Below are 57671 nucleotides of genomic sequence, written 5' to 3'. Positions count from 1 at the left end.
GGTCAACCTGTTGCTGCTGGTATTGCTGGCCATCTGGCTGGTGACCGCTATCGCCCCTGAGTCGTGGCGCTTCATGTCGATCCTGGGCGACAGCCAGCTGCTGTCCACCTTGCTCTGGCTCAACGGCCTGCTACTGATCAACCGCCTGTTCCAGCGCGGCTGGTTCGTCACCCGCTACTACGGCATCGGCGAAGGGCTGTTGTCGGCCCCGCGCATGATGTGGAGCAACTTCGTCAACTTCTTCGCCAACCTGCGGGCCCTGCGCCAAGTCATGGAAATGGGCGATTCGCGGCGCGTGGCCTGGGACAAGACCACCCACGAGTTCCCCGCCATCGCCTCGCCCGCCCGCACGCCCCTGGGCCAGCGCCTGGTGGCCAAGGGGCTGATCACCGACGAGCAGTTGCAACAGGCGATTACCAGCCCAGTGCGTCGGCGCCTGGGGCGCGAACTGCTGTTGCGCGGCTGGCTCACCAGCGAGCAACTGGTCGAAGCCCTGGCCGAGCAGTTGGACATGCCCTGGTCGCCACTGAACCCGTTCAAGGTCTCGCCGCAACTGATCGCTCAGTTGCCCCGCCGCCTGGCCACCCACTACGGCGTGCTGCCGGTGGCCGAAGAAGGCGATACCCTGGTGCTGGCCAGTGAAAGCCCGGTCAGCCAGGTCTCGCTAGGAGTCATCAGCCGACAGCTCAAGCGCCCGGTCAGCAATCGCCTGGCCCCTCAGGGCCGGGTCGCCCTTGGCCTGCACCACCACTACCCCAGCCCCTGGCAGAAGGAAGAGACCCGGCAGATGCTCGCCGTGCTGGAGCGCAACCAGGACGATGCCGCACTGCTGGAGCGGGTATGCGTGCACCTCGTGATGCTCGGCGCCCTGTTGCAGGTACGCGGCATGGTGCCGGTGACCCTGTTCAACCAGGCGCTGATCGACTTCGACCCTGAGCACATGACCCTGGGCGAGCACCTGGTCGCCCGCGGCATCATCACCGAGGACGTGCTGCAGCAAGCCCTCGCCGAACAGGCCAGCGAGCAGCAGGCCGCCTATGACCTGACCCGGGAGGTGGCATGAAGCCCCGTCTTTCCCTGACTCTCACCGGCCTGTTGCTGTGCACCACCTCCCTGCCCACGCTGGCAGCGCCGATGAGCGACTTCCAGCGCTTTCGCAGCTTCCCGTTCATGGAGCGCAGCTACCGCGAAGCGCAGCGCGACAACTGGCAGGAGGTCGAACGCCTGACCCGCCACGTGCTGGAGCGGGTGCCCAACAACGACGAGGCCCGCGCCCTCCTGGTACAGGCCCTGACGCACCAGCGGCGCTACCAGGAAGCCGAGACACTGGCCGAACAGCTCGAGGATACGCCCGAGCATGCCGATGCCCTGCTCGAGCTGCGCTTGAACTGGATCGAACAGGACTTGCCGCCTGCCGACCAGGTCGACGGTTGGATCGCCCACAGTGCCGGCAATCACCGGGTGCGCCTGCGGCAGGCCTATAGCCTTGGCCTGGCCAAGTCGCAGGGAGCGGCCCGTGCACTGGACTGGCTCAACCACCAGCCCCCCGGTGATGACGGCATGGTCCTGCGCCTGACCCGCGCCAATTTCGCCGAGCAGTTGCGCAACTGGAGCGAAACCATCGCCCAGCTGGAGCCCTTGGCCGAACAAGGCACGCTGCCCGCCGAGGACTGGCAACGCCTGGCCAACGCCTATGTGCAGCAAATCGACGAACAAGGTCTGCAGAAGCTGTTGCCCAGTGCGCCATCCGAGAAGGCAGCCAACCAGGCGCGCCTGGCCATGGCCAACCGTGCCATCGCCGTCGGACACAACCAGCAGGCGCAACGCTGGCTGCAGGCCCTGCCGACCGAGCAACTGCAACAGCCCGAACAACGCCAGCAGTTGTGGGAGCTGGCCCGTGAAGGGGACGACGCCGCCTTGGTGCGCAAACTCAGCAATGAGCTGCAGCGGCCCTGCCTGGAAACCGTCGACTGGCTTTCCCGTCACGACCCGCAACAGGCCCGCGAACAGTTCGCAGGCTGCACTGCCAGCGCCGACCCACGCGCCCATGCGGTACTCAAGCAGCGCCTGTATGGCGACCCGCCTGCGCCGCCCCAGCCACGCACCGCCGCGCAATGGGAACAGCGCTACCGCCAGACCGGCGACCTGGCCGCCCTCGAGCAGGCCAGCTACCTGTTGCTCGAACAAGGCCACCCGGACCGAGCCCGGCAATTGCTGATACCCGCCTATGACCGCCGCCATGGCCGCCTGACCCCAAACCTGCTGCAACGCCTGGGCAACCTCTACGCCCGCAGCGACGCGCCCTTGGACACCCAGCGCATGCTGGGCCTGGTGCCCCGAGTCGATGCCGGCACCCGTGCCCAATTGCTGGGCCGCCTGGCCGAGGCTGGCCAATGCGATGCCGTGCGCCAGGCCGTGCCGGCGCCCACCGAAGCCGGCCAGTACCGCGCCCTGGGGCGCTGCGCCATGCCAGACCAGCCCGGGCAGGCGGTGGTCTACTACCAGGCCGCCGAACGCCTGGGCGACCAGGGCAACCGCCTGCCGCTGGCCTATGCCCTGGAGGCCGGCGGCGATTCCGAGGCCGCCGCGCCGATCTGGCGCAGCCTCCCCGCCGACGCCTGGAACGACAACGCGCGGATGACTGCCGCGCAGGGCGCGCTCAACGCTGGCGATGCCGATGCAGCCCGTGGCTATTGGGACGCAGCGGCCCACCAGAGCGCCGACGACTGGGCCCTGGGCGCCGCCATCGCCCAGCGTCAGGGCAACCCTGCCGAGGCCCTGGCGTTCCAGCGTCAGGCCCTGGCCCGTGCCCCCCGCGCCGAGCACTACTACGCGGCGGCCAACACCGCACAGCAGGCCGGCGACAGCGCCCAGGCCATGGCCTGGCTGGCCGAGGCCGTGCGACTGGCCCCCGAGCAGCCACGCTACCGCGCCGACTATGGCATGCGCCTGGCGGGCTCGACCGACAAGCAGCAACGCCTGGCCGCCATCCCCTACCTGGAGCGGGCCACCCGCGACTTCCCCGAGGACTACCGCCTGGGCGAGACCCTGGCGCTGCGCTACGACGAAGCCGAGGACAGCGCCGCGGCACGCCGTGAGCTGCGCCGCGTCATCGACGTGGAACAGGACCTGGTGGACGGTGACGACGAATACGGCAGCCTCGAGGCCCGCAAGTACCGCCAGCGCCGCGCCCATGAAACGCTTTCGCGGCGCGACACGATCACCCTGGCCAGCACCTGGTCGCCCGCCGGCACCTCGACCAACGACAAGTTCCTCGAAAACGGGGCGCGCAGCACCGAGCGACGGGCTCGCTCGCAGAACGTACAGATCGCCATGTGGGACCATGCCCTGGGCGAAGAGCCCAGCCGCAACGGCAGCACCCTTTCGGTCTATGGCCGTGTGCTGTTCGGCGGCCAGAGCCGCACCGACTACGCCCAGAGCCTGGGCACCGGGGTCGGGCTGCGCTACAAGCCGTTCGGCCTGGCCAACCTCAACCTGTATGCCGAGCTCTATCACCAGCGCCAGGTCGACAGCGACCACTACAACGGGCTGAGCCTGGGCGAGCTGCTCAGTCCGGCCAAGGTGGGCGGCAACTGGGGCGACCTGCGCCACCATGCCGAATCGAGCAATGACCTGCTGCTGCGCGCCACCGCCTCGTTCCTCGACCAAGGCGACTGGCGCAACAACTGGCGGGTGGACGAGGACCAATGGAACGAGCGCTTCCTCTACCTGGATGCCGCCTGGTGGACCCGCGCCGGCGACCATGCGTGGTTGTCGCGCTTCCAGCAAGGTCACGCCTGGAAGCTGCCCGGCAACTCGCCACAAACCGTCATGCCCTATGGTTTCCTCGAGTTCGCCAGCCAGGACCCGAGCAACGACTGGCGCCAGGACCTGCGCACAGGCGTGGGCGTGCGCTGGCAGTGGTGGTTCGATGACGACCGTTACAACGCCTACCGCGGTTCGCTGAAAGTACGTGCCGAATACCAGCAGTCGCTGGGCGGCAATCTCTACGAGCGCGCCAATGGCGTGCTGCTGGGTGTGGAGTTGACCTTCTGATGCGCACAATCCTGGCGATTTGCATGCTTGCCCTGTGCCTGCCGGCCGTGGCCGACCAGCGCCTGTTCTACCAACCACTCAACCGCGACGCTGCCTTGACGGCCAGCCAGTGGCAACAGCTGTGGCGGGATACCAAGGCCCACGGCGGCAAGACCCTCATCGTGCAGTGGACCGCCTATGGCGACAGTGACTTCGGCGGCGCCCGAGGCTGGCTGGCCAACAGCCTGCGTGAAGCTCGGGCACAGGGGCTGGAACTGGTACTGGGGCTGTACATGGACCCGGCCTATTACCAACGCCTGGAGGAACTCGATGATGAAGGCCTGGCCAACTATTGGAAGGCCCAACTGGGTCGCGCCCTTAGCCAATACAACCAGGTCCGCCAGCATTGGGATCTGCCCGTAGCGGGCTGGTACGTGCCCATGGAACTGGATGACCTGCACTTTCGCCAGGCCAGCCGCCGCGAAGCGCTGCATCGCCAGTTGCAGGCGTTCAACCGCCAGCTGGACAAGCCGCTGCACTTGAGCGCCTTCAGCGCCGGGCACCTGGCGCCGCGAGTCAATGCAGCCTGGCTGGACCAACTGGCCGACCTGGGCTTGACTGTGTGGTGGCAGGACGGCGCGGGTACCGGTCGCCTGCCTAAGCAGGTACGCCAAGGCTACGAGCAGGCCTTGCCTTGCCGCGTCGGTATCGTGCGCGAGGCGTTCCGCCAGGTCAGCGCGCCAGACCAGCCATTTCGCGCCGAGCCGGCGCAGCCGGCGTTGGTCGGAGGGTGCCATGCCGAAGCGGTGTTTGCCTTGCGCTATCGGCCTTGGGCGCGCGCGCTGGGGTTGAACTGAGCGAAGGTCCATCGCGGAACAAGTCGGACCGCCGTACCGCAGCTCCCACAGGATCGAGGACCCCGCTGGCGATCATGTTCAAGACCATCGAAGCGCATGTGCGCAGGCAAGCGGTTCCGGCCGCCTTGCGTGCCGAGTTCCGCCAGCACGAATTCGAGGCCATGCAGCGTTTCTGCCTGCTGGTTTTCTGCATCAGCATCGTCATCTGGATGATCTTCGACCTGATCGTGAGCTACCTGGGCCAGCAAGGCTTCACCTGGCTCTCGGTGCTGTTCCTGGGCCTGCTGTGCGCCCTTACGGCGACACTCGGCGTCATCCGTAAAAGCCAGCATTTCGATTTGCTCAACGTGGCGTTCGTCGCCGCGATCACCCTGGCCATGCGCCTGGTGATCGACGGCATCCCCATCGCCTTGCGGCCGGTATGGCTGGTGCTGGGCGTGTCGACGGTGCTCTACAGCGTTTCGGTGCTGCCGGTACGCAGTTGGTCGTTCTTCTGCGCCATGGCGATCACTTGGGTGACACTCAACCCTTTCTACCACACCCGCATCGCCGTGCTGGAGCTCGAAGGCGCGATGCTGTTGAGCTATGCGGTGTTTCTTTGCGGCCTGGTCATCTACACCTACCTGCGCATGCGCCAGGCCAAGCTGTACAACTTCTACCTGTCCAAGGTATTGCTGGATCAGGCCTACCTCGACACCCTCACCGAGATTCCCAACCGCCGGGCCTTCATGGCCAGGGCCGAGCGCCACCTGCAGGGCGGCGCACCGGGGCAATACCTGGCGATGGTCGACATCGACAACTTCAAGCAGGTCAACGACCGATTCGGTCACGACACAGGCGACGAAGTGCTCAAACGCGTGGCCGGGCACATCCGCGCAACGATGGAACGGCATGAGTTCGCCCGGCTCGGCGGCGAGGAGTTCGCCATCTTCTTCCAAGGGTTGGAGCAGCTGGGCGCCGAGCGCGAGGTCGAAGCGCTGTGCCGTCAGGTGCGCGAAGATGCCAGCCAATACCCGGTGACCATCAGCATCGGCCTGGCCCGGGTCGACCATGGCGACACGCTGAGCATGGCGCTGGTGCGGGCTGACCAGGCCTTGTACGAGGCCAAGCACAGCGGCAAGGACCGCTTCGTGCTATGGACGGCTCGGCTGGCAAAAGGTGCCTAGCAGGCCCGGCCCAATCGCGGGGCAAGCCCGCCCCCACAGAACAACGCATAACTATTTGATTTTGCAGGCCCTTTGTGGGAGCTGGCGTGTTCTGCGATAGAGCGCTGCGGCTACGCCGCCGGCAAGCGAATCCTGAACTGCGCCCCACCCAGGGCCGACTGCGCCACGGTCAAGGACCCGCCCTGCCCTTCGATGGCTCTGCGGCTGATCGCCAACCCCAGCCCGAAGCCGCCGGTGTTGCGGTCGCGGCTGCGATCGAGACGGTAGAACGGTTGGAAGATCCGCTCACGCTCCTCGGGTGGAATGCCGATGCCGTCGTCTTCCACGGTCAACAGGCACGCGCCATCGTCTTCACGGCGCAGCCGCAGCAGCAGGCTTTCATCGCAGTAACGCATGGCGTTGCGCACCAGGTTCTGCACCGCGCGCGCGGTCAGCCTGGGGTCCAGGACGAAGCGTGGCAGGTTGTGCTCAGCACGCACCTCCCACTGGATACCCCGGCCGTCGAGCTCCTCGGCGAACCCGCCGAGCACGCTGTCGACCAGTTCCAGCAACGACACCTCGACCCGTTCGCGCGCCTGGTCGGCATTCTGCAGCCGGCTGTAGGACAACAGCTCCAGCACCAGCTCATCCAGCTCACGCACGTGCCCCACCAGCTCCAAAAGGCGCTTGCGGCTGGGCGGTGGCACTTCGTCGAACAGCAGTACCAGGCCGAAGTCCAGGCGGGTCAAGGGTGTGCGCAATTCATGAGACACCGCGTTGAGCAATTCGCGCTGTTGGTTGACGTGGCGCTCCAGGTCGCTGGCCATGGTGTCGAACACCCCCGCCAACTCACCGATGTTCGAGCGTGGCGAGATGTGCGTGCGTTCCGACATCTGCCCCTGCCCCAGGCGTCTGGCGGTTTCCTTCAGGCGCTCCAGGTCGCGCCAGTGCGGCCATACCCACAGCAGCAAGCAGCCCAGCAGGGCCGCACCGATCAGCACCGTGACACCCCAGGACAGCAGGTTGATGTCGATCGGGTCGGGTGGGGTGTGCAAACTCACCAGCCATTGCGGGTCGAGCGGTGCCAAGGCCGTGTCGTAGTAGCCCCAGTCGCCGATGCGTATCACGTTCAGGCCATGTTCCAGGCGCGCCTGCTCCTCCACTGTAAGCCCCGCCTGGGCCATCGGCAGCAGCTTCACCTCCAGGGGGGCGAAGCTCTGCGCCAGGTCCTGCTCGACCGCTGGCCATTGATCGCGCGGCGCCTGGCGGAACTGGCGGACGATCAACGACTGCACGCCCTTGGTCTGCTCCAGGTTGTAGGCCATGAAGCGATCGTGGAACAGCGCGACGATGGAGTCCGGGATGAACAGGATCGCCCCGGCATAGGCGGCGATGATCACCAGGTACAGGCGCACCAGGATCTTGAGCATGGCGTATCAGTACTCCCACTCGACCCGGCTGAATAGGTAGCCCTTGCCCCAGACGGTCTTGATCTTGCGGGCTTCGCCAGCGTTATCGTCGAACTTGCGCCGCAGCTTGGAGATAGCCACGTCCACCGAGCGGTCGGTGCCGTTGAACTCGATGCCTCGCAATTGCTGGAGAATGCGATCGCGGCTGAGCACCTCGCCAGCGTTACGTGCCAGCACCACCAGCAAGTTGTACTCGCCGCTGGACAGCTCCACTTCATCGCCACGCCAGGTGACCAGGCGTTCGGCCAGGTCGATGCGCAGCCCGCCGACCTGGATCAAGTCGCTGTCCAGCCGGGGCTCGTTGACGCTGCTGCGACGCAACAGGGTACGCACGCGGGCCAGCAGCACCCGAGGCTCGCAAGGCTTGGTGACGTAGTCGTCAGCGCCCATCTCCAGGCCCAGCACCTGGTCATGGCTGTCATCGCGGGCGGTGAGCATGAGGATCGGCAAGGTCTGCGACTCCTGGCGCAGCAAACGGCACACCTGCAAGCCATCCAGGCCCGGGAGCATGAGGTCGAGTACCACCAGGTCCGGTCGTTGTCGGCGGAACTCCTCCAGCACATGGTCGCCTCGGGCGATCACCCGGACATGGAAGTCGTTGCGTTGCAGGTAGCTGGCGATCAGTTCGGACAAGGCGCTGTCGTCTTCGACCAAGAGAATGTTTGGCATAGGCGTAAAAGGCGGGAGAGCTAAGGATTGGCGATGAGGCAGGATATCGAATCCCACACACAGGCAATGCCGATTCTTACACTTTTTCACATTAGCCCTACAGAGCTTCACAGCCAGGCACGCAGCGGTTGCCCTAGCATAGGCACTGTCATTTCTGGAAGATCCGTATGTCCATTTCCCTTCCCTTTCGCCTGCGCCCTCTGGCGCTCCTGGCGCTGCTGACCCTGTCGCTGGCCGGTTGCAACGACGCCGCCGACCAAGACGAACAGGCTCCCACCCCCCAGGTGCGGGTGGAAACGGTGCAGGTCCAGCCCCTGGCCATCAGCACAGAGCTCAGCGGGCGCATCCTCGCGCCGCGTACCGCGCAAGTCCGTGCCCGCGTGGCCGGCGTGGTGCTCAAGCGCGTGTACCGCGAGGGCAGCGACGTCAAGCAAGGCGACGTGCTGTTCCTGATCGACCCTGCGCCGTTCAAGGCCGACCACGACAGCGCCCGCGCGACCTTGGCCAAGGCCGAGGCCAACCTGTACCAGGCCCGCCTGCAGGAGCAACGCTACCGCGAGCTTGTCGACGACAAGGCGGTCAGTCGCCAGGAATACGACAACGCCCGTGCCGCCTATCTCCAGGCCAGCGCCGAAGTCGCCGAAGCCAAGGCGGCGCTTGAACGCGCCCGCCTGAACCTGGGCTATGCCACCGTCACTGCACCGATTTCCGGACGCATCGGCCGAGCCCTGGTTACCGAAGGCGCCTTGGTTGGCCAGAACGAGACCACGGCGCTGGCGATCATCCAGCAACTGGACCCGATCCACGCCGATGTCACTCAGTCGACCCGCGACCTCAACGCCTTGCGCCGCGCCATGCGCGCCGGCGAGCTGCAGCAGGTCGGCCAGGACCAGGCGCGGGCCACGCTGATCCAGGACGACGGCAGCGCCTACCCGCTGCCGGGCAAGTTGCTGTTCTCCGACATCAGCGTCGACCCGAGCACCAACCAGATCACCCTGCGCAGCGAGTTCCCCAACCCGGACCTGGACCTATTGCCCGGCAGCTACGTGCGCGTGCGCCTGGAACAGGCCGTGCAACCCAAAGGCATCAGCGTGCCGCAGCGCGCCATCCTGCGGGACAGCGCCGGGGTGCCGAAGGTGCTGGTCGTCGACCCACAGCAACGCATCAGCGAACGCCAGGTGGTGCTCGGCAACGCCCAGGGCGACCGCTGGATCGTCAGCGACGGCCTGGCGCCCGGCGAGCGCGTGGTGATCGAGGGCCTGCAGCACGTCAAGGCCGGCGACCAAGTCCAGGTCGCCCCGTCCCAGGATGGCCTGCCCATCGTCCAGCACAACGGCCAGTGAGGGCCTGATCCATGCCGCAGTTCTTCATCGACCGCCCGGTATTCGCCTGGGTGGTCGCACTGTTCATTCTCCTGGCCGGCGCCTTGGCCATACCGCAGTTGCCGGTGGCCCAATACCCCAACGTGGCACCTCCCCAGGTGGAGATCTACGCCGTCTACCCGGGCGCCTCGGCGGCGACCATGGACGAAAGCGTGGTCAGCCTGATCGAGCAGGAGCTCAACGGTGCCGACAATCTGTTGTACTTCGAATCCCAGAGCAGCCTGGGCAGCGCCACCATCACCGCCACCTTCGAGCCGGGCACCCACCCTGACCTGGCCCAGGTGGACGTGCAGAACCGCCTGAAGGTGGTCGAGTCACGCCTGCCACGGCCGGTGACCCAGCAAGGCCTGCAGGTCGAGAAGGTGTCCACGGGCTTCCTGCTCCTGGCCACCCTCACCTCCGAAGACGCCAGCCTCGACGAGACGGCCCTGTCGGACATCCTCGCGCGCAACGTGATGAACGAGATTCGCCGCTTGAAGGGCGTGGGCAAGGCCCAACTGTATGGTTCCGAGCGCGCCATGCGGGTGTGGATCGACCCGCAGAAGCTGATCGGCTTCAACCTTACGCCCAACGACGTGGCCACGGCCATCGCTGCGCAGAACGCCCAGGTGGCGCCGGGCAGCATCGGCGACCTGCCAGCGCGCAGCACCCAGGAAATCACCGCCAACGTGGTGGTCAAGGGCCAGCTGAGCACGCCCGAGGAGTTCGCCGCGATCGTCCTACGCGCCAACCCAGACGGCTCCACGGTGACCATCGGCGACGTCGCCCGGGTGGAGATCGGCGCTCAGGAGTACCAGTACGGCACGCGCCTGAACGGCAAGCCGTCCACCGCCTTCAGCGTGCAGCTGTCTCCCGGCGCCAATGCCATGGAGACCGCGACCCTGGTTCGGGCCAAGATGGAGGAGCTTTCCGGCTACTTCCCCGAGGGCGTGCGCTATGACATCCCCTACGATACCTCGCCGTTCGTCAAGGTCTCGATCCAGCAGGTGATCAGTACGCTGTTCGAGGCCATGTTGCTGGTGTTCGCGGTGATGTTCCTGTTCCTGCAGAACCTGCGCTATACGCTGATCCCGACCTTGGTGGTACCGGTGGCGCTGATGGGCACCTTCGCTACCATGCTGGCGCTCGGTTTCTCGGTGAACGTGCTGACCTTGTTCGGCATGGTCCTGGCCATCGGCATCCTGGTGGACGACGCCATCGTGGTGGTAGAGAACGTCGAGCGGATCATGGCCGAGGAAGGGCTGCCACCCAAGCAGGCCACGCGCAAGGCCATGGGCCAGATCAGCGGGGCCATCGTCGGCATCACCCTGGTGCTGGTGGCGGTGTTCCTGCCGATGGCCTTCATGAAAGGTTCGGTGGGCGTGATCTACCAGCAGTTCTCGGTGTCCATGGCGGTGTCGATTTTGTTCTCGGCCTTCCTTGCCCTGAGCCTCACGCCTGCCTTGTGCGCCACCCTGCTCAAACCGGTGGTCAAGGGCGAGCACCATGAGCGCAAGGGCTTCTTCGGCTGGTTCAACCGGCGCTTCGAAGGCATGAGCAACGGCTATCAGCGCTGGGTGGTGCACGCCCTGGCGCGCAGCGGTCGCTACCTGCTGGTGTACGCGGCGCTGCTGGCGGTGCTCGGCTACGGCTTTAGTCAGTTGCCGACCGCGTTCCTGCCCACCGAGGACCAAGGCTACACCATCACCGACATCCAGCTGCCGCCCGGAGCCAGCCGCATGCGCACCGAACAGGTGGCCGCGCAGATCGAGGCGCACAACGCCGAGGAGCCGGGTGTTGGCAACACCACGCTGATCCTGGGTTTCAGCTTCTCGGGCAGCGGGCAGAACGCGGCGTTGGCGTTCACCACGCTCAAGGACTGGTCCGAGCGCAGCGCCGACGACAGCGCCCAGTCGATCGCCGACCGCGCCACCGCGGCCTTCAGCCAACTCAGGGACGCGGTGGCCTACTCGGTGTTGCCGCCGCCGATCGACGGGCTGGGTGAATCCACCGGCTTCGAGTTCCGCCTGCAGGACCGTGGCGGCATGGGCCACGCGGCATTGATGGCGGCGCGTGACGAGCTGCTGGCCAATGCCCGCAAGAGCAAGGTGCTGGTCAACGTGCGCGAGGCCTCGCTGGCCGAGAGCCCGCAGGTGCAGCTGGAAATCGACCGCCGCCAGGCCAATGCCCTGGGGGTCTCGTTCGCCGACATCGGCGCGGTGCTCGATACCGCCGTAGGCTCCAACTACGTCAACGACTTCCCCAACCAGGGCCGCATGCAGCGGGTGGTGGTGCAGGCCGAGGGCGACCAGCGCAGCCAGGTCGAGGATCTGCTGAAGATCCATGTACGCAACAGCAGCGGCAAGATGGTGCCCTTGGGCGCCTTCGTTCAGGCCAAGTGGGTCAGTGGTCCGGTGCAACTGACCCGCTACAACGGCTACCCGGCGGTGTCGATTTCCGGCGAGCCTGCCGCCGGCTACAGCTCCGGCGAAGCCATGACCGAGATCCAGCGCCTGGTCGACCAGTTGCCGCCCGGCGCCGGCCTGGAGTGGACCGGCCTGTCATTGCAGGAGCGCCTGTCCGGCAGCCAGGCCCCCTTGCTGATGGCCCTGTCGCTGCTGGTGGTATTCCTGTGCCTGGCGGCGTTGTACGAGAGCTGGTCGATCCCCACCGCGGTGCTGCTGGTGGTCCCCCTGGGCGTGCTCGGGGCGGTCCTGGCGGTCACCCTGCGTGGCATGCCCAACGACGTGTTCTTCAAGGTCGGCCTGATCACCTTGATCGGCCTGTCGGCGAAGAATGCCATCCTCATCATCGAGTTCGCCAAGAGCCTGGTGGACCAGGGCCAGGATCCGGTAAGCGCCGCGGTACAGGCCGCCCGCCTGCGCCTGCGGCCGATCGTGATGACCTCGCTGGCGTTCATCCTCGGCGTGGTGCCGCTTGCGATCGCCACCGGGGCAAGCTCGGCGAGCCAGCAGGCCATCGGTACCGGTGTGATCGGCGGCATGCTCAGCGCCACCCTGGCGGTAGTGTTCGTGCCGGTGTTCTTCGTGGTGGTGATGCGCCTGGCCGGGCGACGCCAGGCCATGGACAGCCAGGTGCTGCCCCATCAACCCTGACTGGACAACGCCTGCGTGACATGGGAGGGTTCCCGGCATCGACTGCCTGGAACCCTTTTTCATGTCTACTGCCCTGCCCCCTTGCTCCACGCTGATTCTTGCCGGTGGCCGCGGCCAACGTATGGGCGGGCGCGACAAAGGCCTGCTGCCCTGGCAGGGCGAGCCGCTGGTAGCGCATGTACAACGCGTGGTACGGCCGCTGTGCGACGACGTGGTGATTTCCTGTAATCGCAACCATGAGGCCTACCGGGCCTATGCCGACCAGTTGGTGTCCGACGCCGAGGCGGATTTCCCCGGACCGTTGGCCGGCGTGATCGCCGGGCTCGCAGTGGCGCGGCATGAATGGGTGATAGTGCTGGCCTGCGATGCGCCCCGGGTCGACCGGGCGCTGATCGAGGGCCTGCTGCGCTTGGCCGTCGAGCACGACAGCCCGACCATGGTGCGCCAGGGTGGGTATTGGCAGCCGATGTTCAGTGTCTTGCCGCGCAGGGTGCTGCCCGTGCTGGAACAGGCCTGGAGAGAGGGTGAGCGCAGTCTGCAGAAGGCGCTGTTGCGCGGGGCGGTGCAAGGGTTCGAATGCCTCCAAGAGGATACCAGGTTGAGCAATTTCAACAGCCCCGAATGGCTGGAGAAATAAGCCGCTTGGGCGGGCCCAATCGCGGGGCGAGCCCGCTCCCACAGGGGGGACCAGCGCTAGGTTGCGGTGAGTTTGTGGGAGCGGGCTTGTCCCGCGCTTGGGCCGGCACGACCCGCGCAGCTTACTGGCCGATTTCCGAGATACTGATCTCGCGCATCCTGAACTTCTGCACCTTGCCGGTCACGGTCATGGGGAATTCATCGACGAAGCGGAAATACCTGGGCACCTTGAAATGCGCGATGCGCGTCTTGGCCCACTCGCGCAGCGCATCCTCGCTGGCCGTGTGCCCAGGGTGGAAGCGGATCCAGGCGACGATTTCCTCGCCATACTTGCTGCACGGAATACCGATCACCTGTACGTCGGCCACTGCCGGGTGGGTGAAGAAGAACTCCTCCAGCTCCCGCGGGTAAATGTTTTCCCCACCGCGGATGATCATGTCCTTGCTGCGCCCGACGATGCGCACATGGCCCTGTTCGTCCATCACGGCGAGGTCCCCCGTGTGCATCCAACCGTCGGCGTCGATGCTTTCGGCCGTGGCCTTGGGGTTGTTCCAGTAGCCGAGCATCACGCTGTAGCCGCGGGTACAGAGCTCGCCGATCTCGCCGCGAGGTACGGTGGTGCCTTCGGCATCGATGACCTTGCTCTCCAGCCGCGGCTGGGTACGGCCCACCGTGGTCACGCGCAGTTCCAGTTCGTCGTCCGGGCCGGTCTGCAGCGACACTGGGCTGGTCTCGGTCATGCCGTAGGCGATCTGTACTTCGGCCATGTGCATTTCGCCGATTACCCGGCGCATCACCTCGATCGGGCAGGTGGCGCCGGCCATGATGCCTGTGCGCAGGCTGGACAGGTCGAAATCACCACGCTGTGGATGGTCGAGCTCAGCGATGAACATGGTGGGTACGCCATAGAGCGCCGTGGCCTTTTCCTCGGCCACAGCGCGCAGGGTGGCCAATGGGTCGAAGGCATCGCTTGGGTAGATCAGGGTGCTGCCGTGGGTCAGGCATCCCAGGTTGGCCATGACCATGCCGAAACAGTGATACAGCGGCACCGGCACCACCAGGCGATCATGCTCGGTCAGCCCCAGGCTCTCGCCGACCATGTAGCCATTGTTGAGGATATTGTGGTGGCTGAGCGTCGCGCCCTTGGGAAAACCGGTGGTGCCGGAGGTGTACTGGATGTTGATCGGGTCGTTCACATCCAGCTCTGCCTGGCGTTGGGCCAGTGCCTCGTGGGTGACTTCGTCTGCGCGCGCCTGCAGCGCCCGCCAGGCCAGGAACCCAGGCGGCGGTTCGTCGGCAAGGCTGACCACCCCGCGCAGTTCAGGCAGGCGTTCGCAGTCGAGCTCACCGGGGCGGCTGTCCTGCAGCCCCGGTACCAGGCCGAGCAGCATCGCGTGGTAATCGGACGTCTTGAAGGCATCGGCGCAGATCACCCAGCGGCAGCCGGACTGGCTCAGGGCGTAATCCAACTCGCTGCTGCGGTAGGCCGGGTTGATATTGACCAGGATCGCGCCGACCTTGGCACTGGCGAACTGGGTGATGCACCACTGGGCACAGTTCGGCGCCCAGATCCCCAGGCGGTCGCCGGCCTGCACGCCCAAGGCCATCAATGCCCGGGCCTGGCGATCGACCGCCTCGGCCAGCGCGCGCCAGGTGTAACGCAGGCCCTGGTGACGGACCACCAGGGCTTCACGGTCGGGGAAGCGGGCGACGGTCGTGTCGAAGGCGTCGCCGATGCATTGGCTGAGCAGGTCCTTGTCTTGGCGACCTTGGGTGTAGCTTGGCGAGTTCATGGTGCGCTCTCTTGTTGTTCGCAGGTGTTCCTGCCAACCCAATCGCGGGGCCAGCCCGCTCCCACAGGCCGCTTGCCAGGAGCGGGCTCGTCCCGCGATGAGGTTGGCACTGCCTACACGTGGCTACCGGACGAATACCTGGGTCGTGGTGATGGCCATATCGCCCCCTGGCAGCTTGATGTTCTTCACCTTCTTCAGGGTCTGCGGGTCGAACACCGCGATGTCGTTGAAGGTTCCGGCCAGGTACAACTTGCTGCCGGCGCGGTCGAAAGCCACGCAGTAGTAAGTGTGGTCCAGGTTGGCGGCCTCGATCAGTTTCTGCTGCTTGATGTCGTAACGCGCCAGACGGTTGAGCACGCCGTACATCTGGTTGGGGTCCTTGGGCGAGCGCAGGCCGGTGAAATACAGCTCGGTGAGGTCGGCGAACTCCTGGGTGTGGGTCTTGCCGGTCTTGAGGTCCACGCTCAGGTAACCATACAGCAGCGCGGCTTCGTTCGGGTCCTGCTTGGCATCCTTGAACTTGGCCACGGTATAGAGCATGGAAAACTCGTGCAGGCCCGTCTGGTGCGGCCAGAAATACAGCACATCCGGGGCGCTGTAGCCTGGGCGGCTCCAGTTGCGCAGCGGCAGTGCCACCTGATATTTGCCGGTGTTCACGTCCATCTTGTAAATATCGGGCCCAGCGACATACAGGCTGCCATCGTCGGCAGCGCGCATCAGGTAGACCTGGCGCGGCATGGGGAAGCTACGCACGGGCTTGGCACCCAGGCCGTCGGCTGTGCGGAACACCTCCAGGCGCGGTGGCTTGACCACGTAGTGGTCGTTCAGGCGCTGGGTCGGGTTGACCGTGGCATACACCTCCTTGCCGTCGGGGCTGATGGCGAAGGAGAACATCGAACGGCCAATTTCACCGGCCACGCTGGACAAGTTGGCGTGGAAGGTGGTGCCACAGGTGTCCAGGTCGATGCCATAGATATCGCCGAAATGATTGTTCAGTACGTAGGCGGTGCGTTTGTCCGGCGCCATCATCGCCGTACCGGGGCCGAAGGCATCGGGCATACGGCAGGTCTTGTAGAGCGTGTCGCTGGCCACGTCCACCACGTGCAGGTTGTTTGGGTAGTTGGTGGCGATCAGGTATTCCTGGCCGCTCTTCAGGGCCGGCCCTGTGTCGGCGGCCTGGGCCGTCCAGGCGCCGGCACAGGCGGCGACGGTGAGCGCGAGCTGTGCGCAGAATCCAGCTTTCATGCGGTTTCCCCTTGTTGTTCTTGTCGGGCCTGTCACTTGTCTTTCGGGAACACGGTGCCGAGGTTGCGCCAGTCGTCCTGGGAGTTGGTCGCCTGGGCGTTCCAGTCCTGGTAGGTGCTCATCATGTCCGGCACCTGGGCCGGCCACCAGCAAGGGTCGGAGCAGCCATACAGGTCGGCCTCCATGGGCTGGCACAGCGAGGTGACGCCACCGAAGGCATCCACTTCCCAGCCCGGGTCGGTGGTGGCGGTGCAGCCGGCCACCGCGCTCATGGCCACCACCTCTTCGATACGGTCTTCGGCGGCGGCCTGTTCAAGGATTCGGGCCTTGTTGTTCAGGGGCTTCAAGTGCTTCATGTCAGTGCGCCTTCCGCGGAGTGATGTAGCGATCGATGAAGGCCGGGTTGGCGGCCATGATGCGGCTGTAGACCTCGATGCCGAAGTCCACCCAGTCGCGCATCAGTTCGCAGTAGTGGTAGGTCGGGTGGGTAGGGTCGCCGTAGCGCGCATAGCTCTCGTGGTAGCAGCCGCCGGAACACAGGTTGCGGATGCGGCAGCTGTCGCAACCTGTGCCGCTGCGGTCCAAGCGCTGGGACAGGAAATCGTTGAGCTGCGCCTGCTTGACGCCCTGGTGCACGTTGCCGAAGGTCGGCAGATTGGAGCCGGTGAAGCGGTGGCACAGGTTCAGCTCGCCTTCGTGGTCCACGGCTAACATCTTCAGCCCGGCACCGCATGGCAGGGCTTTTTTGTGCCCTTCATGGATGTCGGTGATCAGTTGGTGCAGGTTGGAAAAACCGATGTTGCGGTGCTCCAGCGCTGCCTCCAGGTACCGTCGGCCCAAGGCCTTCATGTTGGCGAAGACCTGCACCAGTTCCTCGCCGGTCAGGTTGAAGCTGGCCATGTCGCCCGACGTCACCGGGGCAAAACCCACCTCGGCGAAGCCCAGTTCGTTGAACAGGTGGTGCCAGATGGTCTCCACATCGGTGATGCCCCGGGTCAGGGTGACCCGGGCGCCGACGGGGCGGCTGCGGTAGCGCGACAGCAGCATGTCGACCTTGCGCCGTACCACGTCATAGGTGCCCTGCCCGCCCACGGTGATGCGGTTGCGGTCGTGCACGGTCTTGGGCCCGTCGATACTCACCGACAGGCCGAAGCGATGGGCATCGAGCCAGTCGACGATCTCTTCGGTGAGCAGCGTGGCGTTGGTGGTCATGATGAACTCGACCTGCTTGCCCGCCTCGGCGAAGCGTCGCTCGCAGTAGGCGACCATATGCTCGATCAGGGGCCGGTTGGACAACGGCTCGCCGCCGAAGAACACCACGCTGTAGCGTTGCTCGTCGGGCGACTCCTTGAGCAGCATCTCCACCGAGGCTTCAGCAGTGTCGGCTCTCATCTTCTTGCCGGCGGAGGGTTTGGCCAGGTCTTCCTTGTAGCAATAGGTGCAGCTCAGGTTGCAGCCGGTGTTGACGTTGAGCACCACGGTGTTCAGAGCCGTGCGCTCGACCTTGCGCAGAGCGATCTCCGGGGTCAGCGGCGAGCCGTCGCTGACCAGCTCCAGGGCGATCAGCTCACGCAGGGTGTCCTCGATGTCCTGGCCGGCGAACTGCCGGCCCAGGCGCTGCACCAGTTCCTCGGCGGAGCAGCCCTGCTGGCGCAGGACATCGATGATGCCGCCGGTCACCGCGTCGGCGGCGAACAGCGAGCTACTGGGAATATGGAAGAGCATGCGGTCGGCATCGACCTGCACTTCATGCAGGTTGCGTTCGACCAGGTTCAATAGTGCGCCCATGGCGACCTCTCGATGATTCTTCAGCCCGTTTTCATTGCATGCGCGACAACCACCCTTTATGGCAAGGGCGGGTTGTTCCAGCGCTGCACGGTAACGATCATGTGGCCTTCACCCTTCTGGCCGCCGTCCTCGAGTTCAGCGATGACTTTCAGGTTGCCGGCGTTGTTGGTCATCATCTTGCGCTCGGGGTTGGGGCCGGCGCCGGCAGGCATGAAGATGCCGTCGGCCTGCATCTTGCCGGCGAACTTCACGTCCTCGTCTTCGGCGGCGCGTTCGTTGAACGGCTCGACCGTCCATTTGGCTGGCAAGTAGCCGATGCGCAGGGGCTTACCGCTGGCATCCTTGCCCCAGGCCTCGGCCTCGAAGCGGCCCTGGACCTTGGGCGTGGAGCCGCCGTTGTCGCCAATGCGGGCGATGGAGAAGGCAGGCACCACCTTGACCTCCTCGACCTTGTCGTAGACCGCCAGGCTTACGCCCTTGAGCGCGCCTACGGCCACCTCACGCTGACCCGGCGCGGCATCGGCCGCAGCCCGGGCCTTGACCCGCACCAGGGACGGTGTGGACTCCAGCACCTCGATCACCTCCACCCCCGCCCCTAACGCCGGCTTACCGGACAGGTCGCTGCCGACCAGGGTGATCTCGCTTTCGCTGCCGGCCTTGATGAAGGCCGGCTGCACCGCCAGCAGGCGCGCCTTGCCTGCCTTCACCGCAGTGAAGTCCAGGCCTCGCTCGTCGTGGTCGGCCTCGAACATGCGCCCCTTCATCTCGCCGTCCAGAGCGGCGAACACCTGTCGCAGGGTGCTGTCGCCGACCTTGACGTTGCCGCGCCATTCATAACCGTTGTAGAGAATCGCCGAGCCGCTGCCGTTGAATGGCGTGCCGTCGGCATAGGTACCCTTGACCTCGACCTTGAAGGTGTCGTCTTTATCGGCGGTCACGCTCATCACGCCGCGGACATCGCCCTTGGCCAGCATGTGCCCACTGAACGCCCACTGGCCCGGCAACGCATCAGCCTTGGGCCGCGCCTTCAGCCATTGCGCCCAGGCCGGGTTGTCCAATGGATAGCGCTTGGCCAGATCCGGGACCATCTGCTTGAGCGCGATTTCCAGCCAGTCGCGGTCACGGGCCTGGGCCTGGTATTCGAGGGAGGGCCATTGGCCGAGGTGGAAGTTGACCAGGTGCTCCCATTCCTTGGCGGGTCGGCGCTGCAGGGCCACGCGCGCACCGGAATGGCAGCGGCCGCACATCTGGCTGGTCTGGTCGTCGAAGTGCTCGACGGTATTGAGCCGGCGCTCCATGGCGTAGCGCACGCCTTCGGTTTCGCTGGGCGCCAGGCCCTGCTTGTCGGCCAGGTACTTGACCAGCGTGCGTCGGTCATCGTCGCTGATCTGCAGGCCATGCATCACCTGCATGCGGGCGATACTCATCAGCCAGCCTTCCGGGGTTTTGCGCTGGTGGCTGATGCGGCTGTAGCTGTCATTGCCTTCGGGGATATGGCACCCCATGCACTTCGATTGCAACAGGCTCGGGCCCTGCTCGGCCGCCATGGCCTGGGTGCTCAGCAGTGCGGCGGCGACCAGCGCCAAGTTGCCCGCATGCCGCCGGAGTCGAGTCGTCTTCAAGGTCAGACCTCCACGGTGTTGTTCTTATCGTTTTCGCACGCTTAGGGACTGCAGGTGCATGTGGCCGGTATTGATACAGAAAGTGTGCCAGCGTCGGTAAAAACCTTTTGTTTCAGTGAGTTGGGTAGTTTTTGCGGTCAACCTCATACGGCTGACAGCGAGTTGGAACGTCCCAATTCGCGACAGGGTGTTTCAGCTTGAGACAGGGGCTGCCGTGCGCCCCAAATGGCGGGACAAACCCGCTTCCACAGAGACGTGCAGGAGCGTGCTTGTCCCCCGGTGGAAGTACCGGGCAATGACTGTTTCACCGCGTCTCATTCCGTCTCAATGTGCAACAGCATAGTCCCGCTTTTTCAACCCCGATGCCCACGAAAACCCTTGTAGTTCAGGCCATTGGCAGCCGACTTCAGCCTTGGCATGCCGATTGCGCTTGTGCCCGTCACCCCACATGACAAGAGGCACCGAACCATGCATTGCGACCTGCCCCTCCTGCCTGCCACCCGCGCCTTCCTCGCGCGCAAGCTGAAGATGCGTATCGGCGCCGACTGGCAGGACGCCATCAGTGGCCGGACCATGGCCTTGCGCAACCCGGCCACTGGCGAAATCCTCGGCGAGGTGCCTGCAGCCGACCTGCAGGACGTGGACCGCGCGGTCAAGGCGGCACGCCAGGCCTTCGACGACTCGCCCTGGAGTCGCCTGCGCCCGCGCGATCGGCAGAACCTGCTATGGCGCCTAGCCGACCTGGTGGAGCGCGATGCTCAAGTCCTGGCTGAACTGGAATGCCTGAACAACGGCAAGAGCGCCGCGGTGGCGCAGGCGATGGACGTGCAGCTGGCCATCGATTTCCTGCGTTACATGGCCGGCTGGGCCACCAAGATCGAGGGCAGTACCATCGAGCCCTCCCTGCCGCTGATGCCCGACGCGCACTTCCACGGTTTCATCCGCCGCGAGGCGGTGGGCGTGGTCGGGGCGATCGTGGCCTGGAACTTCCCGCTGCTGCTGGCGTGCTGGAAACTCGGCCCGGCACTGGCCACCGGCTGCACCTTGGTACTCAAGCCCGCCGACGAGACCCCGCTGACCGCCCTGAAACTGGCCGAACTGGTGAATGAAGCCGGCTACCCGGCCGGGGTGTTCAACGTGGTCACCGGCACCGGCCTGAACGCCGGCGCGGCACTGAGCAACCACCCGGAGGTCGACAAGCTGACCTTCACCGGCTCCACCGAGGTCGGCAAGCTGATCGGCAAGGCCGCCATGGACAACATGACCCGCGTCACCCTGGAGCTCGGCGGCAAGTCGCCGACCATCGTCATGCCCGATGCCAACCTGCAGGAGGCCGCAGCTGGCGCAGCCACGGCGATCTTCTTCAACCAGGGCCAGGTGTGCTGCGCAGGTTCACGGCTGTATGTACATCGCAAGCACTTCGATAACGTGGTCGCCGACATCGCCGGCATCGCCAACAACATGAAGCTTGGCAACGGCTTGGACCCGACCGTGCAGATGGGCCCATTGATCTCGGCCAAACAGCAGGACCGGGTCACCGGATACATCGACCTGGGCCGAGAACTGGGCGCCACCATCGCCTGTGGCGGTGAAGGCTTCGGGCCGGGCTACTTCGTCAAGCCGACGGTGATCGTCGACGTCGATCAGCGCCATCGCCTGGTACAGGAGGAAATCTTCGGCCCGGTGCTGGTGGCCATGCCCTTCGACGATGTCGACGAGGTGGTGCGCCTGGCCAATGACAACCCCTACGGGTTGGGCGCGAGTATCTGGTCCAACGACCTGGCTGTGGTGCACCGAATGATCCCGCGCATCAAGTCGGGCTCGGTGTGGGTCAACTGCCACAGCGCCCTGGACCCGGCCCTGCCGTTCGGCGGCTACAAGCTGTCCGGGGTCGGCCGCGAAATGGGCGCCAATGCCATCGAGCACTACACCGAGCTCAAGTCGGTCCTGATCAAGCTCTGACGCTACCCAGCTCCCATAGGGCGATCGCCTTGGGAGCTGGCTTGCCCCGCGATTGGGCCTTACAGCCCCGGCAACGATTGCGCCAAACCAGAACAAGAAAAATGGAGCATCCCCGATGATTCGAATCTCCCCCCTTCCCTTGGCTCTGCTGCTTACCACGGCCCTGCAAACCGCTACCGCCCACGAACTCTACAACCACAATGGCACCGTTCTAAATGCCGACCTCGAAGCCCTGTTCGGCATCTTCCACAGCGACGAAAGCTTCAACCAGGCCGGCAATCGCCAGCCCGGCAGCAGCGCCTGGCGCGAGGGGTACGTCAAGTATGGCTTGAGCGCTAGCCAGGCCCTGACCGACCGTGGCACCGCGTACGGTGCCTTCAGCCTGCTCAGTTCCGCCACCTGGGGCGATGGCGATGCGGCGGGCCTGACCCTGGGCGACGAGCGCCGCACGGCCGTGGAGGATGCCTACCTCGGCTGGCGGTCCGGCAACCTGTTCCCGGCGCTGGGCGAGGACGGCATCGATGTGTCCGGTGGGCGCCAGGTGGTGACCCTGGGCGACGGCTTCCTGATCCAGGGCGACCCGGTCAACCTCGGCAAGGTCGACCTGGGCGCCAACTTCAACCGGGGCGGTGCGTACTACCTGGCCGCCCGCAAGGCCTTCGACCGCACCGGCGTGCTGCGTGTGGGTGGCAGCCGGGGTTGGCGCGGCGACCTGATGTGGCTCAAGTCCGACAACCACTACCAGGCCGACACCGCCCTGGCGGTGGGCAACCTGGAGCATGTCGGCGACATCGGCACCGTGGGCCTGAGCTGGATCCGCGGGCTCGACGTCGACCAGCGCTATGCCCGGATCATGGGCCTGGAGCACCGCGACGGCATGGACACCTACAGCCTGCGCGGGCGCGGCAGCCTGGGCGTGAAGGACCTGGAAGTGGCCGCCGAATATGTCACCCAGGACCGAACCGGTGGGCGCGAGGACGCCTGGTACGTGGAAGGCAACTGGACCTTCTCGGCGCTGCCCTGGTCACCGACCGCCACCTACCGCTACAGCCGTTTCTCCGAGGACTTCGACCCACTGTTCTTCGGCATGAGCCGTGGCTATGGCACCTGGTTCCAGGGTGAAGTGGCCGCCAACTATGCCGGGCCGTTCAACAGCAATACCCAGGTGCATCACCTGGGCCTCAAGGCCAAACCACGGGACAACGTCACCCTCGGGGCGTTGTATTTCGACTTCGATACCCTGGAAACCGAACAGGGCAACTTCGGCGGTCGTGAGATAGACCTGTACCTGGAATGGATGGTCAACGACCACCTGCTGATCAGCCCGCTGGTGGGGTTCTATACGCCTGAACGCAGTGCCGACAACGGTGGCGTGCAGCTGGGCGGGCGGGATACCGGCACCTATCTGCAGGTGGTCGTCGGGACGTTCTTCTAGCCAGCCAGGGGACCGCTGCGCGGACTTTCTGTAGGAGCGGCCTTGTGCCGCGAGAGGGCTGCAAAGCAGCCCCAGCCCCCTCACTGGTACCCCTGCTCACCCAACCACCGCAGAACCATCGCCCGCTGCTGCGCAGGTACGCTGCCCAATACCTGTTCCACCGATGCCCCCGACTGCAATCCCCGCACCACAGAGGCCAGCTCGACGCCCTGCAAGTGCCAGATCCCTAGCGGCTGGTCCGCCGTCACCACCACCTCGGCCTGCGCCACCAGCCCATCGCGCAGCACCGGTCGGCGCTCGATGCGCACCGCCTGCCACTGCGCGGCAAGATGCATCGGCTGCGCATCCGGCCACGTCCGACGCCGTGCCCAGAAGCCACGGCCCGCCTTTTCCAGCTCCTGGGCATAGAAGTCCCGCCCTGTGCGGGCAAAACGCAGGAACAGTTGCTCCACCCGCGTCTGATGGAACTGCCGGGCCAGGGCCACCCGCGCAGGCTCGCGCAACAGCGTGTTGATCACCACCGGCGCCTGCATCGCCGACGACAGCGACTGGAAGATCCCATTCCCCGACAGTGGGTCCACGGCCATGGCCGCGTCTCCTACCCGTACCCAATCCGACCCCACGCAGTCGCCGGCCAGGATCGCCGTGCTGCTGCGGGCGTGCACTTCGCTGGGCCGTAAGGCCTGCTCGTCGAACAGCTGCGCCACCAGCGCCGAACGCCGCCTGCGCTCGGCGCAGTATTCGGGCAAGGCAGCCTTGCCAGGCAGGCCGTCGGCATCCAGGGTCACCTGCCAATAGCAGCGGCCATCGGCAAGCCGTGCCATCCAGGCCCAGCCGTCATCCAGGCTCTCTACCGCCGAGGCGGGCTCGCCCGGCGTGGACTGCCAGAGGTTCAATAGGCTCACGGTCTCCGGGCCGCGCAACCGGTCCGCGGCCAACGGCGCCTGGCGGCCACGGGCCTCGACCAGGAACTGCCCGTGCAGCACCTGGCCATCGGCCAGGTATACGTGGCAGCCGTCTTGGTGCTGCACTTCTCGCACCCGGCCTTCGACGAGCGTCACCCCGGCGCGATGCAGGTCGTCACGCAACGCATGGTCGAAACGCTGTCGGTCGAGCAGATACTCCTGGTTCATTCGCAACTGTTCGCCGTTCCAGCGCACCTGCCGGGTCGCCGGCACGGCTGCCTGGCGCAAGGCGTCGACCAGCCCGGCATGGCGCAGCCCTTCGAGCACGCGCTGGGACACTCCCTCCACCGCGGCGAAACGACGCCAGTCGGAGATCACCGTGACCGGATAGCCAAGCCGACGCAGCCCAAGGGCCGTCGCCGCACCGGCAGGGCCCGCGCCCAGTACCAGCACCTGTGGCTCAGCCATCACCGAGGCGCCTGTGCTCTGGCCCGGTATAGGCCGCACCGCCCCGCAGGTGCGCCAACACCTGCTCGCGCCCGAGCCCCGGATGCGCAGCCAGCCAGGCCGCGATCCGTCCACTGAGCGCGGCGCAGGCCAGGCTCGCGCCTGCCAGGGCCTGCCCGCCCACGGGGCCGCCCAGGTCAGCCTGGGCGCTGCCCAGCCAAGACCACTGCGCCGCCGTGCAACGGGCGTCGCCGGTGATGCGTATCACGCCCGGATAACGGGCCGGATATACCGGGCCGCCCTGGGCCGGGCTGGAGGCGCACAGCACCACGCCGGCCGCCTGGGCCTCGGCACAGGCCTGGCGCAACACCGGGCGGTCCTGGTGCAGGCCCAGGCTGAGGTTGATCAGGGTCGCGCCCTGTTCCACCAGCCACAGCAAGGCTGCGGCCACCTGCAAGGCACTGGTGCGCCATTGCTGGTCGAAGACCTGAGCCATCAGCACGGGCAACTCGCCCGTCTGCGCCTGCACACTGGCCAACACCGCGCTGCCGTGACCCAGGCGATCGGGCAACGGCACCCCTTCGCGCAGCATGCCGTCCTCGAGCCAAAAACGACGTGCCGCCACCAGCTGGCCGGCCTGCTCGAGCGAGCAACCGCTGTCGATCACGCCGACGCGCACATCACTGGCCATGGCCCGCCACCTCCCGAGGCAAGATGCGCAGTTGGCCCCCGTGCAGATGCAAGTGCAGGTCGGCATCGGCCAGGGTCGAGGCGCGGTGGCTGATCAGGATGCGGGTACGCCCGGCGAACAGTTGGTCGATGGCGGCGATCACCTCGCGCTCGGTGGTTTCATCCACCGCCGAAGTCGCCTCGTCGAGTACCAGGATCGCTGGGTCCTGCAACAACGCCCTGGCGATGGCGATGCGTTGCTTCTGGCCGCCGGAAAGCTGCTGGCCGCGCTCGCCGAGCAGGCCGTCCAGGCCCAGCGGCAGGCTTTGCACCAGGCTGTCCAGCCGGGTCAGGCTCACCACCCGCTGCAGGTCGGCCAGGCTCGCCTCGGGTGTGCTGTATGCCAGGTTCTGCGCCAGAGTGCCGCGAAACAGCACGATGTCCTGGCTGACCACCGCGATGCGCCGGCGCAAGGCCGACAGGTCCAGCTCGCGCAGGTCGATGCCATCAAGCAGGATGCGCCCGGCATCGGGGTCATAGAAACGCTGCAGCAGGTCGATCAGGGTCGACTTGCCCACTCCCGAGGCGCCGCTGACGGCCACCTTCAGGCCGCCTGGAATATGCACGTCCACCTTGCTCAGCACCGCGCCCTGGCGCCCGGTGTGGGTAAATTCCACCGCCTCCAGGCGCAGCTCGCCCGGCCCTTGCGGCATCGGCTGCGGGGTGTCGGCCTCGCGCACCGCCACCGGCGCCTGCCTGAGCTCCATCACCCGCCCCAGGCTCACCGCCATGCGCTGCACCGCGACGTACAGCCCAAGCAGGCTCTGCACCGGGCCCACCGCCATGCCCAGATAAGTGGAAAAGGCGATCAGCGCGCCCAGTTGCCAGGTACCCTGGATCACCCACCAGCCCCCGACCAGGAAGGCGCTGGCGCGGCACAGCGAGGTCAGCGTACCGGGCACCGCCTGGGTGAAGAATTCGGTGACCTGAACCTTGAGCAGTTGGCCCATGTAGCCCCGCCCGAGCCGATCCAGGCGCGCGGCCTCGCGGTCCTGCTGGCCGGCCGCCTGAATGAACTTCATCGCCGGCAGCGTCTCGACCAGGAACGAGGACACGTCCGCCGAGCGCTCGCGCAGGCTGCGCACCTCGCGTTCGACCTTGCGTCGCATCCACCGCAGCCACAGCACTTCGATCGGAACCAGCAACGCCAGCAACAGCGACAACTGCCAGGACAGCATTAGCATCAGGCCGACCGCGCCGACCAGGCCGATCACGCTGGACACCGCCGAGAACAGCGAGTCCACGGCAAAACGCTGGATCTCAGCGACGTCACCGTCTAGCCGGGAAAGGATATCGCCAGTGCGCCGTTGCCCGTAGAACCCCGGCGAGAGCTGCTGCAGGTGGCGGTACAGGTCGTCGCGCAGGGCGAACAGGATGCGCCCGGACAAGCGGGTGTGCAGGTAGCGGTTGATGCCCGACAGCAAAGTGCCGAGCAGCCCGGCGGCGATCATGATCGCCGCCATGTGCCAGAGGGTGGTGTAGTCCCGGGCCAGCAGGCCTTCGTCGATCAGCGTCTTGACCAGCCAGGGCTGGGCCAGGGCCAGCAGCGACGCCGCCAGGGACAAGCCCAGCAATACGGCGATGGCGCGCCGTTGGGGGCGCACGAAGCCATACAGCCAGGCCAGGGCCTGGCGCATCAGCACGGGGTCGCTGGTTTCCACCAGTCGCGCGAACAGGCTGCCCATGTCAGCCGCGCAGTTGCTTGAGCTTGCGGTACAAGGTCGCCCGGCTGATGCCTAAGGCTTCGGCCGCCGCCGAAACGTTGCCTTGGTGCCGGGCCAGGGCTCCGCGAATCAGCTCCAGCTCGTTCTCGCGCAGGCTGCCCGACGGCGGCGCGCCGCTGGCCAGCTCGTCCAACAAGCAGTCGGTGAGGTGGTCCAGGCCCAGTACCTGCTCGCCGTCCTCGCGCATGGCCAGAGCGGTACGCAGCACCATTTCCAGCTGGCGAATGTTGCCCGGCCAGTCGAAACCGTCGAGCAGCTCGGCCAGAGCCGGGTCCAGGGTCACACCCTTGGCGCCGAACTTGTACAAAAGGCCCTCGACGATACCTGCCAGGTCGTCCCGCTCGCGCAGCGCCGGCAGGCGCAGGGAGACGCCATTTACCCGGTAGTACAGGTCCTCGCGAAAATGCTGCTCGGCGACCAAGCGCTTGAGGTCGCGGTGGGTGGCGCAGATCAACGCCACATCGATCTCCTGCTCTTCGCCGGCGCCCAATGGCGCCACTCGCCGCTCCTGCAATACGCGTAGCAAGCGGGCCTGCAGCGCCAGGGGCATGTCGCCGATCTCGTCGAGAAACAGGGTGCCGCCATGGGCCTGCATCAACCGCCCGACCATGCCGCCCCGGCGCGACCCGGTGAAGGCGCCCTCGCGGTAGCCGAACAGCTCCGACTCGATCAACCCTTCCGGGATGGCCGCGCAGTTGACCGCCACGAAGGGTTTTTCCGCACGCGGGCTGGCCTGGTGCAAGGCGCGGGCCGCCACTTCCTTGCCGGTACCGGTTTCGCCGAGCAGCAGCACCGGCAGCCCATTGATCAGCCCCTGGCGCGCCATGCGCAGGCCGCGGGCCAGACGCGGGTCGCCTCCGGCCAGCGCCTCCAGGGCGAGCGACTGGGCGGCCTTCGCAGGCTTGCCAGGCGCCACGGCGCCGTTGAGGCTGCCATGACGCGGCAGTTGCAAGGCGCGGAAGAAGAATTCGCCCTTGGCGGTCTGCACGCTGCTCACCCCGCCCTGCCACAGCCGGGCGATGAACGCTGGCGAGCGCTCGCCGAGCAGGTCGCTGCTGCGCCGGCCGATCAGTGCCTGGCGCGATACCTGCAACAACTGGCAGGCGTTGTCGTTGGCTGCCACCACTTCGCCGTCCAGGCTCAGCGCCAACAGGCCCTGCCAGGCACTGGCCAGGTATTGCGGGCGGCTGTGGAAGGCTAGCACCAGGTGCTCAGGGTGGCACAGGCCGAACAACCGGCCCTCGATGTTGCCGGCCGCGAGCATCAGCGCGGTGAGGTTGTCCTGGGGCTGGGTCATCACCCCTTCGCGGGTGATATCGAGCACACCGATCACTTCGCCGCGCGGGTCGCGCAGCGGCACCGATGTACAGGAAAACGGACTCAGGCGATCGAGGTAGTGTTCGCCGCAGTTGATCAGCGTGGGCCGGCCTTCGACCACCGCTGTGCCGATAGCGTTGGTGCCGCGCAGCGACTCGCTCCAGCAACTGCCCGGGTGCAGGTCGCGCAGGCCCTCGCGCCCAAGCACCTGGGCCTGGCCTTCGATGGCCAGGACGTTGGCCTGGGCGTCGCCGAGTATGACGATGCCACTTTTGCCTTGGCGCTTGACCAGGTAATCGAGGTCGGGCGTCACGGCGTCGATCAGCAGGCGGTTGTGTTCGAGCAGCGTACGCAAGTCATGGCCGGGGCGCGAACCCAGGCCTACCTGCTCGTTCTGCAGGCAGTCCAGGCCGTGGCCAAGGCTACGCCGCCAGGAAGCGTCGATTTCTTCACGCAGCATCCCGGAGGGCAGCTCGCCTTCATTGGCCAGTTTCAGGCGGGCCTGGCGGGATTCGTGTAACGGGTCGCAGGCGTCTGTTATTGGTAATTGTCGCGCCATCGTTTACTCCAGCTGTGCTCCTACAGTCAGGAGCAACGGGCTTCGGGACTCGTTGCAGTGTGCGTCAGAATCCGCGCGCCGTCATCCGGCTGGGGTGGAGCGTGGCATAAAGTTTACGTTTACGTAAAGATCGAAAGCCCTGAAGGCCTTCCCTTCGACTGGCACAGCCTCTGTGGGAGGGCGGGATCATCTCCCATCGGAAAGGGGGAGACTCTACAACGGGTGATGTTGTCCCCGGGCATTCCCCAATGCTGGGGCCCACCGCCCACCGCCCTTCCCTGCAAAAGCAATTCGCAGCCGCGCCAGAACCACCGCCCTAGAGCCCTTCAAGCGACATATCAAAAAACTGGCACGGCTGTTGCCGATCCCTCATCAGACGCCCCAACCCATGGGCCCGTTTGCAGGAGGGTTTGACTCATGCACCGATTGACACCCCACCCGCTGGCAGTGGCGATCTTCGCCAGCATGCTCCAGCTTCCGGCCCAGGCTGCGCTCAACGCAGTCGACCAGGGCACCTATCTACCCGAGAACGGCGGCTTCGCCGCCTGGTACCAGGACACCCACGGCCGCACGCTCGATCTGTGCCTGTCCAAGGCGGTGAGCTCCAGGGCACCCGGTGCTCCCGGCGCGCCGTCGTACATGTGCACCTTGCTGCCAACACCCGGGGTATTCGACGATACCCGGCCGATCGCCTTCCCCAGCAACTTCCCCGACGAAGCCTTCTGGTTCACCGGTGACGCCTCCATCGTCGATGCCGCCCGTGGCATCGACCTGGGCTACGTCTCGGCGATCGAGGCGGCGTTCGGTGCCGAGGAGCCCAAGGAAGGCGACCAGATCAGCTTCGCCCGGATACGCATTCGGGTCGACGTGCCGACCGCCGGGACCTATATCATCACCCACCCCTACGGCGTCGAGGTGTTCGACGTGACCATCCCGGGTACGCGGGCGATCAACATGACCCGCGACATCGGCATCGGCTCGCCGGGCAACTTCACCGGCGCGCTCAAGGGCGATGTCGGGCCGTTCCTGCGTAGCGTCAACGGGCCCTATACCGAGACCAACCCGGAAACCGGTGCGAGCGAGCAGTTCGTGGGCGACCCCAACCTCGAAGAGCGTGTGACCGGCAGCCCGTTCAACACCAACTACGTGCGCATCGAAGGCCCCAACGGCCTGGACCTGCGCACCGAGCTGTTCGCCGTGTCCGGCAAGCTGTCCACGGTCAACCTGCCGACGCCGCTGCTGCCACAGCGCAGCACCTATTCGCGGCATTTCGAGAACGGCGACCTGCGCGCCCAGCAGGATGTCTTCGTCATGGCTCCGCCGCCACCGGCGACGGTCACGCTGACCAGCCAGACGCCCAACCTGTCGCTGACCGAAGCCAACGGCACCGGTGCCTGGTACGCCCAGTCGGCGCTCGACCCGACGCTGCCTGCAAGCCTTGGGATCACCGCCGACAACAGCGTGGCCATCCCCACCAGCAGTGCCACCAGCGCCAACCTGCCGCTGACTGACCTGGTGACCATCACCCGCGCCGAATACAGCTTGTCCAAGGCCGAACTGACCCTGGTCGCCGCCACCAGCGACGAAACCGCCCCTCCGACGCTCACGGCCCACACCGGCAACGGGGCGCTGATCGGCGACCTCGGTGGCGACGGTGCAGTGAAGACTCTCACCCGTGGGCTTTCGCCCCTTCCGCCGGCCACGGTGCAAGTCACCAGCGCCCATGGCGGCAGCGACAGCGAAGACGTGGTGCTGGTGCCATGAACAGACAAAGGCCCCGCCTTCAAGGAGGCAGCATGAATACTTGGCCACGCCGCGCGCTGTACGCAGCCGGGCTTTCCCTTACCCTTTCCGGCGCGGCCTGGGCCACGCTCACCGAGGTCGACCCAGGCCCCTATACCCTTGCTACCGGTGGCTACCCCATGTGGTACAAGGATGCCAGCGGCCTGTCCCTGGAGCTGTGCCAGTCGCGTGCTACCAGCTCGCGGGCACCCGGCGCGCCGGGGGCGCCTGCCTACATGTGCACCCTCCTGCCGGAGCCTGGCGTCTATGACGACACCTTGCCGCTGGTGTTCCCGGACAACTGGCCACCCGAGATGTTCTGGTTCCTGGCCGAGACGGATATCCCTGCGGTAGGCAACAGCGGCTATGAGCTGGAAGTCTACGTCGCCGGTATCGAAGCCGCCTTCGCCGCCGAGAACCCGGTCGATGGCGACCAGCAGAGTTTCGCCCGTATCCGTATCCGCGCCTCGGTCCCTACCGCCGGCACCTACACCATCACCCACCCGTATGGCGTCGAAACGGTGGTGGTCAACACCCCTGGCCGGCGAGCGATCAACGTCACCCGCGACATCGGCATCGGTGCACCAGGCGACTTCAGTGGCGCCCTGCGGGGCGATGTCGGGCCGTTCCTGCGCAACGCCAGCGGGGCGCTGTATACCGAGACCAACCCCGATACCGGCGCGCTCGAGTCCTTCGTCGGCGACCCGAACATCTCCCAGGAGGTCATCGGCAGCCCGTTCGACACCAACTTCGTACGTATCCAAGGCCCGGCCGGCACCATCCAGACCAATCTCTTCACCCTCTCCGGCAAGGTCCTCGACCCACGGGCGCAGACACCTGCCACCCTGGAGCGCGCCACCTACCAGCGCAACGGCAACGGCACCCGCGTCGAGGTCTTCGCCAAGGCCCCAGGCGATGCCAGCGTGTGCATGCGCTTTGGCCTGGCGCTGGTCGGTTCGCCCGCCACGCCTTGCCAGTTCGACCTGCTGACCGATAACAACGGCCTGTTCTTCAGCCAACAGCTGAACCAGGAAGCCCCCCCCTCGGTGGTGGTGGTGACCGCGACCAGCCCCGATCCGGACACCCGGCCGACGGCCTTGTCGAGCAAGCTCACCGACGTGGTCAAAGTCAACACCGCGCGCTATGACTGGGCGAACAAACGCCTGGTGATCGAGGCCAGCTCCAGCGACGAAGTACAGGTGCCCGACCTGGTCGTCCAAGGCTATGGCCGCCTGTCCAAGGCCGGCATCGTACAGACCCTCACCGTCAACGACCTGCCCCAGCCACCTGCCAGCGTCACCGTGAAGTCCGCCGCCGGCGGCAGCGACGTCGAGCCGGTGGTGGTGGTCGGCAATGCCCCGGTCGCGGCCGAGAACCAGCCACCACTGGCCCAGGCCGATGTCGCCAGCACCAGTGTCGGGGTGCCCATCACCCTCAACCTGCTGGAAAACGACAGCGACCCAGATGGCAACGTGCCGCTGGTCATCGCCGACCTCACCCAACCCGGCACCGGCCTGGGCTCGGTGGTGGCCAACGGCAGCACGGCGGTCACCTACACCCCGCCGCCTGGCGCTACCACGGCCTTCCCTGCCACCTTCAGCTACCGAGCCCAGGACGCCAAGGGCCTGAAGTCGGAGCCGGCCACCGTGACCGTCAACGTCGCGCCCAACCAAGCCCCTACCGCTGTCGCCGACAGCGCGGCGACCCTGGGCGTGCCGGTGACCATCAATGTCCTGGCCAACGACACCGACCCTGAAGGCAACTTGCCGCTGGTGATCGACAGCGTCACCCAACCGGCGCTGCTGCGCGGTACGGTCACCCACAACGGCAGCACGATCACCTACACCCCACCGGCCCTGGTGCTCACGCCCTTCACCACCACGTTCACCTATGTGGCGAGTGACTCGGTCGGCGCGCGCTCCAGCGCCGGGACAGTGACGGTGCAAGTGTCGCCACGCCCGGCCCAGGAGACCTTCACGGTCACGGCGGCAACCGTCACGGCGCGCTCCAACAACCGCTTCAACTGGGACATCAGCGGCACGTCCTCGGTAGTCACCGGCAATACCGTCACGGTGCAGGTGACCACCCCGACCGGCCTGGTGACCCTTGGCAGCGTGCCAGTACCGCTGACTGGACGCTGGCGCCTGGTGGTGAGCAACAGCACCACCATCGTGCCTTCGGCCAACCCGACGGCGACCGCCACCACCAGCCAGGGCACCACACGCACCGTACCGGTGGTCGTGCAATAGCCCAAGGAGGACGCCATGAAACGCCTGAACCCCTTGCTGCTCTGCCTGGCCCTGGCGGGCCAGGCCCTCCAGCCAAGCTGGGCCGACGACCTGATGGACAACGCGGACCTGGCGGTCGGCAATGACCTCGGCGAACCGGTGACGGTACGCCTGCTACCGGCCGGCGCCGGCCAGGTGGCGGTGATCGAGCAGCAGGGGTCGGGCAACCGCGCCGCCCTCGACCAGAACGGCCAGGCCCTGCTGGGCCGGATCATCCAGGCCGGAGACGCGCAGGAGGCGTACATCCTGCAGGAAGGCAGCGACCTGATGGCCGCGATCGTCCAGCAGGGCCAGGGCAACAACGCCGCGATCCGCCAGAGCGGCAGCAACAACAGCGCGTCGATCGAACAGATCGGCAACTACAACAACGCCAGCATCGAACAACGCGGCACGGGGCTGACCAGCGCCGTGACCCAGGCCGGCAACGGCCAATACGTTCAGATCACCCAATACCGATAGACCTGGAGGCACCACCATGTTCAAGCTCGCTCCCTTAAGCGCCGCCATTGTACTGGCGGTCGCCGGCCAGGCCATGGCCGCTGACAGCATCTCGGAACAGTCCCAGCAGGGTACCGAGAACATCGCCGAAGTACTGCAGAACCTGGCACCGAGCGCCACGATCATTCAGGACCAGACCGGCCTGGGCCACAACCACATGGCGGTGCAGGACACCAGCACCAGCCAGATCGAGCAGACCGCCACCGGCTCCTACAACGCCGGCTACGGCGATCAGATCTTCGAGAACGGCAGCAAGCTCACCCAACAGTCCGGCGGCAGCGGCAACGACAACTTCGCCAGCCAGTCCCTGGGCGCGGAGAACCAGTCGACGCAGATCCAAGACGGGGTCGGCAACCGCTCGCAGGTGTTCCAGGACTCGCAGATGGGGGCCAAGGCCACCACCGACCAGAAAGGCAGCGGCAACGATGCGGTGGTCGAGCAGTTGTTCAGCGGCAGTGGCAACAAGAGCCTGATCAAGCAGGAAGGCACCGGTAACAGTGCCGCCGCCGAACACATGTTCCACGAGAACGGTGAAATCAAGATCCAGCAGATCAACAGCAACGCCAGCTGGGCCTATGGCGACCAGCGCGACGGCCTGGGCGGCGTGCTGGAGATCCATCAGGTCGGCACCGCTCACAACGCAGAAGTCTGGCAGGACACCCAGATCGCCAGCAGCGCCAGTGTCTACCAGCAAGGCCAGAACAACGAAGGCTACATTGACCAGAGCTTCGGCCAGGGCAACAGCGCGAGCCTGTCCCAGAGCGGCCAACGCAACGCCAGCTGGTCAGATCAGTTCGAGACCAACCAGTCGGTCACCAGCATCACCCAGAACGGCAACGACAACCTGCACTTCACCTACCAGAACGGCGATAACCACAGCCTGGTCATCAGCACCACCGGCAACGGCAACAAGGTCCAGGCCAGCAACTGGAAAGGCGACCGCGAAGGCGGCCAGTTCGGCATGGGCCAGCAGGCGCAGATCACCCAGAACGGCTACGGCAACACCGTCAACATCACCCAGAACGGCATGGAGCAATTCGCCAAGCTTGGCCAGAAAGGCACCGACAACACCATGTTGACCAACCAGGCCGACAGCAACAACGAACTGTATTTCGAACAGAACGGTACCGATAACCTGCTGATCGCCGATCAGCGCGACAACAACAACTATGCCGCAGGCCTGAGCGCCGGCAGCGACAACAAGGTCACCCTCGACCAGTCCGGCCAATACAACCAGAGCTACACCTACCAACTGTACGGCAGCGGCAACGAAGCCACCATCAAGCAGGTCGACAGCGCCAATGTCGCCTACGTGACACAGGGAGGCACCAACAACCAGGCCTTCGTGGACCAGAGCAGCATGAACCAGAGCGCCACCATCACCCAGTACGGCACCGCCAACCTGGCCACCGTCACCCAGCAATAACCCCCTCCCCCTTTGGACCGCGGTGTTCCCTCTCCCTGGCGCCGCGGTTCTTTTTTCCTGCGATTTCTGTGGTGTCTGTGCGATCGAGCGCCGCACGGGCGGCGCTCGATCGCACAGACACCGAAGCAATTGAGGCAAACCTGTTCGCGCAACGACGTTACAATGGCCGCACACCCAACCGACACAGCCACCATGATCCAGTCCGACCTCGACCTGTTCGGCCCCCAGCCGCAACGCCTGGCCAGCCATACCGTGCTGTTGCCCGGTTTCGCCCTGGCCGAGGTCGAGGCGCTGCTCGATGCCCTGCGCCCGGTGCTGCGCGCCGCGCCCTTCCGGCACATGCGCACCCCTGGTGGTCTGCACATGGCCGTGGCCCTGACCAACTGCGGTGCCCAGGGCTGGGTCAGCGACGAGCAAGGCTATCGCTACAGCCCCACCGACCCCATGACCGGCAAGCCGTGGCCGGCGATGCCCCAGGCACTGCTAGAGCTCGCAACACGCGCCGCCGATGCAGCCGGTTTCGAGGGGTTCGTGCCCGATGCCTGCCTGATCAACCATTACTTGCCCGGCACCCGCCTGACGCTGCACCAGGACCGTGACGAGCGCGACTTCGGCCAGCCGATCGTGTCGCTGTCACTGGGCTTGCCGGCGGTGTTTCTGTTTGGCGGGCTGCAACGCTCGGACCGGACCCAACGGATACCCTTGAGCCATGGCGATGTGCTGGTATGGGGTGGCGAGGATCGCCTGCGGTATCACGGGGTGATGCCGATCAAGCCTGGCGTGCACCCGAGGATGGGAGAGCGGCGGATCAACCTGACCTTGCGCAAGGCCAGGTAAGACGTCGCGGGACAAGCCCACCCACCTGTCCTGCGCTGTTTTCAGAGAAAACGGCCATGCCTGTGGGAGATTCTATGGTTGTGGGCAAGCCGGCTCCCACTGGTGCAGCGCCAACCACACCCTGTGGGAGCCGGCTTGCCAGCGATAGCGCCGGGGCAAGCCACCCAAGACAATTGCTCCCAGTAGAATCGGACAGTCATGCGATTAACGGGGTCCCCCTCACTGCTGCTGATACTGGCTCAGGTATTTGTCCAGCACCGCCTTGTCGCCGCTGCCATCGCCCGCCACCTGCCACAGCCGGCGCTCGATGCCTTGGGCCAGCAGGTGACCCACCGCCGCCTCGATGGCCGAAAGCACGCACAGCTGGGCCGGCTCGTTGGTGGTGTAGCCGACCTCGGCCTCCAGCAGTTTCTTGAACTCGATGAACTTGAACACCCCGGCACTGCGCCCGACCGAGTAGATGGTCTTGCTGGTCATCACGTTGGCCAGGACCTGGCCGCTGCGCACGTCCACCGCCCGCAGGTTGACGGTGACCTGGTCGACCCGGTACTCACGGGAGATATCGATGCCCAAGTAGCGGGCACCCTCACCGCCGCTGCGCACGTTGGTGTCGTAGGCGATGATGCCGCCTTCGAGCATCAGGTTGGCCGCCTGCAGGGGCGGCAGTTCACCCTGGATGTTCAGCGGTACGTCCGGTTTCTTCTGCGAGGCGCGGATGATCTTGCGTTCGGTCAGCAGGTTCTGCAGCCCCTCGCGCTCGAGTACCACGAACCAGCCACTGGCATTGAGCGCATCCATCAGCATGCTGGCCGCCCCCTGGGTGACGCTGGTGGAGAACGAGCTGGCCGGGGTCGGTTTGTACTGGCCTGTCTGGTCGCGGAAGCCGTACACCACCGCCATTAGCCGGCCCTTGGGCCGTGGCATGTTGATCAGGTCGTAGTAGGTGGAGGCGCGCGGTGTCAGGGTCGGTATCGCCCCGTCCTGTTCAGCGGGCATGGGCTCGCGCAGGCCGCAGCCTTGCAAGGTGGCGAGGATCAGCAGTGTGCTCAGCAGGCGTTTCATGGTCGTTCTCCCCTATCGGCCTTCCCTCTCAGGGGTTAAGGCCACTGACCTCGATGATCGAGACTTCCCCTGTCGCACGGTCGGTGACCTTGATGCTCAGGGCCCCGGAATCGTCGATCACGTCGATCAGGAACGAGTCCGTGGACATGCTGCCGGTGGTGCCGTTGCTGATATTGTCCAGCAACTGCGAGAGCAACCGCGATTCGAGCTGGTTGCTGAAGCGCTCCAGGGCGGAGGTGCCGGCAAAGGCCGACGCGCGGTCCTTGAGGTCCGGGTCCTCATGGTCGTTCTGCGCCTGGGCGTTGTTGAGCAACCAGGTCCCATTGAGCGGGTTGCCGCCGAACGCCGGGTTGACCGGGGTGTACACCAGCTCCGTGGCCTGGATGGGGCCGACGAAGGCGCCGGCCAGCAGGCAGGCGGCAATACAACGGGGCATGCGCGTGTTCATAGCTCGTCCCTCTCCAGATCAGTGGTGTCCTGCAGCAGGCGTTGCAGCTTGCGCTGGATGATTTGCTGCTTGACCAGGTCCGCCGCCGCGACGGCCTCGTCTTTGAGTTGCGTGGTGTTGGGCGGCAGGAAGCGCCGGTACAGCACTTCGCGTTCGTACTCCACCGTCACCAGGCTGCCCCAACGGGCATCGGGGCGTTCGCGCACCACCAGGTTGAAGTCCAGGCGGCTCGTGGCGCGCAGGCGGTCGGTGAAGTCGTTGTAGAAGTCATGGCCGATGTGCGAAATGGTGTTGTCGACGATGAACCCCATCATTTCGTCCTCGGCGCCGGCCTGGGCCTGCGTGGGTACCCAGGCGGCCAGCAGCAGGCACAGGCAGCACAGAGTGGCGCGCGTGTTCATGGCGTGTCTCCCGGGCCGGCGTGGGTGCGGGCGCCACCGCCGGCCTCTGCGAAAGGCTGCTCGGCGACGAACTGCCAGTCGCTGTAGTGCTCCAGCCCTTCGAAGCCGGACCACTGGGCATCGAAGCCGCTGCGCTTGAGCGGCGCGGCATCGGAGTTGCTGTAGACGCCGGTGATGCGGCCATCCACCGAGCGCAGCAGGCCCCATTCCTGACCGTTGGTGATCGGGTCCGGGTAGAGCCTGCGGATGTGCCGCTGTGGCGATGGGAAGCGGTTGTCCTCGAGCAGGTCCTCAAGGGCCTGGGGGTATTGGGCCAGGCCTGGCGAGGCGCGGTAGTAGCTGCGCAGGGCCTGGGCATACTGCCCGCCAACCCATAGCAGCTGGCGCTCGTGCTCGCGCTGGGCGTTGGTAGCCCACAGGGTCCCGGTGGCGGCCAGGGCCATGCTGCTGACCGCGATCAGGAACAGCACGCCCAGGTAGGTGAAGCCCGCGCAGGCCTTACCATTCGGCATAGAGGCTGCCATCACGCGCCCTCCCTGTTGCTCCGCTCTTGATATCGGCCACGCCGCCGCTGACCCCTTCCGGCGGCGGCACCAGCTTCCAGGCGTCGCTGCGCTCGGTGAGCGGGTCGACCGGGGTGTTGCGCAGGTAGCGCTGTTCGACCAGCTGCTCCAGCGACTCGGGGTAGCGGCCGGTGTCGCCGTAGTAGTGGTCCAGGGCCTCGCGCAGCACCGCGAGGCTCTGGCGCAGGGTCGCCTCGCGGGAGGCCTCCAAGCTGTTGAAGTAGCGCGGCATGGCGATGGTCATCAGGGTGGCGATGATCGCCATGACTACCAGCAGCTCGATCAGGGTGAAACCGCGGATGCGTTTCATGGTCGTCACCATTGCCCGTAGGGGATGCCGTTCAGGCCATTGCCGCTGGCCTTGGAATACACGTCGAAGACATCGCGGCCTTCACGTGGGTTGTCGGCACTGCTGTCGTAGGCGCGCAGGCCCCAGCCGCCTTCGTCCTCATGCTTGGCCGCCACCAGCGGGTCATGGGGGATGCGGCGCAGGAAGTAGAACTTGGCGCCCTTGGCACTGCGCACATCGCGCACGCCTTCGACCAGCACCTGCAGGCTCGGCGGGTAGCCGCTGCTGTCCAGGCGCTTTTCGATGTAGCCGGCGTCGAAGGCACGCTTGTAGGCATCGATGGCATCGCGGATCTGGTACAGCGCCTCGCGCAGTTGCTGCTCCTTGCCCCGACGCACCACGGTCTCGGTCAAGGGCGCGGCCATGGTGGCAAGCAGCCCGAGCAGCGCCAGGGTCAGCACCACCTCGATCAGGCTGAAGCCCTGCTGTTGGCGTTTCATGGCAGCGGGTCCACTTGGCGAGTGACGGCGGCCGGCACAGTGGCCACGGTGCCCTGCGGTTGCGATGCGTCCGGTTGCGAGGTTTCAGGCTGTGCCAGCGGTGCCATCATCTGTTGGCGCACCTGCAGGCTCGACTCGGTGCCGGTGGCGAACTCCATGTCCGACGGGCTCTGGTACGGCAGGTTGCGCACGATGCGCGGGGTGATCGCCAGCACCAGCTCGGACTTGCTCTTGTCGTCGCGGTTACTGCCGAACAGCCTGCCCAAGCCAGGGATGTCGCCGAGGCCAGGGATCTTGTTGCCGCTGGAGGTCAGGTCGTTGCGCACCAGGCCCGCCAGCACCTGGGTTTCGCCGTCGTGCAGGCGCAGGCTGGTCTGGGCGTTGCGGGTATCGACCTGTACCGGGATGGTGCCTTGGCGGGTCGGCTCCAGGGGCGTGGCGTTGCTCACTTCCAGGGCCACCTTGATCGCTACTTCGTTATTCAGGTGCACAGTGGGCTGCACTTCGAGCTTCAGGCCCACGTCCAGGTAGGTGACGCTCTCGGTGATTACCGGGCCCTGGGTCGATGGCACCGAGGTGGCGCTGATGATCGGCACCCGCTGGCCGATGTGGATGCGCGCCTGCTCGCGGTTGCTCACGCGGATCACCGGGCTCGCCAGCGTATTGATGTCCTTGTCAGCGGCGTTGATCTTGGCCTGGGGCGCCGGGGCGATACTGATGCGGCCCGAATCGATGCCGCGCAGCTGGTCGAGCACGCTGACCGGGTTGCCTTCGTCATTGAGCACGCCGAAGGTATTGGGCCATTGCAGGCCGAGGTCGAGGATGCGCGAACGGGCCACCTCCATTACCTCCACCTCCAGCACCACTTCCGGGTTGGACTGGTCCTGGGACTGCAGCAGCTTCTCGGCCATGCGCACGGCATCGGGGGTGTCGCGCATGGTCAGGGTGTTCAAGCGCTCGTCGACGAACACGTCGCGGGTCTTGAGCATGGTCTTGACCATGTTCAAGGCAGTGTTGGCGTCGATGCTGGTCAGGTAGAAGGTGCGCATGACCAGTTCCTGGTAGTCCTTGGTCTTCTGCGGCGAGTCGGGGTAGATCAGCAGGGTGTTGTCGTTGACGATCTTCTGGTGCAGCTGGTTCTGCTCCAGCAACAGGGCCACGGCGTCCTCGATGCGTACGTCGCGTACGAAGATGGTGGCTTTCATCTCTGGGCGCAGGTCCTTGTCGAAGATGAAGTTGATGCCGGCGACCTGGGCCAGGACCTCGAAGATGGTCTTGAGGTTGGCATCCCGAAACTCCAGGGTCACCGGCCGTTCCAGCTTGCTGCGCAGCTGCGGGTAAGGCTGGGCGGTACGTGCCTGGACGTTCTCGATGTCGCTGCGCAAGGCGATGCCCTTCTGGTTCTGCGGGTCCAGGCGCAGCACGTCGCGCATGTAGCGCTCGGCGCCGAACAGGTCACCCTGGCGCAGCGCGGCCTGGCCCATGGCCACGCGCTCGTCGAGGTTGCGTACCAGCTCCAACTGGCGGATGCCTTCCTGGGCTCGGCGGTTGTTCGGTTCGATGGTCAATATCCGGCCATAGCCCATGCGCGCACTGGCGAAATCGTGGCGGATACGGTCGCTGTCGGCCTGGGTCAGCAAGGCTTCCACTGCCTGCTGGCGCCCGTGGGCCAGGGCAATGTTCAGCTCGGTATCACGCGGGTCCTCGCGCAAGGCCTGCTCCAGCATGGCGATACCCGCCTCGTACTGCCCTTCTTTCATCAGCTCGGCGCTGTCCTGGCGCGTGGCGTTCGAGCCGCAGCCGGCCAGGGCCGCGCAAAGGGCCAGAAGCATGAACGGAGCAGGCTTGCACAACTTCGACGGCTTCATGGTGCGCTCCCGACAGACAAGGTCTGTGACTGGTGCAATGGCAGGTAGACCAGGTTCAGCTCGGTGGCCGAGACCCGGTCGAGGCGGTAGGTTTGATCGATCACATCGCCCTGGCGTACGACGTAGAGCTTCTCCCCGCTCTGCAGGAATACCTGGTGGTCGTCGCGGTCGCCCAGGCGGCCGATGAACTGGAACGGCAGCGCCGGGGCGGTGGGTTCAGCCGGTGCCACGGGGGTAGCGGCGGCGGGTTGCTCGGTGACGGTGGCGAGGGTCTTGGCTGGGGTCCATTGCTGGGGTGGGAACAGGTCCCTCGAGGGCTGGGCTGGCTTCGTCGCCGGCAAGCCGGCGCCCTCTTGGGTGGCTGCACCTTGTACTTGGGTGGGGGCCGGCTTGCCGGCGAGTGGTGCCACCTCATCCTGCTGCCCGAACCAGTGCCCAGGGGCCCACGCCAAGGCGCCTGAAAGCCCGAGGAAACCCGCCCACATCACCGTGCGCTGAATGTTCATCACGACCTCGACAGGTAAAGGGTCATGCGCAGGCGACCATTGAGCTCGCGGTCACCGATGCGCTTGCGCTGTAGCTCCAGGTCCTCGAGAACCAGGGTCGGCAGCTGGCCGAGCAGCGCCTGGAGGAAACCGCGGATCTGCGGATAGCTGCCCCGCACCGGCAGCACGATCTGGTAGCGCGCCAGTTGGGTCTTGGGGTCGACCCCCAGGGCGTACTCACCACGGGCCAGGCTGATACGCTCGGCACTGGCCAGGTGGTACAGGCGCTCGATCAGTTCGCTGGCCTGGGGCTGGCCGGGCAGTTGCTGACGCAGGCTGTCGAGGGCCTGCTGCTCGGGCTTGGCGGCCACCTTCAGCTCGCCGCGCCTGACCCGCTGCACCTGTACGCTGGCGTCAGCCTCGCTGGCGCGCAGTTCACGTACGCCCTGCCACTGCGGCAAAACCCAGGCGAAACCGACCAGCACGGCCAGGCCCGCCGTCAGCAGCGCGGCGCCGCCGACACGGCCCAAGCGGGCCAGGTGTTCATGAAGGATCAGGCTAGGGACGCGCATGGCCGGTCTCCCAGGTGGCGGTCAGATTGAAGCGCACTGGGTGCTCGGGCTGGCCAGACACCACCTCGTGGTTGAGCAGCGAAACATCGCGTAGCGCCTCGCTGCGCTCCAGGCGCTGGTGGTACTGCAGCATGGCTTCCAGGTTGCGGGCCTCGGCGGCGATGCGCACCTGGCCCTTGCGTGCATCGGGGGTCAGCGTCAACAGCGCCACGTCTTCCTGGGGCTGGGCCTCGAGCATGGCGAACAGTTGCTGCCAAGGGCGTTGCAGCTGTTGCGAAACGCTGCGCATCTGCGCCAACTGCTCGGCCTGTTCGCGGCTGGCGGCGCTGCCCTGCGGCGCGCTGTCCTGCGGGCGACGGCCCAGTTGCTGTTCAAGCCGGTGAACCCGTCCTTCCAGGTCCAGCCGTTCACCTTCGAGCTGCTGCTGAACCAGCAGCAGCGCGGCCAGTACGGTGCAACCCAGGGCCAATGACGCCCAGGCCATCAGGCTGCTGCGGGGGGGCTGGAATTCCAGGTCGAGGCGGCGCATGTCAGGCCACCGCCCGCCACATGGCGCACAACGGGTCGTTCTCGGCGGCCGGCTGGCACAGCTGTACCGCCGCCAGCTGCGGCGCGTCACCCCGGCCAGGCGCATGCAGGTACACCCGTGGCAGGTGTTCGCCATACAGCTCGCAGGTGCGCTCGATCAATGCCTGCAAGGCCTGGTCGTTGTCGGCGCAGCCCTGGCTCAGCACCTGTTGCCAGGCCCCGCCAGCGGCCAGCAGCAGCACGCTGCGCCGCGGCTCGGCCAGGACGAAGAGAAAGTCGCCCTCCTCCAGTTGCGCCGAGCAGCTGTTGTAGGCAGCCATCAGATAAGGCTGCACCGAGCGCAGGACCAGGCGGTTTTCCCGGCCTAGCGTCTTGAGCGCCTGCAGCAGTGCCTCGGGCAGCGCCGTGGCGATGCGCGCGGCGCCGGCCGCTTCAGGCGAGAGAACGATGCGCCAGTCGTCCAGCGGCTGGCCGTAGAGGTTCTCGAAGCAGGCCCGAGCATAGGCATCGAGCTCGCGCGGGTGGCCGATGGCATCGCTCCAGGGCACCAGGCAGAAGCGGCTATAGCGGGCAGACAGCAGCACCTGCAGCCGGGCGCCGCGGGGCGCGTGCTCGGCCAGCAGTTCGGCCAGGGCGGCGACGGCCGGTGCCCAGGCCGGTTGCCCGGCTTCGCCGGTGAATGCGCGGCTGCCCAGCCACTGGTGTTGGTTGGCGTGCCAGCGACCCAGGCCGACACCTTCGGCGCCGAGGACGGCGCAATAGTTATCAGGCGATAAATGTGACACGGTTGATCTCCTCAAGCGTGGTACGGCCCTCGCGGACCAGGTCCAGGGCAGATGCGCGCAGCAGCCGCAGGCCGCGCTGGCAGGCCAGCGCCTTGATCTGCGACAGGGGGCGGCGTTCGACGATCATCTGCCGCAGGTCGTCATCCAGGTGCAGCAGTTCGGCAATGGCGCTGCGCCCGCGATAGCCGCTGCCGCGGCACTGGCCGCAGCCTTGGGCGCGGACGAAGGTCCAGCCGGCGACGCCTTCGCGGGTCAGCCCGGAGGCTGTCAGGGTTTCGTCGTCCGGCTCGGCACTGACTGCGCAGTGCGGGCAGGCCAGGCGGATCAAGCGCTGAGCCAGCACGGCGTTGAGCGCCGAGACGAAGCTGTAGGGGTCGACCTGCATCTGGCTGAAGCGGCCGATCACATCGAAGACGTTGTTGGCGTGGATGGTGGTGAACACCAGGTGCCCGGTGAGCGCCGACTGCACGGCGATCTGCGCGGTGTCAGGATCGCGGATCTCGCCCACCAGGATCTTGTCCGGGTCGTGGCGCAGGATCGAGCGCAGGCCGCGGGCGAAGGTCAGGCCCTTCTTCTCGTTGACCGGAATCTGCAGCACGCCGGGCAGCTGGTACTCGACCGGGTCCTCGATGGTGATGATCTTGTCCACGCCGTGGTTGATCTCGCTGATCATGGCGTAAAGGGTGGTGGTCTTGCCGCTGCCGGTGGGGCCGGTGACCAGAATCATGCCGTAGGGCTCGGCGGCCAGCCGGCGCAGCGCCAGCAGGGTGTGCTCGGCAAAGCCCAGGGCCTGCAGCTGCACGCCGCTGACCCGGTCGGACAGGTCCTGCTTGTCGAGCACCCGCAGCACCGCGTCCTCGCCGAAGATGCTCGGCATGATCGAGACGCGGAAGTCGATCTGGCGCTCGCCCACGGCGACCTTGAAGCGGCCGTCCTGCGGCACGCGTTTCTCGCCGATGTCCAGTTCGGCCATGACCTTGATGCGTGAGATCACCTGCTCGGCGAACGCGCTGCCGCTGGCCTTGCCGGCACCGGTGAGCACACCGTCGATGCGGTACTTGATGGTCAGGCCCTGGCCGGTCATGCCCAGGTGAATATCGCTGGCATGCTGCTTGAGGGCATCGTAGAGGGTGGCGTTGACCAGCTTGACCACCTTGCTCTGGTCTTCGCTGATGCTGGCCAGGGACAGGCGCTGCAGCGGGTCGGCCTCACTGCCAGGCTCGGCGTCGTGCTCCAGGGCATCGACGGCATGGAAGCTTTCCTCCTGGCGGGCCAGGAAGGTGGCGATGTCGGCGGCCTGGGCCAGGTACAGCGGCGCGCCTTGCAGGCATTCATCGATCCAGGCCAGGCGGGCGTGGTCGAAGGGGTCGGCGAACACGCCGATGATCTGGCCCTGGTGCTGCACCAGGACGAATTCGCGTTTCAGGCACAGGGCCAGGCTGGCCCGCTCGAACAGCGGGGTGCTGGTCAGCAGCGCCTGGCTGTCGAGCACCGGATAGTGCAAGGTGGCGCCCAGGCGGCGGACGAACGTGGCCGGCTCGTCACAGGCCAGACGGGCCAGGCAGTCCAGCAGGCGTTCGTCACCGGCCTGGAGGCGGGCTTGGGCAAGCAGTTCGCGGGAATAGCCCGTGGCAGGGATCGGGTGGGCTGCAACAGAGGCTTCTGACATGGCCTGCGACTCCGCTCAGGGGCGCGTCGCAGGCTGGCTCGGGGATGCCGGGGTGGCTGCGGGCGCCGCTATTCCCCGGTGAGCAGGTCGTCTTCAGGTGCGGGAGGCTTGGCGCCGTCACGTCGGCGGTCGGCCAGTACCCAGCTGCCATCGTACATCTGCAGGGGGAACGTCTGGTTCCTGTTCTGGCGTCGTTCGACGAAACCCTCGGCCTGTTGCTCCGCTGCCCGCGGCTGGCGCTCCGTGCCGGTCAGGTCGGATACCGCGCGGGCCAGTTCCAACAACGGGAACGGCTTGAACAGGACATGGGTCACGCCAAGTGTGGCGGCCCGCTCACGGACCTCGGCGGTCGGGTGGGCGGTGATCAGCACGAAATGGCACTGCCTGTTCTTGCGCACGGTCTCCAGGACCTGGAACCCCTCCATGTCGGGCAAGCGGTAATCCAGCACGATCACGTCCGGTGCCAGGCTTTGAGCCTGGGCGATGCCACTGGCACCGTCGTGGGCGACATGGACTTCCAGGCCTTGCGTCTGCAGGTAGGCCTGCAGGTTTTGCGCAAGGGTCTGCTCGTCATCGACTACCAATACTGTGTTCACCAAGGTCGACTCCCAAGAACTGCCCGGTTGCCCGGTCTCTGGAGTTCAGCCTTGTACAGGCTTGAGCATCCTTCGTGCCAGGCGTGAATAGTCATGTCGCACCACTGTAAGTCATTGATTCCACTAAGCCCGCCAACGGGTGCCTGCAGAGTCTCCCCAAATACGGGGAAACTGATGGCATTTGGCCCCCTGCGTAATTCCCCAGGAGTGGGGAAAACCCGCGCGCCAGTGAGGCTAGTCAACCGCTCGTTCAACCTTCGCCCCTTCACGCAGGCGGTGGCGCACCGATTGGCGTGCCTGGGCTTGCATCTGGCCGACGAGCGCGACCCTGGCCCAGGCCAGGCCCTGCTCACGTTCGACCGGGATTTCATGATTTTGGTTCTGCATCCCTTGCATGCTTTCCTTGTTGGCCTGATAGAAGGCCTCGACCTGTGCCTCGGTGGGTTCGTCGATAGCCGTGAGCTGGGCATACACCTGTTGCGCGGCCATCTCGTGACGAGTGTAGTCGGCGTACCCGGCCCTATCGAAACCGGCATCGGCCAGGCGGCGTTCGAACACCGTGGGGTTGCCGAAGGCCTGTTCGACCTCGCCGACCCGCGCCGCCACGGTTTCGTCACTGACCACGATGCCACGACGCTGGGCTTCCTGCCACAACAGTTCCTTGTCGATCAGCTCGTCCAGGGCCTGTTCGCGCAGGCGCTTGTACAGGCTCGGGCTGCGGATGCTGGTCACCGCCCGCCCCTGGTCCTTGAGGTACTCGGCAAAGTAGCGTTCCAGGCGCGTGACGCTGATTTCCACGCCATTGACCCGCGCCGCGGCGAGGTCCGCCTGGCTGACCGGGGCCAGCCCCAGGAGCAGGCACAGCAACAGGATTCGCATGACAACCTCCGTTCAGGGTGTATCCGGCATCGAGCGATACGCCGCCGCGGTATGGAACTGCGGCCCGGGCAACGTCACTTGCACCACATGGGCCCCGGCCAGGCCCTGGCGCCGACCTGGGCCGAAACCCAGGGCCGGGGTCAGGCCGGTCTCGACGTCATGCAGCCCTTCCAGGGCCTGCACCAGCTGTTCGCGGCTGGCGTCGCGGCCCACCTGCCTGAGGGCCTCGGTCATCAACACCAGGGCGCACCGGGTGCTGACCTGCAACGATGCCTGGCGACCATCCAGGCCTTGTCGCTCACGCAGCCCGGCCAGGGTGGCGAGCCCTTGTGAAGTCCAGTCCGCCGGGACGAAGGGATAAGCCAGGAACACGCGCTCGGACCACTGCGCCGGCAGGCTCGGCAAGGCGCCGGCCACCTGGCTGGAGGCTGCGAACAGATAGGGTGCGCGACCAGCCGCCTGCAGTGCCGCCGCCAGCTCGGCAAAGGCCTGGGCGCGGCCTAGGAAGACGATACCCTGGCCCTGCACCGCCTGGCCATCGAATGCCTGCACCGGGCCCGATGCCCAGCCTGCGGCCTGCAAGCGCTGGCGCACGGCTTCAGCCTGTGCGGCCTGCCCCGGGCCGGCATAGACCACTTGCAACGCCTCGGGCGGCAGGCCCAGGCCGGCCCGGGCATGCCCAGCCAGGCTCAGCAACTGCTCGGGCAGGCCGGGCAAGGGGTCGAAGATCTGTGGGCTGGCGCCGCTGTGGGGTGTACTGCCGACCAGCGGCACGTCGCGTTGTTCGAGTGTCGCGGCCAACTCATCGTCGAGCATGGGGGCCAGCGGACTGATCAGGGCGAAAACCTGCGCCTCGTCCAGCAAGCCATCCAGGGCCTGCCTGGCGCCCTGCGGGTCGACGCCAGGGTCGCGCACCACCAGTTCCAGACGCCGCCCATGAATACCGCCCTGCTGGTTGAGTTGCGCCAGGCCATCCTCCAGCACCGCACGCACCACCCTGCCCGCCTCGGCCAGCGGCCCGCTGGCCGGCAACAGGGTACCCAGGCGCAGTACGTCCGGCTCGACACCGGGGTCGCGCTCCTCGCCCAGGCGCTTGAGGTACGCCGTGAGGTTGCGCTGGTCGGCCAGGGTCAGCTCGAAACGTGGCATGGACGGGTCCAGTCGGTTGCCCGCAGGGTCCACGCCCTGCTGGATGGCCCGGGCCAGGCTGGCCTCGGCATAGGCCGGGTAGCGCCTGCCATTGGCCTGGCGCTCGCCCTGCCCCATGGCCAGGCGCTGCCAGTCCAGGCTTGGCGGGCGCACCCCACCCTCGGCGCGGCCACGGCCGTCGTTGCCATGGCAACTGGCGCAAGGCAGCACACTGGCCGGCACGCTCATGTCGCTGGCGCCTACCCGGGCCAACAACTGGGCATCGCTGCTCGACAGGCCTTCGCGGTACAGGCGCTTGCCAGCCTGCTCCTGCTCGGTCAGGTCCAGGGCCATGGCCGTAGTGGACAACAACCCCACCAGGACCAACCACCCCCCTGTAGGCGCGGCCTTGCGCCGCGAACGGCCGATCGCGGAGCAAGCCCGCTGCCACAAGGCGTGCATCAGTTGCGTGGGCGAGCACATGGCGCTCACCGGCCTGCCAGGGGTTGGGCCAGCAACTGCATGCGCTGGGCGATGGCCGCAGGCGGCGCGTCGGGGCGGATCTTGCTCCAGCGCTTGCCGGCCACGTCACCGGCGATCAGTTGGGTGGAATGCTGCTCGGGGCTGGGCAGGAACTGCCCCAGGCGCCCTAGCACCAGGTCGACATTGGCCTTGCCGCCGGTCAGGAACAGCCAGTTCGGGCCGTCCACGCCCTGTTTGCGGGCAAAGGCCTTGAGCGCGGCCGGGGTGTCGTTGAGCGGGTCGCTGCTGACCGAGACGAAGGTCACCTGGCTCGCCAGCTCCGGCCCCATGGCCTCGCGCACTTCGCGCAGCTTGCGGGTGATCAGCGGGCAGGCGTCGTTGCAGTGGGTGAAGATGACGTTGAGCATCACCACCTTGTCCTTGAGCACATCACTGTAGAAGCGCAGTTCGCGGCCGTCCTGGTCCTTGAGCACGGTGTCGGTGAACCAGGCCTGTGCGTCCCGAGTACCGCCGCCACTGACCATCGGCTGCGGCGCCGGTTGCGGGGCCGGCCCGGCCGAGGCATGGTCTTCGTGGGCCATGGCCACCGAGGCGAGGATCCACAGGCAGCCGACCAGGGTCAGCCAATCGAGGCCGCGCATGCCGAGGCGGCGGGTGCTGGTGGTGGTCATGGCTGTACCTCCTGCTGGCGATCCGGCCCGCCGGCGATGGCGGTGCTCTTGGCGTGTACGCGGCGGGCGCTGAGGCGGTTGATCTCGGCGACCAGCACGGTCGGGTCGGTGAAGCCGTAATAACGCGTCCAGTGGCCGCTGCGCCCGTCACCGACGAGAATCAGCGGCGGGTGTTGGCTCAAGTCGGCGCTGAAGCTGCCCAGGCCCTTGAGGGTCTCGGTGATGGCGTAGGGCGAGCCAGTCAGCCAGCTCCAGCCTGGGCCATGCTGGAACGCCTTGGCGTAGCCGAGCAGGCGCTTGGAGTCGTCGCGCTGCGGGTCGACGCTGATCGACACCAGCTGGATCTCCTCACCGACCCGCCCGCCCAGCTGCTGCTGAACCTTGGACATGATCGACGACACCACTGGGCAGACCGTGGTACAGCTGGTGTAGATGAACCCCATGACCACCAGATGATCCCCAACCAGGTCTTTTTCCAGGCGCACCGGCATGCCGTCCTGGTCGAGCAGCGAGACATCGGCAAAGCGCACGCTGGCCTTCTCCTGGCGGGCCGCTGGCGGTTGCTGGGCATGGCCGCTGTGGTCATGCCCGGCGTGGGCCTGGGCCAGTTGGCTGGCCAACAGCAGGCTCAGGGCGATCAGGTTGCAAGCAAGCTTGGCGTTCATCGCACACTCCTGGGTTTCCCTTGGGAAGCGGTAGAAGCTGCGGCCGGCAGGACACGCAGGCTGGTGTAGTTCTCTTCGGCGAACTTGCGACCGAGGGTCGGCGACTGCACATGCAGGTACCAGGCCCCGGCCTCGGCCAGTTGCAGCGAACCCTGGTACACGCCATCGCCCACTTCTTCGAGCGGCAGGCTGCGAGGCATCGAGGATGGCGCCAGGAAGTAGCGCAGGCTCAGGTCACGCAGGCCCAGGCGCGGCTCGCCGTCGTCGCCGAGGATGCGGACCCGGGCGACGAATTCGCTGTGCTGCAGGGCCGGCTGGCCGTTGCCGAGGAACTGGGCGTGTACGCCCTTGCGCTTGGGCGCATCCGGCGATGCCGCCACGCGGGTGCTGAAGCAGTGGATGATCTGCGGCTGGTTGAGCAAAAAGGCCACGTCGAAACTGCCCGCCGCCGGCAGCTTAACCGTCGAGCCATACACCCCAGGGGCCAGCTCGCGCAGGCTGCGGTCGATGACGATGGCCGCACGGGCCTGGTGGCCACGGTTGTTGTAGCCGGACATCGGCGCGTTCATGCCTTCGGCATAGAAGTAGGTGGTGTTGTCCACGGGGTTGACCACGAACACCAAGTTGTCGTCCCGGGCCACCGACAGCCCTTGGGCCAACGGCAGGTCGCCGGCCTGGCGGGGCGCCGCGGGGCCAGCCTCGAAACCCTGGACGATCGGCTCGCGCCCGGCCCCGAGGCTCGACAGGTTGATCATGCTGACTTTCGGTGAGGCCAGGCCACGCACGTAGGCATAGCCCTTGGTGAAGGTCAGTTGGTACGGCTCGGCCGCCACCGGGATACGGTGGATCAGTTGGTCGTTGCTGGCATCGATCACCAGGGCCTGGTTCTCCAGAGTGTTCAGCACGATGCCGTAGCGGCCGTCGTCGCTGAACTGCATGGGCCCAAGGCCGGGCTCGGCCTTGACCGTGTGGCGCAGCTGGTGGCTGCGGGCGTCGATCACACGGACCGAGCCCTCCTTGCCATCGGCCACGTACACCGCCTGGGACAGCGACGAGTAGGCCACCGACAACGGATGTGGGCCGACCTGCAGGGTCTTGGCCAGGCGCATGTCGGCGGCATCGATGATGCTCAGGGTGCCTGCGTCGCGGTTGCTGACGAAGGCGTAGCGCGAGTCGTTGCTGAAGGCGATCTCGTGGTGCCCGGAGCCGGTGATGAACGACTTGAGCATGCCACGGCTGGGCACGTCGATCACGGTGACCCCACCCTTGGCCGGGTCGCTGCTGTTGTTGCCTACCCACAACCGGCGTTGGTCCGGTTGCAGGGCCACGCGCAGCGGCTGCTCGCCCGCCTCCAGGTTGGCCACACGGGTGAAGGTCTCGGTATCGATCACCGCTACCTGGCCCTGATCAGGCATGGAGACGAACACCTGCTTGTCGTCGCTGGTGGCCACCCAGTCCATGGGCCGGCCCGGTAGGTCGATGCGCGCCAGGGTGCTGGTCACCCCGCCCACCGAGACCGTGGGGTCGATCACCGTCAGGCTGGGGTCTTTGTTCAATACCAGCAGGAAGTAGCTGTTGAGGTCGAGCAAGGGGCGCGCGCCGATGCTGCTCTTGAGGAACAACGCCACCCGCGCCTTGCAGCTGCTGTCGCGGTCGCCGGTCGGGGCCGACTGCGCCGGGTCCAGCCAGGCCCCCGGGGCCATGCCCGAGAGCGGCTGGCCACTGGCCTGATCGCTGACCTTGAAACGGATGTTGGCGAAGCTGCCTTCGCGCAGCACGCCGCCATCCAGGGGCCGCGCCTCGAACTCCACGGTCACGCCATCGCGGCTGAGCCGGTGCAGGCCCTGCGGGTCGGCAGGCTCCTGCAGCAGCTCGCGGGGGTCGCACCAGAGCTTGTCGTAGGCAAGCCCCAGCCCGATCAGCGCCACCCCCAGCATCACCCCCAGGTACGCGGGACGATTTTTCTTGTTCATGCGCGCTCCCCCTTCTCTCATTGCGCCGGGGCGGTGGCCGGTGGCGCTTCGTTGGTGACCCGCAGGAGGCCCCACAGCCCCGAGAGGTTGCCGTAGGCGCCGTAGTCGCGGAACAGGTAGTCCCCCGGCACGGCGTTGGCCCCACCGGCGCTGGGCAGCATGAAGCTGAAGTGCGCCGCCGGCAGTACGCTTTCCTGGGAACCCACGTAGATCGCCATCGGGTTGTAGCCAAAGCGCACCGAACCGACCCCTGGCAGCCCCATGGGGTAGCCACTGGCATCGCTCTTCTCGGCTTGGTAGGCATGCAGCGGCCACAGGTGCCCGTCTAGCTGGTAGATCATGCCGCGGCTGCCACCGCCAGGCATGAGCACATGGCTGCGCAGCGGTTGGCCGGGTTTGGCCCAGAGCACCGGGGTCTGCGGGTCGCCGCCGACCAGTTCATTGCTGTAGGCCATGTGGGCGTTGGGCACGTCACCGAAGCCCAGGCCAGCGGCGCGGCCGAACGGCGAGTCGGGCGCCATGCCGAAGCGCAGCCACAACGGTTCGGTCTTGTAGTTGACCGCCATGTTGCCGTTGTCCTGCGGGTCGGCGGCCGCGCCGTTGCCCTCGGTATTGATGCCCTCCACCGGCCGGCCATCGGCCCAGCGCATGTTCAGTGCGCGTTGCCACACCGTGACGAAGTCGCGGTATTCCGGCTGCCCGTTGGCCTTGACCGTAGCCTGGGCGCGGCTGGCGCCGTCCTCGGTCCAGGTCGCGCCCTGGGGCAGGATGCTCATGGCCCCCACCAGGCCCTTCTGCGGCTGCTTGATCAGGTCCGCCGGGGTCAGGTTCAAGCCGCCGAACTCGATGGCGGTGGTGTTGATGTTGTCCACCGTGCGCCCCAATTGCAGCACCGGCTTGCCTTCACGCTCCAGGTGCCCGGCATAGTACTGATACACCTTGGTCGGGTAGGCACCGCTGTTGCCGGCTCGTGGCGGTACGGTCTGCACCGGGTTCAGGCCCACGTTGGTGCCATCGGACTTGGTGATGTCGTAGGCCAGCAGTTGGGCATGCAGGCCCACATGGCTGGATGGGCGCATCTGGTTGTTGTTGAAGGCTGTGGAACCTTCGCTGTCGTTGCGGTCGCGCTTGACCACGCCATGCATCACCGCGGTGCTGGCCAGGTCCGGCATGACCAGTGGCAGGCGGTTCTCCAAGGTAATGCTGATGCAGTCACCTGAGTTGGCGCGCAACACCAGCGGCTCTACCGGAACCCCAGGCTTGAGCTTGCCGGTGGTCGGGTCGAGGTCGGCCTTGCGCACGTAGAGGATCGCGGTCGGGTCGTGCAACGGCGCGCTGTGGCCACCGATGGTGAAGGTCTCGCCATCCTCGGGGTCGACCCCGCTGACCAACGGGATGCTGGTGCGGCGGCTGTTGAACACCAAGGTGCCGCCATTGGCCTTGAGCGGGCCGCCGACATGTTGGCCGACCCCGGCCGGGTCGACGATGCTGACGCCGTTGCGGTTCTCCAGGATGTCGTTGGCCAGCGCCGCGACCACTTCATAGTTGCGCTTGACCGTCGGCCGGCTGCCGATGCCGGTGGGGTTGGCGGTTGTTTTCGGGCAGATGCCGTCGAACGCCACGGTGTTGCGCATGGCCACCGGCTGCGGGTTGTTCGGCAGCGGGAACAGGTCCGGACGCTGGGCGGTGTAGTTGCGCATGATGCCCCAGATACCGTTCCAGTAGCCCTCCAATGCCGCATCGAGGGAATACAGGTAGTCGCCGTTGGTGGCCGCCGAACTGGAGATCATCGAGACCGGCGCCATGAACCCCAGTTGTTCGGAGATGCCGACCATCTGCGAGGATTTCCACCCCGAGTTGGAGCTATTGCCGAAGCCCGAGCCGTTCTGCAGCCACTTCACGCCATGCAGGGTGACGTTGTGCTCCTCTTCATGACCGCCGGCATGCATGCGCAGCCGCACGTTGTCGCCCGAATAGGTGCGCAGCATCGGGGTGAAGGGGTCGCCCGGCTCGGTGCCCAGATTGACGTGCGGCGGGAACAGCGTGGTGCCGCCGGTCGGGCCGACCGCCGAGGTGATCGCCGAAGGCGCCTGGTTCATCGCCGGGATGGCGCGGTCGGTGCGGGTCTGCAGGGCATAGGCCAGGTCGCCGGCAAGGCCGTCGGCCTGCATGCCACGCTTGCCGTCCGGGCCGACCTTGTTCGGGTCGAACACCCGCAGGGCCAACGGCTCGTTGCGGTAGTTGACGACGAACATGCCTGGGTCATCCACCGAGATCGCCTGTGGGCACGGGCGGCTTGGGCAACCCGGGGCCAGCCCGCCTCGGGATTCGACGATGGCTTCCAGCAGGTTGGAGGCCTTCTGCCGCACAGGCGGGTTGATGGCGTAGCGGAAGCTGTCGGCGGTGGCCGGGTAGGCCTGGGCGTCCGGCTTGCCGTCGGGGCCTGCACCTACGTACACGCCGGCCTCGTAGGCATGCTGGAAGTCGCTGTACTCGAGGAAGAACTCGCGGTAGCTGTCGTTCTTGCCATCGCCGTCATGGTCGCCGGTCTGGATCACCGCCTGCCACGAGGTCGGGCCGCCATCCTGGCGGGTGGCCGGGTTGTACAGCTTCTCGCCGGTTTCGGCGTGGTACCAGGTGGAGCCGGCAGGCTCGGCCAGTACGGTGGCGTACAGGCCCAGTTGCTGGTGGGTCGATGGGCCGAGGTGGTCGTGGGTGAAGATGGTACCCAGGCCACGGTCGACGTTGTGCACGTTGACCAGCGGGTCGGCGAACCAGCGTTGCATGGCGGTGCGTGCACCGAGCCAGTCGGCCCGGCCGAAGCGGCCGAAGTACGGGTGTTGCTTGGCTTTCGGGCAGGCCGCGGTGCCATCGCGCGGGTCGCCCTCGGTGCAGCCGTTGAAGCTGCGGATGGCCTGGATCCGCTCGACCACGCTGCCGGGCGAGAGGATGCCGTCTTCGTAGTTCCAGCCGTTGGCGGCACCGTCGGCGGCGGTCAGGTCCCATTTGGGCAAGTGGATGTGCTGGCCGATCACGTCGGTGGGGGTACGGACCTGGTAGTCGTCCATTTCATAGAACGACGGGATCAGGTTGGTGTGCTGGTACATGGTGCAGTCGAAGGTGTTCATGCGCATCACCAGCGGCTCCGGTGGGCGCTGCTTGGTGATCACTGGCCAGGCGTCCTCCCACAGGGCCAGGATGCGTGCCTGCGGGAAGTGGTAGCCGACCTTGTTGTACACCGCGTCGAACTGGATGTTGGCACCTTTGTAGATGCGTGGGCGGTCGGCGGTGAAGGTCGAGCCACCCTGGAAGTTGATACCGCCCAGGCTTTCACCGCTGAAGAACTCGCCCACACCCGAAGACTGGGTCAGGCGCTTGCCACGGTCGTCCATGCACGGCTCGTAGTACGGGGCGCCAGCGGTCGGCAGCGCGCCATTGGTGCGGAAGTTGCGCGGCACCGGATCGCCACCCGGGATCAACGCGTAGCTTGGGTGCTCGGCCTGGGCATGAAACTGCATCGCCGCCTGTTCGACATCGGTCCCCTCTTCAGGCAGGTAGATCGGCTTGGCCTTGTGCACCACCTTGGAGAAGTCCAGCTTGGTGGTGGTGGTTACCGCCTCGCCCCCGGCGGATACACCATCGAGCACGTGGCGGCCCAGGCCACCGTCCCAGCCGTCGACCTGGTTGGGGTCGAGGTTGGCCCACAGGGCCTTGCCGCTGTTCTTCAGTTGCTGGGCCAGGGCCGGGTCGAGCATATCCAGTGGCGGGGTCGGTGGACGCTGGCCGACGCTGGTTTCCATGCCGCCGATCCAGAACGGGTAGCCGGGGTTCTTCAGGGTGCCGTCGGCATTGCGGTTGCTCTCGCTGCGGTCGACCAAGGCCAGGGAGCCCACGGCATGCGGCCCGACGGCCTCGTCCAGATGATCGTCATCGCCCTCCTCGGCTTGATCGTCGTCATGTTCGGCGACCAGGGTCTCGGCCAGCCTGGGCACCACGGTGACCTTGCCGGGCATCGGTGCCATGGCCTTGCCAGGCAGTGGCACGATCGCCGGAATCGGCGTGCCGGCCACGATCTCGCCATCCGGCAAGGCCCTGGCGCCGACTGCGGGCTTGCCGCTGCGCAGTGCGAACGGGGTGCTGTGGAAGCCATCCTCGGTTTGCCCGCTCACCTCCAGGCGCGTACCTGCCTCGAACACATCGTGGACCCGCCACATGGCCCACATGCCCTGGGCGAAGTGGGGGTAGAAGTGGCAGTGGTAGATGGCATCGCCCGCTACCCGGTTGCGGTTGCCCGAGCCGCCGTTGGCGATCTCGTAGGTATACCCCCCGCCAGCACCGATACCCTGGGCGTCGATATAGTCGGAGTTGTCATCGTTGGGGTTGAACAGCCACTGGTGGCCGTGCAGGTGGAAGATGTGCTGCTCGTGGCCGTTGTGGGTGTTGCGGAACTTGGTGAAGTCACCGATGTAACTGTGGTGAACGTTGGACGGCTCCGACGGGTACAAAGCCATGTTGGCCTTGACCCCCACCGCGCTGGCAGGCGGTGTCTCGCCGGGGCGGATGTGCTCCAGGCCAACGTTGGCCGGCACGTCCACCAGGGTGCCGACGTCGCCCACGGTATGGGCGCTCAGGAAGAACTCTTCGTAGGCGCAGGACAGGCAGTCATGCATCGGCCCCACGCCCAGGCGGTTGGCCACCACCTCGGCGCCCATGCCGCCGGACCCATAGTTGATCATGAACGAATCCCGGGCCGGCTCCAGCACGTGGCCCATGACCGGGTCGGCCCAGTAGCCGGGGAAGGCCTGGGTCACGGCCACCTCATCGGCGAACTGCGAGGCGAAATCGCGGAAGGCGTCCAGGCGGTTGGGCAGCGCTGGGTTGCGCTTGCCGATGGCTTCCAGGGGGTAGGTCGAAGGTGGGAAGCTGCCGTCGGGGTTGGGGCCCATGACGATGGCGTCGGTCTCGCTGTTGACGATCTCGTTGCCATCGACCATGGCGATGATCGGCTTGCCGGCCTTGCCTTCGGCGATCCACGGCTGGACCTGTGGGTAGCGAGCCTCGTAGTCGACCACCGGCTGGCCGGTGGCGGTACGGCCGGTGGTGGCCAGGCGCATCTCCTCTTCGGTGAGGGTGTTGCGGTAGGTGCGTCCGCCTTTGGGCACCACCACCACTTGGCCGAACAGGCCGTTGGCGACGTTGCCCGCGGTACCCTCGCCCCCAAAGGTGGCGCCCTTGCTGGTGGCGGCGAAGGCACCTTCGCGCTCGGCGTAGAGGGTGTAGCTGCGGGTATTGCCGGGGGCTACCAGGAAGTTGCCATTGCGCCCAGTGTTGGCGGCGATGTCGCTGATGCCGTTGACTGCCTGCATACCGTTGACCTGGAAGCCCACGTGGCGGTCGGCAACCTGCTGGTCGGCGATAACAGGCTCGCCCAGTGGGTCTTCCACTTCGAGCTCTTCGCCTTCGACGTCGGTCTCGATATGGTCGATGCCGTGCTTGTTGGGGTTGGCCTGGTAGGCCAGCAGGTTGGTGAGGTTCACCGTCAGGCAGTCACCAGCGGCCACCCGCAGCACGATCGGCCGCGGGCGCTTGTCCGGGCGCAGGGTGACCTTGCCGGGCACTGCGGCGCCGCCTTGGTTCAGGGGCACCAGCTTGTCATCGACCACATCCTGGCGCAGGGCGAAGATCATGCCGTTGGCGTTCTGGGCGCCCAGGCGGTTGAACATCAGCGGCTGGTCCAGTGCTACCACGTTGGCCACCAGCGTGCGCTGGCATTGCACCGCCGCCTCGCTGGTCGTCTGCCAACCCAGCAGGGCCAGCACGAGTGAAGACAGGACAGAGCCTTTGAGGGGGGTCATCATGCTGCACCTCCGGGGGACACAGGTTCTCTGCGTTGGCCGGAGCAAGCGGCATGCCACAAATATTCTGGCGGTTTTTCAACAGGTTACGTTTGCATTCAAAACAGATTGGGGAGGATTCCCCAGCGGATTCCCCGAAACGGGGTAAGGCTTGGCGCTAATCGTTGGTTCTTTGCGTGACAGCGCAGCGCGATGACTGCATTGAAAATAGCGAAATATCCATTTGCCAGGGCGGCGCTCACTCACCTTTTCGCCTTTACGGCGACCTACTTTTGCTCTTGGGCAAAAGAAGGCAAAGGCCGGTCGGTTATATTTGGGACATTCCATTGGGGCCATACAGCCCATCGCGGGACAAGCCCGCTCCCACAGGCAACCCGCCAGAGGCAAGGTTTGCGTGATCCTGTAGGAGCGGCCTTGTGCCGCGATGGGGCGCGTAGCGGCCCCAATCATTAAGGCAAAGGCAGCCAAGATTCTGATCACAACAGCACAGTGACTTGATCCTACCAAGCAGCCCTTCTGTTGCCTTTGCTTGTGATACGCGATAGCCCAGGCGCCGCCAAACGCGACGTCAGGAGGCCGAGTGGAAGCCTTGCGCAGGTGGGTGCC

Annotated in this window: 44 protein-coding genes (1 of these 44 running past the window's edge); 14 read left to right on the top strand and 30 right to left on the bottom strand. The window is 66.3% G+C overall.

All coding sequences use genetic code 11. The features are described 5' to 3' along the window. The 4 genes from nrfB to ACNFG0_RS15785 all read left to right on the top strand — a co-directional run. Window positions 1–1063, top strand: the 3' end of a protein-coding gene (gene nrfB / locus ACNFG0_RS15800; protein WP_196146143.1) for a cyclic di-3',5'-guanylate-activated glycosyltransferase NrfB. 1112 nt of this gene lie to the left of the window's left edge; 1063 of the gene's 2175 nt are visible here — the last part of the coding sequence; the start codon falls outside the window, past its left edge; the stop codon is at window positions 1061–1063. Next, on the top strand, window positions 1060–4056 hold the full coding sequence (locus ACNFG0_RS15795; RefSeq protein ID WP_416765542.1) for a phage receptor: 2997 nt from the start codon (window positions 1060–1062) through the stop codon (window positions 4054–4056). The genes nrfB and ACNFG0_RS15795 overlap by 4 nt, the downstream gene beginning before the upstream one ends. Beyond that, a complete protein-coding gene (locus ACNFG0_RS15790; RefSeq protein WP_416765540.1) occupies window positions 4056–4892 on the top strand; it encodes a DUF4434 family protein in 837 nt (278 codons plus the stop codon). Before ACNFG0_RS15795 ends, ACNFG0_RS15790 begins: the two co-directional genes overlap by 1 nt. 74 nt (window positions 4893–4966) lie before the next feature. Beyond that, entirely contained in the window at window positions 4967–6058 is a 1092-nt protein-coding gene (locus ACNFG0_RS15785) for a diguanylate cyclase domain-containing protein (protein ID WP_416765539.1), read from the top strand. A 110-nt stretch (window positions 6059–6168) separates the two neighbouring features. Here ACNFG0_RS15785 and ACNFG0_RS15780 read toward each other — a convergent pair whose 3' ends face one another. Next, window positions 6169–7467, bottom strand: coding sequence for an ATP-binding protein (locus tag ACNFG0_RS15780; protein WP_196155972.1), 1299 nt, complete (start codon window positions 7465–7467; stop codon window positions 6169–6171). Window positions 7468–7473: 6 nt separating this feature from the next. Continuing rightward, window positions 7474–8175: a response regulator transcription factor gene (locus tag ACNFG0_RS15775; RefSeq protein WP_196146148.1), complete on the bottom strand. Its 702-nt coding sequence runs from the start codon at window positions 8173–8175 to the stop codon at window positions 7474–7476. Window positions 8176–8342: 167 nt separating this feature from the next. Between ACNFG0_RS15775 and ACNFG0_RS15770 the strand changes: the two genes are divergently transcribed. From ACNFG0_RS15770 to mobA, 3 genes are all read left to right on the top strand, one after another. Further along, window positions 8343–9518 carry an efflux RND transporter periplasmic adaptor subunit gene (locus tag ACNFG0_RS15770; protein WP_196155973.1) on the top strand — a complete coding sequence of 392 codons (1176 nt, stop codon included), beginning with the start codon at window positions 8343–8345 and terminating at the stop codon, window positions 9516–9518. Window positions 9519–9529: 11 nt separating this feature from the next. Further along, window positions 9530–12652: a multidrug efflux RND transporter permease subunit gene (locus ACNFG0_RS15765; RefSeq protein WP_416765537.1), complete on the top strand. Its 3123-nt coding sequence runs from the start codon at window positions 9530–9532 to the stop codon at window positions 12650–12652. A gap of 61 nt (window positions 12653–12713) precedes the next feature. Beyond that, window positions 12714–13289, top strand: coding sequence for a molybdenum cofactor guanylyltransferase MobA (gene mobA / locus ACNFG0_RS15760; RefSeq protein ID WP_416765535.1), 576 nt, complete (start codon window positions 12714–12716; stop codon window positions 13287–13289). A 121-nt stretch (window positions 13290–13410) separates the two neighbouring features. Here mobA and ACNFG0_RS15755 read toward each other — a convergent pair whose 3' ends face one another. The 5 genes from ACNFG0_RS15755 to peaA all read right to left on the bottom strand — a co-directional run bounded on the left by ACNFG0_RS15755 (window position 13411) and on the right by peaA (window position 19736). Next, a complete protein-coding gene (locus ACNFG0_RS15755) occupies window positions 13411–15081 on the bottom strand; it encodes an AMP-binding protein (protein WP_196155976.1) in 1671 nt (556 codons plus the stop codon). 123 nt (window positions 15082–15204) lie between these two features. Then, the gene (gene peaD / locus ACNFG0_RS15750) at window positions 15205–16326 is read right to left on the bottom strand and encodes a quinohemoprotein amine dehydrogenase subunit beta (RefSeq protein ID WP_196146153.1); all 1122 of its coding nucleotides are present in this window, start codon (window positions 16324–16326) and stop codon (window positions 15205–15207) included. A 32-nt stretch (window positions 16327–16358) separates the two neighbouring features. After that, a complete protein-coding gene (qhpC, locus tag ACNFG0_RS15745) occupies window positions 16359–16682 on the bottom strand; it encodes a quinohemoprotein amine dehydrogenase subunit gamma (protein ID WP_196155977.1) in 324 nt (107 codons plus the stop codon). A 1-nt stretch (window position 16683) separates the two neighbouring features. After that, window positions 16684–18114: a quinohemoprotein amine dehydrogenase maturation protein gene (gene peaB, locus ACNFG0_RS15740; RefSeq protein WP_416765533.1), complete on the bottom strand. Its 1431-nt coding sequence runs from the start codon at window positions 18112–18114 to the stop codon at window positions 16684–16686. Between the two features lie 56 nt (window positions 18115–18170). Continuing rightward, window positions 18171–19736 carry a quinohemoprotein amine dehydrogenase subunit alpha gene (gene peaA / locus ACNFG0_RS15735; protein ID WP_196146156.1) on the bottom strand — a complete coding sequence of 522 codons (1566 nt, stop codon included), beginning with the start codon at window positions 19734–19736 and terminating at the stop codon, window positions 18171–18173. 468 nt (window positions 19737–20204) lie between these two features. Between peaA and ACNFG0_RS15730 the strand changes: the two genes are divergently transcribed. Together ACNFG0_RS15730 and ACNFG0_RS15725 are read left to right on the top strand one after the other, a co-directional pair. Beyond that, window positions 20205–21698 carry an aldehyde dehydrogenase family protein gene (locus ACNFG0_RS15730; protein ID WP_416765531.1) on the top strand — a complete coding sequence of 498 codons (1494 nt, stop codon included), beginning with the start codon at window positions 20205–20207 and terminating at the stop codon, window positions 21696–21698. A 115-nt stretch (window positions 21699–21813) separates the two neighbouring features. Then, window positions 21814–23133, top strand: coding sequence for a hypothetical protein (locus ACNFG0_RS15725; protein ID WP_416765529.1), 1320 nt, complete (start codon window positions 21814–21816; stop codon window positions 23131–23133). Between the two features lie 80 nt (window positions 23134–23213). Here ACNFG0_RS15725 and ACNFG0_RS15720 read toward each other — a convergent pair whose 3' ends face one another. From ACNFG0_RS15720 to ACNFG0_RS15705, 4 genes are read right to left on the bottom strand one after another with little or no spacing between them, the layout of a single operon-like run. After that, entirely contained in the window at window positions 23214–24506 is a 1293-nt protein-coding gene (locus tag ACNFG0_RS15720; RefSeq protein ID WP_416765528.1) for an NAD(P)/FAD-dependent oxidoreductase, read from the bottom strand. Beyond that, window positions 24499–25176 carry a S8 family serine peptidase gene (locus tag ACNFG0_RS15715; RefSeq protein ID WP_196155981.1) on the bottom strand — a complete coding sequence of 226 codons (678 nt, stop codon included), beginning with the start codon at window positions 25174–25176 and terminating at the stop codon, window positions 24499–24501. Before ACNFG0_RS15715 ends, ACNFG0_RS15720 begins: the two co-directional genes overlap by 8 nt. Next, window positions 25166–26899 carry an ABC transporter ATP-binding protein gene (locus tag ACNFG0_RS15710; protein ID WP_416765526.1) on the bottom strand — a complete coding sequence of 578 codons (1734 nt, stop codon included), beginning with the start codon at window positions 26897–26899 and terminating at the stop codon, window positions 25166–25168. The genes ACNFG0_RS15715 and ACNFG0_RS15710 overlap by 11 nt, the downstream gene beginning before the upstream one ends. A gap of 1 nt (window position 26900) precedes the next feature. Beyond that, window positions 26901–28814 (bottom strand): sigma-54-dependent Fis family transcriptional regulator, encoded by a 1914-nt coding sequence (locus ACNFG0_RS15705; RefSeq protein ID WP_196146161.1) that lies wholly within the window; start codon window positions 28812–28814, stop codon window positions 26901–26903. A gap of 417 nt (window positions 28815–29231) precedes the next feature. Here ACNFG0_RS15705 and ACNFG0_RS15700 point away from each other — a divergent pair, with 417 nt between their 5' ends. The 5 genes from ACNFG0_RS15700 (at window position 29232) to alkB (ending at window position 35645) form a co-directional block, all read left to right on the top strand. Then, window positions 29232–30578 (top strand): hypothetical protein, encoded by a 1347-nt coding sequence (locus ACNFG0_RS15700; protein WP_416765524.1) that lies wholly within the window; start codon window positions 29232–29234, stop codon window positions 30576–30578. Between the two features lie 32 nt (window positions 30579–30610). Beyond that, on the top strand, window positions 30611–32845 hold the full coding sequence (locus tag ACNFG0_RS15695; RefSeq protein ID WP_416765523.1) for an Ig-like domain-containing protein: 2235 nt from the start codon (window positions 30611–30613) through the stop codon (window positions 32843–32845). 15 nt (window positions 32846–32860) lie between these two features. Continuing rightward, a complete protein-coding gene (locus ACNFG0_RS15690) occupies window positions 32861–33343 on the top strand; it encodes a curlin (protein ID WP_416765522.1) in 483 nt (160 codons plus the stop codon). Window positions 33344–33359: 16 nt separating this feature from the next. Further along, window positions 33360–34808, top strand: a complete 1449-nt coding sequence (locus ACNFG0_RS15685) for a curlin (protein ID WP_196155987.1) — start codon at window positions 33360–33362, stop codon at window positions 34806–34808. Window positions 34809–35000: 192 nt separating this feature from the next. Beyond that, entirely contained in the window at window positions 35001–35645 is a 645-nt protein-coding gene (gene alkB / locus ACNFG0_RS15680; RefSeq protein ID WP_196167028.1) for a DNA oxidative demethylase AlkB, read from the top strand. Between the two features lie 219 nt (window positions 35646–35864). Here the strand turns inward: alkB and ACNFG0_RS15675 are convergent, their stop codons facing one another. From ACNFG0_RS15675 to mnxG, 19 genes are all read right to left on the bottom strand, one after another. Further along, window positions 35865–36707 (bottom strand): CsgG/HfaB family protein, encoded by an 843-nt coding sequence (locus tag ACNFG0_RS15675; protein ID WP_084858975.1) that lies wholly within the window; start codon window positions 36705–36707, stop codon window positions 35865–35867. A 28-nt stretch (window positions 36708–36735) separates the two neighbouring features. Further along, entirely contained in the window at window positions 36736–37155 is a 420-nt protein-coding gene (locus tag ACNFG0_RS15670; RefSeq protein ID WP_084858976.1) for a curli assembly protein CsgF, read from the bottom strand. Further along, window positions 37152–37556, bottom strand: coding sequence for a curli production assembly/transport protein CsgE (gene csgE / locus ACNFG0_RS15665; protein WP_196155988.1), 405 nt, complete (start codon window positions 37554–37556; stop codon window positions 37152–37154). Before csgE ends, ACNFG0_RS15670 begins: the two co-directional genes overlap by 4 nt. Beyond that, a complete protein-coding gene (locus ACNFG0_RS15660; protein ID WP_196146167.1) occupies window positions 37553–38080 on the bottom strand; it encodes a type II secretion system protein in 528 nt (175 codons plus the stop codon). The genes csgE and ACNFG0_RS15660 overlap by 4 nt, the downstream gene beginning before the upstream one ends. Next, window positions 38055–38429 (bottom strand): type II secretion system protein, encoded by a 375-nt coding sequence (locus ACNFG0_RS15655; protein ID WP_196146168.1) that lies wholly within the window; start codon window positions 38427–38429, stop codon window positions 38055–38057. Before ACNFG0_RS15655 ends, ACNFG0_RS15660 begins: the two co-directional genes overlap by 26 nt. A 5-nt stretch (window positions 38430–38434) precedes the next feature. Continuing rightward, window positions 38435–38908 carry a type II secretion system protein gene (locus ACNFG0_RS15650; protein ID WP_196146169.1) on the bottom strand — a complete coding sequence of 158 codons (474 nt, stop codon included), beginning with the start codon at window positions 38906–38908 and terminating at the stop codon, window positions 38435–38437. Further along, window positions 38905–40776 carry a secretin N-terminal domain-containing protein gene (locus ACNFG0_RS15645; RefSeq protein WP_328306126.1) on the bottom strand — a complete coding sequence of 624 codons (1872 nt, stop codon included), beginning with the start codon at window positions 40774–40776 and terminating at the stop codon, window positions 38905–38907. Before ACNFG0_RS15645 ends, ACNFG0_RS15650 begins: the two co-directional genes overlap by 4 nt. Further along, window positions 40773–41282, bottom strand: a complete 510-nt coding sequence (locus tag ACNFG0_RS15640; protein WP_416765520.1) for a hypothetical protein — start codon at window positions 41280–41282, stop codon at window positions 40773–40775. Before ACNFG0_RS15640 ends, ACNFG0_RS15645 begins: the two co-directional genes overlap by 4 nt. Continuing rightward, window positions 41282–41833: a type 4a pilus biogenesis protein PilO gene (gene pilO, locus ACNFG0_RS15635; RefSeq protein WP_196146171.1), complete on the bottom strand. Its 552-nt coding sequence runs from the start codon at window positions 41831–41833 to the stop codon at window positions 41282–41284. Before pilO ends, ACNFG0_RS15640 begins: the two co-directional genes overlap by 1 nt. Further along, the gene (locus ACNFG0_RS15630) at window positions 41820–42362 is read right to left on the bottom strand and encodes a PilN domain-containing protein (protein WP_196155991.1); all 543 of its coding nucleotides are present in this window, start codon (window positions 42360–42362) and stop codon (window positions 41820–41822) included. Before ACNFG0_RS15630 ends, pilO begins: the two co-directional genes overlap by 14 nt. 1 nt (window position 42363) lies before the next feature. Continuing rightward, window positions 42364–43146 (bottom strand): hypothetical protein, encoded by a 783-nt coding sequence (locus ACNFG0_RS15625; protein ID WP_196146173.1) that lies wholly within the window; start codon window positions 43144–43146, stop codon window positions 42364–42366. Then, window positions 43127–44815 carry a GspE/PulE family protein gene (locus ACNFG0_RS15620; protein ID WP_416765518.1) on the bottom strand — a complete coding sequence of 563 codons (1689 nt, stop codon included), beginning with the start codon at window positions 44813–44815 and terminating at the stop codon, window positions 43127–43129. Before ACNFG0_RS15620 ends, ACNFG0_RS15625 begins: the two co-directional genes overlap by 20 nt. Before the next feature lie 68 nt (window positions 44816–44883). Further along, window positions 44884–45414, bottom strand: a complete 531-nt coding sequence (locus ACNFG0_RS15615; RefSeq protein ID WP_196146175.1) for a response regulator — start codon at window positions 45412–45414, stop codon at window positions 44884–44886. A gap of 231 nt (window positions 45415–45645) precedes the next feature. Continuing rightward, window positions 45646–46290: a SurA N-terminal domain-containing protein gene (locus ACNFG0_RS15610; RefSeq protein WP_416765516.1), complete on the bottom strand. Its 645-nt coding sequence runs from the start codon at window positions 46288–46290 to the stop codon at window positions 45646–45648. 12 nt (window positions 46291–46302) lie between these two features. Further along, window positions 46303–47901 (bottom strand): ABC transporter substrate-binding protein, encoded by a 1599-nt coding sequence (locus tag ACNFG0_RS15605; RefSeq protein WP_416765514.1) that lies wholly within the window; start codon window positions 47899–47901, stop codon window positions 46303–46305. Window positions 47902–47906: 5 nt separating this feature from the next. After that, a complete protein-coding gene (locus ACNFG0_RS15600) occupies window positions 47907–48572 on the bottom strand; it encodes an SCO family protein (RefSeq protein ID WP_416765512.1) in 666 nt (221 codons plus the stop codon). After that, window positions 48569–49237 (bottom strand): SCO family protein, encoded by a 669-nt coding sequence (locus ACNFG0_RS15595; RefSeq protein WP_196146179.1) that lies wholly within the window; start codon window positions 49235–49237, stop codon window positions 48569–48571. Before ACNFG0_RS15595 ends, ACNFG0_RS15600 begins: the two co-directional genes overlap by 4 nt. Then, window positions 49234–51210, bottom strand: a complete 1977-nt coding sequence (locus tag ACNFG0_RS15590; RefSeq protein ID WP_416765511.1) for a cytochrome D1 domain-containing protein — start codon at window positions 51208–51210, stop codon at window positions 49234–49236. Before ACNFG0_RS15590 ends, ACNFG0_RS15595 begins: the two co-directional genes overlap by 4 nt. Before the next feature lie 17 nt (window positions 51211–51227). Further along, window positions 51228–57068 carry a manganese-oxidizing multicopper oxidase MnxG gene (gene mnxG / locus ACNFG0_RS15585; RefSeq protein ID WP_416765510.1) on the bottom strand — a complete coding sequence of 1947 codons (5841 nt, stop codon included), beginning with the start codon at window positions 57066–57068 and terminating at the stop codon, window positions 51228–51230. Window positions 57069–57671 lie beyond the last annotated feature (603 nt).

It is taken from the genome of Pseudomonas sp. NY15372, from assembly GCF_048068215.1.
GTDB lineage: Bacteria > Pseudomonadota > Gammaproteobacteria > Pseudomonadales > Pseudomonadaceae > Aquipseudomonas > Aquipseudomonas guariconensis_A.
Note: the sequence above shows the minus strand (reverse complement) of the source record. Positions and strands in the feature narration are given on the sequence as shown.

Bases quoted from the DNA above. Each gene is read 5' to 3' on its own strand.
- ACNFG0_RS15785 (WP_416765539.1), top strand. From the start codon at position 4,967: ATGTTCAAGACCATCGAAGCGCATGTGCGCAGGCAAGCGGTTCCGGCC.
- ACNFG0_RS15775 (WP_196146148.1), bottom strand. From the start codon at position 8,175: ATGCCAAACATTCTCTTGGTCGAAGACGACAGCGCCTTGTCCGAACTG.
- ACNFG0_RS15765 (WP_416765537.1), top strand. From the start codon at position 9,530: ATGCCGCAGTTCTTCATCGACCGCCCGGTATTCGCCTGGGTGGTCGCA.
- ACNFG0_RS15770 (WP_196155973.1), top strand. From the start codon at position 8,343: ATGTCCATTTCCCTTCCCTTTCGCCTGCGCCCTCTGGCGCTCCTGGCG.
- ACNFG0_RS15700 (WP_416765524.1), top strand. From the start codon at position 29,232: ATGCACCGATTGACACCCCACCCGCTGGCAGTGGCGATCTTCGCCAGC.
- ACNFG0_RS15685 (WP_196155987.1), top strand. From the start codon at position 33,360: ATGTTCAAGCTCGCTCCCTTAAGCGCCGCCATTGTACTGGCGGTCGCC.
- ACNFG0_RS15640 (WP_416765520.1), bottom strand. From the start codon at position 41,282: ATGAACATTCAGCGCACGGTGATGTGGGCGGGTTTCCTCGGGCTTTCA.
- ACNFG0_RS15730 (WP_416765531.1), top strand. From the start codon at position 20,205: ATGCATTGCGACCTGCCCCTCCTGCCTGCCACCCGCGCCTTCCTCGCG.
- ACNFG0_RS15705 (WP_196146161.1), bottom strand. From the start codon at position 28,814: ATGGCGCGACAATTACCAATAACAGACGCCTGCGACCCGTTACACGAA.
- ACNFG0_RS15610 (WP_416765516.1), bottom strand. From the start codon at position 46,290: ATGCGAATCCTGTTGCTGTGCCTGCTCCTGGGGCTGGCCCCGGTCAGC.
- ACNFG0_RS15720 (WP_416765528.1), bottom strand. From the start codon at position 24,506: ATGGCTGAGCCACAGGTGCTGGTACTGGGCGCGGGCCCTGCCGGTGCG.
- ACNFG0_RS15675 (WP_084858975.1), bottom strand. From the start codon at position 36,707: ATGAAACGCCTGCTGAGCACACTGCTGATCCTCGCCACCTTGCAAGGC.
- ACNFG0_RS15590 (WP_416765511.1), bottom strand. From the start codon at position 51,210: ATGAACAAGAAAAATCGTCCCGCGTACCTGGGGGTGATGCTGGGGGTG.
- ACNFG0_RS15605 (WP_416765514.1), bottom strand. From the start codon at position 47,901: ATGTGCTCGCCCACGCAACTGATGCACGCCTTGTGGCAGCGGGCTTGC.
- ACNFG0_RS15715 (WP_196155981.1), bottom strand. From the start codon at position 25,176: ATGGCCAGTGATGTGCGCGTCGGCGTGATCGACAGCGGTTGCTCGCTC.
- mobA (WP_416765535.1), top strand. From the start codon at position 12,714: ATGTCTACTGCCCTGCCCCCTTGCTCCACGCTGATTCTTGCCGGTGGC.
- ACNFG0_RS15655 (WP_196146168.1), bottom strand. From the start codon at position 38,429: ATGAAACGCATCCGCGGTTTCACCCTGATCGAGCTGCTGGTAGTCATG.
- ACNFG0_RS15710 (WP_416765526.1), bottom strand. From the start codon at position 26,899: ATGGGCAGCCTGTTCGCGCGACTGGTGGAAACCAGCGACCCCGTGCTG.
- csgE (WP_196155988.1), bottom strand. From the start codon at position 37,556: ATGAACACGCGCGCCACTCTGTGCTGCCTGTGCCTGCTGCTGGCCGCC.
- qhpC (WP_196155977.1), bottom strand. From the start codon at position 16,682: ATGAAGCACTTGAAGCCCCTGAACAACAAGGCCCGAATCCTTGAACAG.
- alkB (WP_196167028.1), top strand. From the start codon at position 35,001: ATGATCCAGTCCGACCTCGACCTGTTCGGCCCCCAGCCGCAACGCCTG.
- ACNFG0_RS15630 (WP_196155991.1), bottom strand. From the start codon at position 42,362: ATGCGCCGCCTCGACCTGGAATTCCAGCCCCCCCGCAGCAGCCTGATG.
- mnxG (WP_416765510.1), bottom strand. From the start codon at position 57,068: ATGATGACCCCCCTCAAAGGCTCTGTCCTGTCTTCACTCGTGCTGGCC.
- ACNFG0_RS15595 (WP_196146179.1), bottom strand. From the start codon at position 49,237: ATGAACGCCAAGCTTGCTTGCAACCTGATCGCCCTGAGCCTGCTGTTG.
- ACNFG0_RS15695 (WP_416765523.1), top strand. From the start codon at position 30,611: ATGAATACTTGGCCACGCCGCGCGCTGTACGCAGCCGGGCTTTCCCTT.
- peaD (WP_196146153.1), bottom strand. From the start codon at position 16,326: ATGAAAGCTGGATTCTGCGCACAGCTCGCGCTCACCGTCGCCGCCTGT.
- pilO (WP_196146171.1), bottom strand. From the start codon at position 41,833: ATGCGCGTCCCTAGCCTGATCCTTCATGAACACCTGGCCCGCTTGGGC.
- ACNFG0_RS15755 (WP_196155976.1), bottom strand. From the start codon at position 15,081: ATGAACTCGCCAAGCTACACCCAAGGTCGCCAAGACAAGGACCTGCTC.
- ACNFG0_RS15650 (WP_196146169.1), bottom strand. From the start codon at position 38,908: ATGAAACGCCAACAGCAGGGCTTCAGCCTGATCGAGGTGGTGCTGACC.
- peaB (WP_416765533.1), bottom strand. From the start codon at position 18,114: ATGGGCGCACTATTGAACCTGGTCGAACGCAACCTGCATGAAGTGCAG.
- ACNFG0_RS15645 (WP_328306126.1), bottom strand. From the start codon at position 40,776: ATGAAGCCGTCGAAGTTGTGCAAGCCTGCTCCGTTCATGCTTCTGGCC.
- ACNFG0_RS15790 (WP_416765540.1), top strand. From the start codon at position 4,056: ATGCGCACAATCCTGGCGATTTGCATGCTTGCCCTGTGCCTGCCGGCC.
- ACNFG0_RS15670 (WP_084858976.1), bottom strand. From the start codon at position 37,155: ATGAACACGCGCATGCCCCGTTGTATTGCCGCCTGCCTGCTGGCCGGC.
- ACNFG0_RS15690 (WP_416765522.1), top strand. From the start codon at position 32,861: ATGAAACGCCTGAACCCCTTGCTGCTCTGCCTGGCCCTGGCGGGCCAG.
- ACNFG0_RS15780 (WP_196155972.1), bottom strand. From the start codon at position 7,467: ATGCTCAAGATCCTGGTGCGCCTGTACCTGGTGATCATCGCCGCCTAT.
- ACNFG0_RS15600 (WP_416765512.1), bottom strand. From the start codon at position 48,572: ATGACCACCACCAGCACCCGCCGCCTCGGCATGCGCGGCCTCGATTGG.
- ACNFG0_RS15620 (WP_416765518.1), bottom strand. From the start codon at position 44,815: ATGTCAGAAGCCTCTGTTGCAGCCCACCCGATCCCTGCCACGGGCTAT.
- ACNFG0_RS15795 (WP_416765542.1), top strand. From the start codon at position 1,060: ATGAAGCCCCGTCTTTCCCTGACTCTCACCGGCCTGTTGCTGTGCACC.
- ACNFG0_RS15660 (WP_196146167.1), bottom strand. From the start codon at position 38,080: ATGGCAGCCTCTATGCCGAATGGTAAGGCCTGCGCGGGCTTCACCTAC.
- ACNFG0_RS15725 (WP_416765529.1), top strand. From the start codon at position 21,814: ATGATTCGAATCTCCCCCCTTCCCTTGGCTCTGCTGCTTACCACGGCC.